Origin of the sequence: Halomonas sp. GT, assembly GCF_002082565.1 — a bacterium.
GTDB lineage: Bacteria > Pseudomonadota > Gammaproteobacteria > Pseudomonadales > Halomonadaceae > Vreelandella.
The window spans coordinates 115,344-173,014 of sequence record NZ_CP020562.1; the positions used below are offsets into that span (position 1 = coordinate 115,344).

General features: G+C 52.9%; 52 protein-coding genes (2 of these 52 cut by a window edge). 36 read left to right on the top strand and 16 right to left on the bottom strand.

Annotated elements, in window-relative coordinates; genetic code table 11:
* From B6A39_RS00520 to B6A39_RS00650, 27 genes are all read left to right on the top strand, one after another.
* Positions 1-115, top strand: the 3' portion of a protein-coding gene (locus tag B6A39_RS00520; protein ID WP_083000328.1) for an HD domain-containing phosphohydrolase. It extends 1,577 nt beyond the left edge of the window; the window shows 115 of its 1,692 coding nt (coding positions 1,578-1,692); the start codon falls outside the window, past its left edge; it ends in the stop codon at positions 113-115.
* A 196-nt stretch (positions 116-311) separates the two neighbouring features.
* Complete coding sequence (fliS, locus tag B6A39_RS00525) at positions 312-728, top strand: flagellar export chaperone FliS (protein WP_083000330.1); 417 nt, start codon at positions 312-314, stop codon at positions 726-728.
* Between the two features lie 8 nt (positions 729-736).
* Positions 737-1,144, top strand: a complete 408-nt coding sequence (gene fliT / locus B6A39_RS00530; protein ID WP_083000332.1) for a flagellar protein FliT — start codon at positions 737-739, stop codon at positions 1,142-1,144.
* Complete coding sequence (locus B6A39_RS00535; protein WP_083000334.1) at positions 1,141-2,373, top strand: flagellar hook-length control protein FliK; 1,233 nt, start codon at positions 1,141-1,143, stop codon at positions 2,371-2,373. Before fliT ends, B6A39_RS00535 begins: the two co-directional genes overlap by 4 nt.
* Entirely contained in the window at positions 2,357-2,650 is a 294-nt protein-coding gene (locus tag B6A39_RS00540; protein ID WP_156886243.1) for an EscU/YscU/HrcU family type III secretion system export apparatus switch protein, read from the top strand. Before B6A39_RS00535 ends, B6A39_RS00540 begins: the two co-directional genes overlap by 17 nt.
* A gap of 103 nt (positions 2,651-2,753) precedes the next feature.
* Entirely contained in the window at positions 2,754-3,086 is a 333-nt protein-coding gene (gene flhD / locus B6A39_RS00545; protein WP_083000339.1) for a flagellar transcriptional regulator FlhD, read from the top strand.
* A complete protein-coding gene (flhC, locus tag B6A39_RS00550) occupies positions 3,083-3,607 on the top strand; it encodes a flagellar transcriptional regulator FlhC (protein WP_009723971.1) in 525 nt (174 codons plus the stop codon). The genes flhD and flhC overlap by 4 nt, the downstream gene beginning before the upstream one ends.
* Before the next feature lie 228 nt (positions 3,608-3,835).
* Positions 3,836-4,705, top strand: a complete 870-nt coding sequence (gene motA, locus B6A39_RS00555) for a flagellar motor stator protein MotA (protein ID WP_083000341.1) — start codon at positions 3,836-3,838, stop codon at positions 4,703-4,705.
* Complete coding sequence (motB, locus tag B6A39_RS00560) at positions 4,702-5,622, top strand: flagellar motor protein MotB (RefSeq protein WP_083000344.1); 921 nt, start codon at positions 4,702-4,704, stop codon at positions 5,620-5,622. Before motA ends, motB begins: the two co-directional genes overlap by 4 nt.
* Positions 5,623-5,665: 43 nt before the next feature.
* Positions 5,666-7,774 (top strand): chemotaxis protein CheA, encoded by a 2,109-nt coding sequence (gene cheA / locus B6A39_RS00565; RefSeq protein WP_083000346.1) that lies wholly within the window; start codon positions 5,666-5,668, stop codon positions 7,772-7,774.
* Entirely contained in the window at positions 7,771-8,271 is a 501-nt protein-coding gene (gene cheW, locus B6A39_RS00570) for a chemotaxis protein CheW (protein ID WP_009723967.1), read from the top strand. Before cheA ends, cheW begins: the two co-directional genes overlap by 4 nt.
* Before the next feature lie 131 nt (positions 8,272-8,402).
* The gene (locus tag B6A39_RS00575) at positions 8,403-9,698 is read left to right on the top strand and encodes a methyl-accepting chemotaxis protein (RefSeq protein WP_156886244.1); all 1,296 of its coding nucleotides are present in this window, start codon (positions 8,403-8,405) and stop codon (positions 9,696-9,698) included.
* A 58-nt stretch (positions 9,699-9,756) separates the two neighbouring features.
* Positions 9,757-11,919 (top strand): methyl-accepting chemotaxis protein, encoded by a 2,163-nt coding sequence (locus B6A39_RS00580; RefSeq protein ID WP_083000349.1) that lies wholly within the window; start codon positions 9,757-9,759, stop codon positions 11,917-11,919.
* Entirely contained in the window at positions 11,916-12,788 is an 873-nt protein-coding gene (locus B6A39_RS00585) for a CheR family methyltransferase (protein WP_083000352.1), read from the top strand. The genes B6A39_RS00580 and B6A39_RS00585 overlap by 4 nt, the downstream gene beginning before the upstream one ends.
* An 88-nt stretch (positions 12,789-12,876) precedes the next feature.
* Positions 12,877-13,938, top strand: coding sequence for a protein-glutamate methylesterase/protein-glutamine glutaminase (locus B6A39_RS00590; protein WP_083000354.1), 1,062 nt, complete (start codon positions 12,877-12,879; stop codon positions 13,936-13,938).
* A 37-nt stretch (positions 13,939-13,975) separates the two neighbouring features.
* Positions 13,976-15,673 (top strand): methyl-accepting chemotaxis protein, encoded by a 1,698-nt coding sequence (locus B6A39_RS00595; protein ID WP_083000356.1) that lies wholly within the window; start codon positions 13,976-13,978, stop codon positions 15,671-15,673.
* 96 nt (positions 15,674-15,769) lie between these two features.
* Positions 15,770-16,159, top strand: a complete 390-nt coding sequence (gene cheY / locus B6A39_RS00600) for a chemotaxis response regulator CheY (protein ID WP_009097747.1) — start codon at positions 15,770-15,772, stop codon at positions 16,157-16,159.
* 42 nt (positions 16,160-16,201) lie between these two features.
* The gene (gene cheZ / locus B6A39_RS00605) at positions 16,202-16,897 is read left to right on the top strand and encodes a protein phosphatase CheZ (RefSeq protein WP_083000359.1); all 696 of its coding nucleotides are present in this window, start codon (positions 16,202-16,204) and stop codon (positions 16,895-16,897) included.
* Between the two features lie 117 nt (positions 16,898-17,014).
* Positions 17,015-18,181: a flagellar biosynthesis protein FlhB gene (gene flhB / locus B6A39_RS00610; RefSeq protein WP_083000361.1), complete on the top strand. Its 1,167-nt coding sequence runs from the start codon at positions 17,015-17,017 to the stop codon at positions 18,179-18,181.
* Positions 18,178-20,262 carry a flagellar biosynthesis protein FlhA gene (gene flhA / locus B6A39_RS00615; protein WP_083000363.1) on the top strand — a complete coding sequence of 695 codons (2,085 nt, stop codon included), beginning with the start codon at positions 18,178-18,180 and terminating at the stop codon, positions 20,260-20,262. Before flhB ends, flhA begins: the two co-directional genes overlap by 4 nt.
* A 52-nt stretch (positions 20,263-20,314) precedes the next feature.
* Complete coding sequence (gene flhF / locus B6A39_RS00620; protein ID WP_083000365.1) at positions 20,315-22,519, top strand: flagellar biosynthesis protein FlhF; 2,205 nt, start codon at positions 20,315-20,317, stop codon at positions 22,517-22,519.
* Positions 22,516-23,094: a hypothetical protein gene (locus B6A39_RS00625; RefSeq protein ID WP_083000367.1), complete on the top strand. Its 579-nt coding sequence runs from the start codon at positions 22,516-22,518 to the stop codon at positions 23,092-23,094. The genes flhF and B6A39_RS00625 overlap by 4 nt, the downstream gene beginning before the upstream one ends.
* Before the next feature lie 134 nt (positions 23,095-23,228).
* The gene (locus tag B6A39_RS00630; protein ID WP_232318739.1) at positions 23,229-23,642 is read left to right on the top strand and encodes a flagellar protein FlhE; all 414 of its coding nucleotides are present in this window, start codon (positions 23,229-23,231) and stop codon (positions 23,640-23,642) included.
* Positions 23,643-23,668: 26 nt separating this feature from the next.
* A complete protein-coding gene (locus tag B6A39_RS00635; protein WP_083000369.1) occupies positions 23,669-24,370 on the top strand; it encodes an RNA polymerase sigma factor FliA in 702 nt (233 codons plus the stop codon).
* A 43-nt stretch (positions 24,371-24,413) separates the two neighbouring features.
* Positions 24,414-25,229, top strand: a complete 816-nt coding sequence (locus B6A39_RS00640; RefSeq protein WP_083000371.1) for a motility protein A — start codon at positions 24,414-24,416, stop codon at positions 25,227-25,229.
* 4 nt (positions 25,230-25,233) lie between these two features.
* Positions 25,234-25,905, top strand: coding sequence for an OmpA/MotB family protein (locus tag B6A39_RS00645; RefSeq protein ID WP_083000373.1), 672 nt, complete (start codon positions 25,234-25,236; stop codon positions 25,903-25,905).
* 23 nt (positions 25,906-25,928) lie between these two features.
* On the top strand, positions 25,929-27,968 hold the full coding sequence (locus B6A39_RS00650; protein ID WP_083000375.1) for a sensor domain-containing diguanylate cyclase: 2,040 nt from the start codon (positions 25,929-25,931) through the stop codon (positions 27,966-27,968).
* Positions 27,969-27,977: 9 nt separating this feature from the next.
* On the opposite strand, the gene B6A39_RS00655 is transcribed toward B6A39_RS00650, so the two are convergent.
* A complete protein-coding gene (locus tag B6A39_RS00655) occupies positions 27,978-28,535 on the bottom strand; it encodes a hypothetical protein (RefSeq protein ID WP_083007821.1) in 558 nt (185 codons plus the stop codon).
* Positions 28,536-28,743: 208 nt separating this feature from the next.
* Between B6A39_RS00655 and B6A39_RS00660 the strand changes: the two genes are divergently transcribed.
* The gene (locus tag B6A39_RS00660) at positions 28,744-30,855 is read left to right on the top strand and encodes an adenosylcobalamin-dependent ribonucleoside-diphosphate reductase (protein ID WP_083000377.1); all 2,112 of its coding nucleotides are present in this window, start codon (positions 28,744-28,746) and stop codon (positions 30,853-30,855) included.
* A gap of 59 nt (positions 30,856-30,914) precedes the next feature.
* Positions 30,915-31,709, top strand: a complete 795-nt coding sequence (locus B6A39_RS00665) for a ribonucleoside-diphosphate reductase (RefSeq protein WP_083000380.1) — start codon at positions 30,915-30,917, stop codon at positions 31,707-31,709.
* A 127-nt stretch (positions 31,710-31,836) separates the two neighbouring features.
* On the opposite strand, the gene B6A39_RS00670 is transcribed toward B6A39_RS00665, so the two are convergent.
* Together B6A39_RS00670 and uvrA are read right to left on the bottom strand one after the other, a co-directional pair.
* Entirely contained in the window at positions 31,837-32,574 is a 738-nt protein-coding gene (locus tag B6A39_RS00670; RefSeq protein WP_083000383.1) for a Crp/Fnr family transcriptional regulator, read from the bottom strand.
* Between the two features lie 182 nt (positions 32,575-32,756).
* Positions 32,757-35,606 (bottom strand): excinuclease ABC subunit UvrA, encoded by a 2,850-nt coding sequence (gene uvrA / locus B6A39_RS00675; protein ID WP_083000385.1) that lies wholly within the window; start codon positions 35,604-35,606, stop codon positions 32,757-32,759.
* A gap of 171 nt (positions 35,607-35,777) precedes the next feature.
* Between uvrA and B6A39_RS00680 the strand changes: the two genes are divergently transcribed.
* The 4 genes from B6A39_RS00680 to B6A39_RS00695 all read left to right on the top strand — a co-directional run bounded on the left by B6A39_RS00680 (position 35,778) and on the right by B6A39_RS00695 (position 39,666).
* On the top strand, positions 35,778-37,157 hold the full coding sequence (locus B6A39_RS00680) for an MFS transporter (RefSeq protein ID WP_083007822.1): 1,380 nt from the start codon (positions 35,778-35,780) through the stop codon (positions 37,155-37,157).
* A 169-nt stretch (positions 37,158-37,326) separates the two neighbouring features.
* Positions 37,327-37,986, top strand: coding sequence for a single-stranded DNA-binding protein (locus B6A39_RS00685; protein WP_083000387.1), 660 nt, complete (start codon positions 37,327-37,329; stop codon positions 37,984-37,986).
* 58 nt (positions 37,987-38,044) lie between these two features.
* On the top strand, positions 38,045-38,935 hold the full coding sequence (locus tag B6A39_RS00690) for a sugar nucleotide-binding protein (RefSeq protein WP_083000389.1): 891 nt from the start codon (positions 38,045-38,047) through the stop codon (positions 38,933-38,935).
* Entirely contained in the window at positions 38,932-39,666 is a 735-nt protein-coding gene (locus tag B6A39_RS00695; protein ID WP_083000391.1) for a lysophospholipid acyltransferase family protein, read from the top strand. Before B6A39_RS00690 ends, B6A39_RS00695 begins: the two co-directional genes overlap by 4 nt.
* 87 nt (positions 39,667-39,753) lie before the next feature.
* Here the strand turns inward: B6A39_RS00695 and fabB are convergent, their stop codons facing one another.
* A complete protein-coding gene (gene fabB, locus B6A39_RS00700; RefSeq protein ID WP_083000393.1) occupies positions 39,754-40,971 on the bottom strand; it encodes a beta-ketoacyl-ACP synthase I in 1,218 nt (405 codons plus the stop codon).
* Between the two features lie 12 nt (positions 40,972-40,983).
* Positions 40,984-41,499 carry a 3-hydroxyacyl-[acyl-carrier-protein] dehydratase FabA gene (gene fabA / locus B6A39_RS00705; RefSeq protein WP_009723939.1) on the bottom strand — a complete coding sequence of 172 codons (516 nt, stop codon included), beginning with the start codon at positions 41,497-41,499 and terminating at the stop codon, positions 40,984-40,986.
* Between the two features lie 274 nt (positions 41,500-41,773).
* On the opposite strand from fabA, the gene B6A39_RS00710 reads away from it, so the two are divergent.
* The gene (locus tag B6A39_RS00710; RefSeq protein ID WP_083000396.1) at positions 41,774-43,615 is read left to right on the top strand and encodes a putative bifunctional diguanylate cyclase/phosphodiesterase; all 1,842 of its coding nucleotides are present in this window, start codon (positions 41,774-41,776) and stop codon (positions 43,613-43,615) included.
* A 26-nt stretch (positions 43,616-43,641) separates the two neighbouring features.
* Here B6A39_RS00710 and B6A39_RS00715 read toward each other — a convergent pair whose 3' ends face one another.
* From B6A39_RS00715 to B6A39_RS00755, 9 genes are all read right to left on the bottom strand, one after another.
* Positions 43,642-44,160 (bottom strand): DUF2878 family protein, encoded by a 519-nt coding sequence (locus tag B6A39_RS00715; RefSeq protein ID WP_083000398.1) that lies wholly within the window; start codon positions 44,158-44,160, stop codon positions 43,642-43,644.
* Positions 44,161-45,429 (bottom strand): SAM-dependent methyltransferase, encoded by a 1,269-nt coding sequence (locus B6A39_RS00720; protein ID WP_083000400.1) that lies wholly within the window; start codon positions 45,427-45,429, stop codon positions 44,161-44,163.
* Positions 45,426-46,190, bottom strand: coding sequence for a DUF1365 domain-containing protein (locus B6A39_RS00725; RefSeq protein WP_083000403.1), 765 nt, complete (start codon positions 46,188-46,190; stop codon positions 45,426-45,428). Before B6A39_RS00725 ends, B6A39_RS00720 begins: the two co-directional genes overlap by 4 nt.
* The gene (locus tag B6A39_RS00730; protein ID WP_083000405.1) at positions 46,187-47,542 is read right to left on the bottom strand and encodes an NAD(P)/FAD-dependent oxidoreductase; all 1,356 of its coding nucleotides are present in this window, start codon (positions 47,540-47,542) and stop codon (positions 46,187-46,189) included. Before B6A39_RS00730 ends, B6A39_RS00725 begins: the two co-directional genes overlap by 4 nt.
* Positions 47,539-48,324, bottom strand: a complete 786-nt coding sequence (locus tag B6A39_RS00735) for an SDR family NAD(P)-dependent oxidoreductase (protein ID WP_083000408.1) — start codon at positions 48,322-48,324, stop codon at positions 47,539-47,541. The genes B6A39_RS00730 and B6A39_RS00735 overlap by 4 nt, the downstream gene beginning before the upstream one ends.
* A 60-nt stretch (positions 48,325-48,384) precedes the next feature.
* The gene (locus tag B6A39_RS00740; RefSeq protein ID WP_083000410.1) at positions 48,385-48,816 is read right to left on the bottom strand and encodes a nuclear transport factor 2 family protein; all 432 of its coding nucleotides are present in this window, start codon (positions 48,814-48,816) and stop codon (positions 48,385-48,387) included.
* A 139-nt stretch (positions 48,817-48,955) separates the two neighbouring features.
* Positions 48,956-50,368 (bottom strand): deoxyribodipyrimidine photo-lyase, encoded by a 1,413-nt coding sequence (gene phrB, locus B6A39_RS00745; protein WP_083000412.1) that lies wholly within the window; start codon positions 50,366-50,368, stop codon positions 48,956-48,958.
* A 44-nt stretch (positions 50,369-50,412) separates the two neighbouring features.
* On the bottom strand, positions 50,413-51,333 hold the full coding sequence (locus B6A39_RS00750; RefSeq protein WP_198036749.1) for a MerR family transcriptional regulator: 921 nt from the start codon (positions 51,331-51,333) through the stop codon (positions 50,413-50,415).
* Positions 51,334-51,553: 220 nt separating this feature from the next.
* Positions 51,554-52,618 carry an NAD(P)/FAD-dependent oxidoreductase gene (locus tag B6A39_RS00755; protein ID WP_083000417.1) on the bottom strand — a complete coding sequence of 355 codons (1,065 nt, stop codon included), beginning with the start codon at positions 52,616-52,618 and terminating at the stop codon, positions 51,554-51,556.
* A 176-nt stretch (positions 52,619-52,794) separates the two neighbouring features.
* On the opposite strand from B6A39_RS00755, the gene B6A39_RS00760 reads away from it, so the two are divergent.
* Positions 52,795-53,697: a TIGR01777 family oxidoreductase gene (locus tag B6A39_RS00760; protein WP_083000420.1), complete on the top strand. Its 903-nt coding sequence runs from the start codon at positions 52,795-52,797 to the stop codon at positions 53,695-53,697.
* A gap of 10 nt (positions 53,698-53,707) precedes the next feature.
* Here the strand turns inward: B6A39_RS00760 and rapA are convergent, their stop codons facing one another.
* The gene (gene rapA, locus B6A39_RS00765) at positions 53,708-56,653 is read right to left on the bottom strand and encodes an RNA polymerase-associated protein RapA (RefSeq protein WP_083000422.1); all 2,946 of its coding nucleotides are present in this window, start codon (positions 56,651-56,653) and stop codon (positions 53,708-53,710) included.
* 114 nt (positions 56,654-56,767) lie between these two features.
* Complete coding sequence (locus B6A39_RS00770; protein ID WP_083000425.1) at positions 56,768-57,571, bottom strand: TlpA disulfide reductase family protein; 804 nt, start codon at positions 57,569-57,571, stop codon at positions 56,768-56,770.
* Positions 57,572-57,637: 66 nt separating this feature from the next.
* Here B6A39_RS00770 and B6A39_RS00775 point away from each other — a divergent pair, with 66 nt between their 5' ends.
* Positions 57,638-57,671, top strand: the beginning of a protein-coding gene (locus B6A39_RS00775; RefSeq protein WP_083000427.1) for a hypothetical protein. The gene runs 212 nt beyond the window's last position; 34 of the gene's 246 nt are visible here — the first part of the coding sequence; the start codon lies at positions 57,638-57,640; its stop codon lies beyond the right edge, outside the window.

Consider the following 57,671-nt stretch of genomic DNA (forward strand, 5'->3'; position numbering starts at 1 on the left):
GGCGTTGACTCGTCAGGCGGCGTCGCCCATGCGCGAGACCTTGGGCAACACGCTGCGTGGGGATGTTCTAGAAAGGTTGGGTAAGCCAACACGAGAAGTCGCGGTGTCTACGTAGACGTTTACTGATTGGCAAAGAGAGCGAAATTTTCTGAGCGAAAAGTAAGGTAAACATTAAAGTCTACTAGTCAGACGCCGATAATAGTTATAGCCGAGTCAATAAGCTCGATTTTGAACGAGAAACAGCTAACGAAAAACAGCGTGAGTCGTTGATTGTGTAGCTGTTGTTCACATTAATAAAGGAGAGCCCGCTTATGACATACTCTCGCGGTGGCGCTGCTTATGGCCGAGGTGCCAATGCCTACGCCCGCGTTGGCGTGGAAAGCGGCGTTATGTCAGCTGATCCCCATCAGCTCATTGTAATGCTGTTTGATGGTGCTCAGGCAGCCATCCGTGCGGCGCGTATTCATATGCAGGCAGGCCACACGGCTGAAAAGGGAAAGTCGATTTCCAAGGCATTGGATATTATCAACAATGGTCTGACGGCTGCGCTGGATCAAGAGAAAGGAGGCGATATTGCTGAGCGCCTTGCCTCTCTTTATGACTATATTTCCCGCTTATTATTAGCCGCTAACCTTCGAAATGATGAAGACAGCCTCAACCAAGCAGAACGTTTGCTTGAAGACATCGCCTCTGCATGGCGTGAAATCGGTCAACAGCAAAGTGCGTGAGGCAAAGCATGTCGGCTTCTGAAACTGCTCGTGAAAATGCCCAGCAAGCGCTCATTGATGCGTACGCCAAGCTACTCACCTGTGTGACAAAAATGCACGAGCTCGCGAATGCAGAGCAGTGGGCAGAGCTTATCGAACAGCGTACCCACTACGTGATGTCAGTTGAAGCGCTGCGTAAGCGCGATGGCGAGACCGTTCTTGATGATGATGCTCGTAAGCGAAAGGCGGAGTTGCTGGAGAGCATTCTCGAGCATGATGTTGAAATTCGCCGTCGTTTGGTGGCTAGGCGGGATGAGTTGGGCAAGCTGATAGGCGTTTCCCAGCGCCAGCGAAGTCTGCATCGTGCTTATGCACCTCAGCAAGGTGAAACTGCGCTCTTCGATTCCGATAGCGGCCAGGAGAAGGGGCTAACGTGAGTGGCATTACGCCACTGATCGATACGCTCATGCACCAAGTGCTTGGGCGCAAGGGCGGCGAGTTGTCCCAACGTCCGCTAAATGCGCCCGTGCAGCCGATACCACCGGGCGAGGGGCCGCGCGCGCTGCAAGGCGATTCAAGCCTGGATGGACGCCCGCTATCATCACCGCTTGATGATCTTAGACGGCTACCTTCCTCGCTTGACGGGCAGCGGCTTCCCGCTGCTAAGGGAGAGGCAGCCAGCGCACCACTAGGCTCGACGCAAACACACTTTAGCCCGGCAGCCCGCACCATCGCTGATGTATTGCTGCGCTTTCCCGCGCCCCCCGCGATGATACGCCCTCAAGCGCCATTGATGGGGTTGCAGGAAGCGCCCTCTACTGTGGCGCTGGCAACTCGGTTAGAAAGCAGCGTTCGTGATAGCGGCCTGTTTTACGAATCTCATTTAAAGCGATGGTTTCAAGGAGAGTCTTCTCGACAACAGTTGCTGCGAGAGCCGCAGATGCAGCCAGGTCCACGACCTTTACTGCCTGCCAGTCTAGCCACATTTGTAATGCCTCCTTTTGCGGCAAATGCCACATTGGGTGCGGGCAATACAAACGTTGCCATATTGCCGAATTCGCTGCTGATACCTGTTGCAAATGATCAAGCTGGTTTGGTGCGTTCGACCGCGCTTATGCCAATGGATAATACGTTGCCAGCAGGCGCGCAGCGTGACAGTGTGCCTGCCAATGCCTCTGTGAGTACTTCTGCCACTATTGATATGGCAAGCGCACGCGCAATGGAGGACAGTTCTCTGGTGCGCGGTAGCCGTGAGATTGTGCATGAAAGCTTGCAGAGCCTAGTACGTCAGCAGCTTGATATGCTTGTGATGCCAGTTATTCGCTGGGAAGGTGATGTTTGGGCCGGTATTTTTATGGCATTAGTCATTCATATGCCCGCTCGGGAAGATGATCGCGAAAGCGCCCAGCAAGGAGCAGAAGGTGATGAGGGCTGGCAGTCAGATATGCAGCTCGATGTGCCGAACCTGGGTGCATTTAGTGCATCGCTCAGGCTTTACCAGTCAGTGTTAAGCATTGATCTGACTACGGATACTGCATCGACTTACCAGTCTCTGGAGCAAGGGCTTGAGCGTTTAGAAAATCGCCTTCAGGCATTAGATTTTCGCAGTGTTCAGGTGAAAGCGCACTATGCCACCGTGGAGAGCCATGATGGCAACCTCGGGTGAACATCGTCGCCAAGCCGTCGCGCTAGCCTATCAAGATAAAGAGCAAGCGCCCCGGGTGATTGCTAAAGGTTACGGCGAGTTGGCAGAGCGAATTATGGCGGAGGCCCAGCGCCAAGGTATTTATGTGCACGATGCACCTGAGCTTGTGGCACTGCTTATGCAGTTAGATCTCGATGCCGAGATACCCGCAAGTTTATATCAGGTGGTTGCGGAGCTGCTTGTATGGGTATTCGAGTTATCCGAAGAAGGGTTAACTCCCCGTCAAGAGCGTCGGTAGCCAATACAAACGTTGTATGTAACCATGACCGGGAAATGTTAAAAACCTTTAAGGCGTCAGTATAAAGTCATAATGAAACGCCCATGCCGTTCGATGGAACACTATGAGTCAAACAAGCTTTCTCGATGAAATTCAAGAAATTAACTTAGCGTATTTGCTTCTCGCGCAGCGCTTATTGGTCGAAGACCGTGAGGCAGCGATGTTTCGCTTAAAAGTAGACAGCGAGCTTGCCGATCTGCTGGTGTCACTAAATGCACGGCAGTTGACGAAACTGGCACGCAATAATCAGCTGATATGCAGGCTTAGCCAAACGAGCGTCCATCAACTGCGCAAAATCACCCAAAACCCTCGGGATCAAGGGCTTTCAGGACTGCATGCCTCATTATTGTCGGCTTGCGAAGCGTTTGAGGCGTTACCAGCAGGAGAATCAGAGTGAGCCAGAAAAGCTTGGTTGATGAAATGCACCAAGTACAGCTGGCCATAGAGCTGATTGAATTAGGTGCACGTTTACAAGTACTCGAGACAGAGACAGACCTTAGTCGCACGCGTTTGATTAAGTTGTACAAGGAAGTGCGGGGAATGTCGCCACCTAAGGGCATGCTGCCTTTTTCAGCAGACTGGTTCGTAACGTGGCTGCCAAACGTGCATTCGTCGCTGTTTTATAACATTTATAACAGCGTACAAAAAAATACCTGCTGTGAGCGTATTGATGCCTTTGTCAAAGCTTACCGTCTGTATGAAGAGCAGATAAATCTTGAAAGTGTCGAGCCCGTGCTGGGCCTTACCCGGGCGTGGACACTGGTACGATTTTTTGAAAGTGACCTGCTGCAGCTCAATACGTGCACACGTTGTGAAGGGCACTTTGTCGCGCATGCACATAGCCCCGCTCATGATTATGTTTGCGGTATTTGCCAGCCTCCCTCGCGAGCTGGCAAAACGCGCAAGGCGCGATGCTGAAAGATTAAAAATTGTCACGCCCGCAGCGGGTAAGCATATAACCAATAAAATGCGTCTTTAACGCATAGATAGCACCAAAATGGGTTGGTACTTTTTCATTAAAACTGCCTACGTCTGCGTATGCTATCGCTAAGAAACGCGTGGAGCGGGACTTTTCTGTGTCTTCTTTTTGAAACACGGAAATAGCGTTCCCTTGATATAAAAACTGATACCGCAAGGACACTGCTTGTGCTGATTCCTCTGGGTTATTTGGTCGTACTGCTATCTGTCTTTGGCGGTTATGTGATGGCAGGTGGTAGCTTGGGCCCCCTGTATCAACCCCTGGAGCTGCTGATTATTGGCGGTGCAGGCGTTGGCGCTTTTATTGCTGCAAACAACGGCAAAGCGATTAAAGCCACGTTTAAAATACTTCCCAGGCTTAAACGGACCAAAAAATACAATAAAGCCCTGTATATGGAGTTAATGGCGCTGCAATACAAGATTCTCTCTAAAGTGCGCCGAGAGGGGATGTTGGGAATTGAGCGTGACATTGACAACCCCCAGGAAAGCCCGCTGTTCCAAGAGCATCCCACAGTGCTTGCAGACCCTCATATTATGGACTTTTTAACCGATTATCTTCGGTTAATGGTGAGCGGTGGCATGGAGCCGATGGAAATCGATGAGTTAATGCTCCACGAAATCGAGGTATTTGAGCAGGAAGCCCATATTCCCATTGATGCGATTGCCAAAGTAGGCGATGCCATGCCTGCGTTCGGTATCGTAGCGGCGGTAATGGGGGTTATTAAAGCACTGACGTACGCAGATGCTAGCCCTGAGCAAATGGGGCAAATGATTGCCATGGCGTTAGTGGGTACCTTCCTGGGTATTTTAATGGGCTATGGGTTTATTAGTCCCATCGCAAGCTATGCCGAACGGCAAGCTAAAGAAGCCGAGAAAATGCTGCAATGCATTCGTGTCACGCTGCTGGCTAGCCTGCATGGTTATGCTCCCCAGTTAGCCGTTGAGTTTGGCCGGAAGGCATTACACAGCACTGAGCGCCCCAGCTTCACAGAGCTTGAAGAGTATGTCCGCGACGCTAAAAAGGGCGGTAATGCATGAGTAAGGGGGGCGATAAGCGTCCGATTGTTATTCGGCGCAAAAAAGTGGTGCATGCCCACCATGGCGGTGCGTGGAAGATTGCCCTTGCCGACTTCATGACAGCCCTGATGGCGTTATTTCTGGTGATGTGGATTTTAAGTGTTTCCGACGATGAAACTCGCCGCAGTGTTGCGGAGTACTTCAGTACGCCATTAATAACGGCAATGACCAGTGGAGACCGATCAGGAAGCACTCAGGTGATTCCAGGTGGTGGCCCAGATCCTACCCACAGCGATGGCGAACGTGCCCGAATTGATGTGCTTCAACATAGCCGCCCTAGTGCTCAGGAGCGGCGTTTCTTTAACGATTTGCAAGAGCGCATTGAGCGAGCCATTGAACAAGACCCCGAGCTGCGCCACCTACGCAGCCAAATGCGCTTTGACTTAACCCGCGAAGGGCTACGTATTCAGCTGCTCGATACGGAACAGCGGCCCATGTTTGAGTTAGGCCGCGATCAAGTAGCTCCTTACATGCGCAGCCTGTTACGTACGATGGCACCGCTACTCAACGAATTGCCCAATGATTTAAGTATCAGCGGCCACACTGACAGCGTGCCCTATGCAGGCGGTTATCGAGGTTACAGTAACTGGGAGCTGTCCAATGATCGAGCAAATGCCTCTCGGCGTGAATTAGTTGCCGGCGGGCTTGATCCAGATCAACTGCTGCGCGTATCGGGCTTTGCCGATCGTGTCAGGTTGCCTGACACTGCGCCGACGGACCCGGTTAATCGTCGCATTGAGCTCGTCGTCTTATTGCCAGAAATCGCAGAAGCGATTCGTAATCCAGGCGTTATGGGGCTTGATAGCCCATTACCTGATGAAGATGCGCTTTTAGAGGCGCTGCCACAAAGCGTGCCTCAGAGCGATGAAAGCGAATGAGCAGGGCTTATCACAACACAAAGACGTTTATGTGGAGCGGTGCATGGATATAGCGGATTTTTTTGACACCTTTTTTGAAGAGGCCGAAGAGCTGCTGGCCGATATGGAGCAGCATCTGCTGGAACTGGATGTCGATGATCCGGATAGCGAGCAGCTAAACGCTATCTTCCGCGCCGCCCACTCCATAAAAGGCGGCGCAGGTACCTTCGGCTTCAGCGTGCTGCAGAAAACCACGCATATCTTTGAAAACTTGTTAGATCACGCACGCAAAGGTGAACTGACATTGCGAGCCGACCTCGTTGATACTTTTTTAGAGGCAAAAGACATCATGCATGAGCAACTCGATGCCTATCGCAACGAGGAAGAGCCCAACCAAGAAGCCTACGAGCGAATTTGCCAGACACTGCAGCAGATCGCGCTAGAAGAAATTGGCCAGACGTTGGATGCCCCTGCGGCCCCCGCGCCAACAATTGAAAAGAAAACATCAGCCAGCGCCGAGGCTGCTGAATCCTCCTCGCTAAGCGAGCGCCATCTGTTGGTTGCGCTACTGAATGTTAGCGAAAAAGATCGCACGCTGTTGGTGGAAGAGCTGGAGCAACTGGGTGATGTCCAGTCCCACTCGGGTGATGAAAAACGTTACGAAGTAACGCTGACAGGTGACGTTAGTGCTGACGATATTGAAGCGGTGATGTGCTTCATTATTGAGCCTGAGCAGATCGAAATTAGCGTGGTAGCGGTTGAAAAAGACGAAGGCGCTAGTGTTAGCCCTGCGTTAGACGCGCCAGTAGCCGTGCCTGCTGATGTTGTTGAGCCTACTACTAGTGTTGAGCCTGCGGCGCCAGCAGTGGCTAAACCTGCTGACAGAGCACCTTCGCCAGAAAAGCCAGCGAAATCCGCCCCTAAAAAAGCGGCCGCAGAGTCAGCCTCGATCCGTGTGTCGGTAGATAAAGTCGACCAAATCATCAATTTGGTTGGCGAGCTGATTATTACCCAGTCGATGCTGGATCAAACGGTCAGTGACCTTGGCGATCAATCCGTTGGCAATAGCTCGCTACAAAATGGCATGAGTCTGTTACAGCGTAACGCACGAGATCTTCAAGAAGCGGTGATGTCGATCCGCATGATTCCGATGGAGTTTGTGTTTAGCCGATTCCCCCGTGTAGTGCGTGATACCGCCGGTAAATTGGGCAAAGAAATTGAGCTTATCACCGAAGGCAAGTCCACCGAGCTGGATAAAAGCCTGGTTGAGCGCATTACCGATCCGTTAACGCACCTAGTGCGTAACAGTTTGGATCACGGCATCGAAATGCCGGATGAGCGCGAAGCGGTAGGTAAACCCCGTGTTGGCAAGCTGGTGTTATCAGCACGCCATCAGGGCGGCAATATTCTGATTGAAGTGCGTGATGATGGCGCGGGCATGGATCGTGATCGGTTGTTGGCTAAGGCGCGTGAAAATGGTTTGAACGTTTCCGACAACATGTCTGATGAGGAAGTTTTTCAGCTGATTTTTGCGCCGGGCTTCTCCACGGCAAAGGAAGTTACGGACGTTTCCGGCCGCGGTGTCGGTATGGATGTGGTAAAGCGGAATATTCAAGGCATGGGTGGCCGGGTTGAAATCCAATCCAAGAAGGGTGAAGGCACCAACACGCGCATCGTGTTGCCGCTGACACTTGCCATTCTTGACGGCATGTCGATCAAAGTAGGTGGTGAAACCTTTATTTTGCCACTTTCCACAGTACTTGAGTCGTTGCAGCCTGCCAAAGGGGATATGTATGCCATGGCGGGTGATGATGTGGTGCTTAAAGTGCGCGATGAGTACCTGCCGGTCATTGCGATCCATGAAGTGCTGGATGTGGAAAATGCCATTACCGACCCGACCAAAAGTATTGCCGTGATCGTGCAGGGGGAGGGGCGTCGTTATGCCATGTTGGTCGATGAGCTGATTGGCCAGCAACAGGTGGTTGTAAAGAACTTAGAAGATAACTACCGCAAAGTGCCGGGCGTTTCGGCGGCGACCATCCTTGGTGACGGTAGCGTCGCGCTAATTCTAGACATTACAGGTTTACACCGGTTAAGCCGTGCCAAGAAAGAAGCCGGAAAACAGGTGAGTTATCCCCATCTCTCTTATTACCAGGAGGCCGAGCCGTCATGAGCCAGGCAAACAATGGAGCGGTGCTGTCCGCCGCAGAAGCCGATAATCGCGAATTTTTGGTGTTCTCTTTGGGAGAAGAAGAGTATGCCATTGATATCCTGAAGGTTCAGGAAATACGCGGCTATGAAAACGTCACGCGTATTGCCAATGCCCCCGATTTTATTAAAGGGGTGACCAATCTGCGTGGCGTCATTGTGCCTATTGTCGATCTACGCATTAAATTTCACCTAGACAGTGTGGAGTACGGTGGCCAAACCGTTGTTATCGTGGTCAATGTCGCCGACCGCGTCGTTGGTATTGTCGTGGACGGCGTTTCCGATGTCATGACACTAACACCCGAGCAAATAAAACCAGCGCCTGAGTTTGGTGTCACGCTCTCCTCTGATTTCTTGAGCGGATTAGGCAGTCTTGAAGACCGCATGTTGGTGTTGGTCGATATCGATAAGCTGCTAACCAGCGAAGAAATGGCCTTAGTCGATAGCACCAGCACTCGCTAACACCTTTGTGACTAGGCACAAGGAGAGTGCCTTCTTAAGCCAAAAAACAGCCATCTCTGGTGCTACGGATAGCATCGGCTACTACGGTTGTGTTTGGAGTAACGCGTGTGACACCGCTACTGCGTCAAATGATGAGCAATATGACCGTGCGCCTTAGTTGGGGGCTGGTATTAGCCACTTTTTCAATGTTGGTGATAGTGGCCTGCGGTATAGGACTTTATGCACTCCACCACGGCGCCGCAATTGTGCAGGCATCGAGTGATTTGCAGGCGCAGCAAGCGGCGTTCAGTGAGTTTGCGACCCGCATTCGCTGGGTGCTGATTGGCGTGGTCATCATGACCGGCGTAACGGTCGCGGTGGTGGTGTGGGGTGTGACCGTTAATGTGTTGCGTCCCCTGGATCGTCTGGTCGGTTACTTTGAGAAAATGGCCCAAGGCGACCTAAGTCAGCAAATTACATCACCTGGTAATAATGAAATTGGCAGGTTGTACACAGCGATGGCGCACATGCAGTCTTCACTGTCTGAAACCGTTGGCGTGGTACGCCAAAGCGGCGCGTCAATTTTTGAGCGCTCTCAGCATATTGCCAGTGGCAATAACGACCTTTCCTCACGTACCGAACAACAGGCCTCTTCTCTAGAAGAGACGGCCTCGAGCATGGAGCAGTTGGCCTCTACCGTTGGGCACAATGCAGACAATGCATTGCAAGCTAGTCAGCTCGCCAATGAGGTAACGCTAACTGCCAGACGCAGCGGCGAAGAAGTTGCCAATATTGTTGAAACCATGCAGGACATTAGCGCGAGTTCCCACCAAGTTGCCGACATTATTACGGTGATCGATAACATTGCTTTTCAAACCAATATTCTCGCCTTAAACGCGTCGGTAGAAGCCGCCCGTGCTGGCGAGCATGGTAAAGGGTTTGCCGTTGTTGCGCAGGAAGTTCGCAGTCTCGCTAGCCGCAGTGCTAATGCTGCCAAAGAAATTCGTACACTGATCGATGCATCGCTTGGCAAAGTGGACGCGGGCACCCAGCGGGTGAATCACGCGGGAAAAACCATGCAGGATCTTGTCGCCGCTGTGCAGCGTGTCAACGATATTATGGATGAGATTGCGGCCGCTTCTGAAGAGCAAAGCAACGGTATCGGGCAAGTTAATCAAGCAGTTGCCCAAATGGATCAGGTTGTTCAACAAAATGCTCAATTGGTTCAACAGGCAGCACGCAGCGCTAATGAGTTAGAAAGCGAAGCGGCACGCCTTAGAGAAGCGGTTGAGCGTTTCCATGTGACGCCTGCCCTGGCAGGGGGGAAGCAGGAATCTGGTTATGCCATGCGGCCCCACGCTCTTCAGCAAGTACCTGCCGCCCAAACGCCAGCGGCCAAAAAAATACCCGCTCGCAACACGGCAGTTGATGAGTGGGAAGCATTTTAAGTCTTGCGGTTAAGGCTCATTACTTCCTCGGCTTGAATACTAAAAATAAGGTATGCGGATGCGTAATAACCAGCCAGTCACTCAGCGTGAAGTTGAACTTCAGAGTGATGATTTCCTCGTTTCGCGCACGGATCTTAAAGGGCGCATTACCTATGCAAACCCAGCGTTTATCCAGATAAGTGGTTTCCAGCACGAAGAGCTGATAGGCGCGCCCCATAATTTGATTCGACACCCGGATATGCCGCCAGCGGCGTTTGAAAACCTGTGGCAGACCGTGAAAAGCGGTGAAACATGGCGAGGGCTGGTTAAAAACCGCTGTAAAAATGGTGATCACTATTGGGTAAGTGCCAGCGTAACGCCGATTATTGAAGACGACCACGTCGTTGGCTATGCCTCTGTCAGGGTACAGGCAACCAGAGAGGCGATTGCCCAAGCTGAGCAGGCCTACGCTGAAATACGTGAAGGCCGTAACAAACACCTCTATTTAGACAAGGGGCGGTTGCGTAAGAAAGGCCTAATTCAACGCTTAAAACGGATACGACTGGATACTCTGCGCGCTAAATTGATTGGAATGATTGTTGTAGCTGGCGCACTGCTGCTGGTGAGTGGTGGCCTGGGGCTGTATGGCCTTAACGTCGCAGGAGAGCGACTAGCGACGCTTAATAACGATGGCCTGCAAGACGTTATTCGTTTACAGCAAATAGACCAGACCATCGCGCAAACGCGACAGGCCATGATTGAGCCTGAGCGTATGGAGCTGATTCAACAGCGCTTTGAGATGGGGGAGATGATTGCCAATAGCGCGGCGACGATTGAGTCCGCCTGGCAGCAATACTACTCCCGTGATGTCAACACGACAGCGCTTGCCACTTCCTTCAATGCTCAGCTGCAAACCTTTTTAGACAATGGCATGTTCCAGGCGGAAACCGTCTTGCAAGCAGAAGACACGTATCAAGTGTTCACCGGTTTGGACGCAGTCATCAGTGTGATGAATAACGAAGGGCGCGAACTCTCGACGATGGTGAACCAGCTCATCGCCGAAAAACAGGCTGACGCCGAGGTGATGGCTGCCGATGCTGAGCAAGGTCAAGCCAGCATGCTAAGTGCTCAAGCCGCTGTGCTAGGTGTTGGCGTACTGGCGCTTATCCTGCTTGGGGTGATGACGTTACGTTCCATTGTTCGGCCGCTAAAAAGCGCGTCTCGCTTTACCTTGCAAATCGCGGGTGGAAACCTAGCGGCTAAAGTGCCTCCCCATCAGCGTGATGAAGTTGGGATGCTGATGGAATCGCTGAACACTATGCGGAAAAGTCTGAGCAGCATTATTAGCGATGTAAAAGGCGGTATTAATGTAGTTACACCTGCTGCTCGGGATATTGCCAGCGGTAATGAGGCTTTATCGTCTCGTACCGAGCAACAGGCAGCATCGCTACAGCAAACCGCATCCAGCATGGAAGAAATGACCACGACCGTGCGTCAAAACAGCGATAACGCTCAAGAAGCGCGTCGTCTTGCCGATAACAATGCTAAGCAAGTGACCCAAACCGGAGAGCTCATGTCGCAGTTGGTCGAGAATATGCAGCGAATTACCCAAAGCTCGCAAAAAATGACTGACATCATCAATGTGATTGACTCGATTGCTTTCCAAACCAATATTTTGGCGCTCAACGCATCGGTAGAAGCTGCCAGGGCCGGGGAGCATGGTCGTGGATTTGCGGTGGTTGCTGAAGAAGTGCGTAAGCTGGCAGGAAGAAGCGCAAGCGCCTCTCAAGAGATTCGCGTGCTGATTGATGGTTCTAATCAAGAAGTCAATGTAGGGGCTGGGCTGGTCAAAAAAGCCGAAGTAGCGATTAGTGAGGTTGCCGAAGCAGCGCGAAATGTCACGCAGATCATGCATGACATATCGTCAGCGTCAGCAGAACAAAGCCATGGGATCGCGGAGGTGAATCAAGCCGTTGCCGAGATGGATCAAGCGACACAGCAGAATGCCGTTCGTGTCCAGGAAACAGCACGTGCCGCCGTGGCATTAGAGCAGCAAGCAGGCTTATTAGCCCTGTCTGTTGAGGCGTTTCGCTTGAACCATCAGAACTCGCCAACAACAGCGCTTAGCACAGCCCCTACTGCCTATCGATCGCGAGCTCAGCTCCCAGATAGCCCAACTAAACCGCCTTCGTCGCCAACCACACGGCAGCTGGCCGCAGTAGAGGAGTGGGAAGAATTTTGATCGACCAACGCGAGCGGGGAGTTGATGTCGGCCAGTGGGCATCGGGAGGGCAGATCGAACGTGATCTTGTGCTAACCGATGCCGACTTTGCGCGCATACGGGAATTGATTTACCAGCGCGCCGGAATAGTGTTGGCTGAGCATAAGCGTGAAATGGTCTACAGCCGCTTAGCCAAGCGATTGCGTCACCATGGTATTACACGTTTTACCGACTATCTGTCTCGGTTGGAGCGTCAGCCGGACGCTAAAGAGTGGGAGGCGTTTACCAATGCCTTAACCACCAACCTCACCGCTTTTTTTCGTGAGGCGCATCACTTTCCGCTATTAGCTGAGCACATTAAGAAACAGCAAAGTCCCGTGACTATCTGGTGCTCAGCGGCGTCCACCGGGGAAGAGCCCTACTCGATTGCAATGACGTTGTTAGAAACACTGGGGCCAAAAGCCACCCAGGCCAAAGTCATTGCCACGGATATTGACACCGACGCACTAAGCAAAGCGCGGGCAGGCATTTATCCGCTTGAACAGGTGCGTAAGTTAGAGGAAGGGCGGGTTAAGCGGTTTTTCCAGAAAGGCACCGGTGGTCATGCAGGTTTGGCACGCGTAAGGCCCGAAGTATCATCGTTGGTGGAGTTTTTGCCGCTTAATTTGCTGGCACCCCAGTGGTCGGTAAAAGGCCCTTTCGATGCCGTTTTTTGTCGCAATATCATGATTTATTTCGATAAAGATACCCAGGCTAAGATTCTAAAACGGTTTGCTCCGCTAATGAAGCCAGACGCGTTACTGTTTGCGGGACACTCGGAAAACTTTTCGTATATCAGCGATGCATTCAAGCTGCGTGGGCAAACGGTTTATACCCTCGCAAAAAAATAAATCGGTTACGTGCGTTAACTCCTTTGGGCAATTGCCCTACCGGAGTGGGTTGGCACACAGGTGGCTACCGTAATAAAGGAGGCGTGCTTTGAGCGCAGCCAAAATCAAAGTGTTGTGCGTCGATGATTCGGCGCTGATTCGTGATTTGTTAACGGAAATAATCAACTCTCAGCCGGATATGGAAGTCGTCGCCGTCGCGCCAGACCCCATTGCTGCGAGAGATCTGATCAAACAACACAATCCTGACGTGCTGACATTGGACGTAGAAATGCCGCGGATGGATGGTCTTGATTTTCTTGAGCGGTTAATGCGGCTTCGTCCTATGCCGGTACTCATGGTGTCATCGCTGACCCAGAGTGGCTCAGAGATTACTCTGCGTGCGTTAGAGTTAGGCGCATTGGATTTCGTGGCCAAGCCCAGCTTGGGTATTCGTAGCGGCATGATGGAGTATGCAACTGAAATTACCGACAAGCTTCGCGCCGCTGCTCGCTCGCGTCCTCGCCAAGCCCGCCATAAAAATGCGCCGCCACCCACGCAGCTAAAAGCGCCAATGGTGTCGAGTGAAAAGCTGATTATCATTGGTGCTTCTACCGGCGGCACAGAAGCGATTCGGTCAGTGCTCGAACCACTGCCTGCGAATGCGCCAGCCATCTTGATTACCCAGCACATGCCAGGTGGTTTTACCCGCTCTTTCGCCGAGCGGCTAGATCGACTGTGTCGAATTAGCGTAAAAGAAGCCACCGATGGCGAGCGTGTCTTGCCAGGCCATGCCTATATCGCCCCAGGCGATCAACACCTAGAGCTTGTACGCAGTGGTGCCAACTACGTCGTGCGCTTAAATGATGGTCCGCCGGTGAATCGTCACCGTCCCTCTGTTGATGTGCTGTTTCACTCGGCTTCTAAGCATGCTGGTAAAAACGCCATTGGTGTGATTTTGACCGGGATGGGGAAGGATGGCGCTGTAGGTCTTCTTGAAATGCGTGAAGCCGGGGCGGCCACCATTGCACAAAATGAAGAAAGCTGTGTGGTGTTTGGTATGCCAAGAGAAGCCATCTCCGTCGGGGGAGCAGTAGAAGTGGTTGCTTTAGATGACATTCCATCGCGGTTGATGGCCTTAATTGCCGCTTCAGGGCGTGCTCAGCGGGTATAACACCCCGTTACGCATTAATAGAAAAGGGGAGCAAAAAATGACACGCTCACTGCGTCATATCAGTATTCACTCTGCCGTTATTGTCGCGTTGGCTAGCTTTGTCATGCTGATAGTGCTGTTAGCTGGTATCAGCTTCATGGCAGATCGTAATGCGCAGGCCAACCTGTCAACCTATAGCCTCATCAGTAATAGTCAGCTCAACGAGATTAATCGCGCTGACTCGTTGCTCAACCAGGCAATGCTGGCCATGGAAACGGCATCCAACTTTTTAATGGTCGGTCAAACACGCCAATCCAATGCCCAGGTCGACATTGCTCTGGATCGAATTGAGCGCGCCGAACAGCGTTTTGAGAGCTTTGCTGCGACGCCACGCACAGCGCAAGGTGAAGCATTGGGTGAGGCATTGATAGAAGACTTCCGCGAAGTACTGGCCTTGGTCAAACAGCAGCATGCGACGTTCGAAACCATGGACATCAGTACCTTTAATCAGCTTCGGGGCGAGCTGGTAGAGCCATTGAACAACTTAGCCAATAGCGCCACTGCTTTTGTACAGTATGGTTTTCAACGGGTAGACAGCATTCGTGGCGACGCTGATGCGCAAGGCGATGTGTTTATGTTAGTCAATGCGCTTGCTGTGGCAATTGCGCTATTGGTAACTGCGTTCATCTATATGGCATTACGACGCACCGTCATCGCGCCGTTGAATGACGCCGTAAGACGGCTGGACAAAATATCTCAGGCTGACCTAACGGAGCCCGTTCCCGCGTCAGGCAAAAATGAAGTGGGACGTCTTTTTTCAGCGATGGGCACGATGCAGCAAAACCTGACGGCGATTGTGACGCGGGTGCGAGAAGGCAGTAGTGAAATACATCACGGCACTCGAGAGATAGCGAGTGGCAATGCGGATTTGTCATCACGCACTGAACAGCAGGCCGCCTCGATTGAAGAAACAGCTGCCAGCATGGAACAAATGACGGCAACGGTTAAACAGAATGCCGACAATGCGCGCCAGGCAAGCACGCTGGCCGCAGATGCCTCCACCACTGCCGAGCAAGGCGGCCAAGTGGTTGAGCAGGTAGTGCAGACCATGCATGGTATTTCTACCAGCTCCCAGAAAGTGGCTGATATCACCAGTGTGATTGACTCTATTGCTTTTCAAACCAATATTTTGGCACTGAATGCCTCGGTAGAGGCGGCTCGCGCTGGCGAGCAAGGGCGTGGTTTTGCCGTTGTGGCAGGCGAGGTTCGCAACTTAGCTAGCCGCAGTGCCGATGCGGCAAAAGAGATCAAAACACTGATTGATGCCTCCGTTGCACAAATCAAGCAAGGCTCTACGCTGGTAGAACAAGCGGGCACCACTATGTCCGATGTGGTGACGGCTGTCCGTAGAGTGACCGATATTATGGATGAGATTTCTGCAGCATCTCAGGAACAGAGCGATGGCATTGAGCAGGTAAGCCAAGCGGTAGGGCAGATGGATGAAGTCACCCAGCAGAATGCGGCGCTGGTTCAGGAAGCCTCCGCAGCGGCTATGTCGCTTGAAGAGCAAGCAAATAAGTTAGAAGAGGCGGTGGCTGTCTTTGCTTTGTTAACTAGCCAAGAGGGAGGGCAGCGTCAAACGTTGCCAGCGAGTAGCCAAGTAAACGTGCCTGCTGTCAGGCAGCAGGCAGTCACTACGCCCAGCGCTCGCCGAACCCCAGAGCCTAGCCACCACGACGAGTGGGAAGCGTTCTAGGTTTTAATAGCCGTTTTAAGGACGGTTTTAAGAACTGCTTTAAGGATGTTTTTAAGCATCGTTATTTTAGAAATAATTTGATTGAGAGGATGACCAATGGCCGATAAGAACATGAGTTTTCTGGTAGTGGACGACTTTCCCACCATGCGCCGGATCGTTCGCAGCTTGTTGAAAGAGCTAGGTTTTACCAATGTTGATGAAGCAGAAGATGGTCAGGACGCCCTGAATAAGCTGCGTGCGGGTAACTTCGAATTCGTTGTATCTGATTGGAATATGCCTAATCTGGACGGCTTAGAAATGCTTAAAGAGATCCGCCAGGATGAAGCACTGAAAGGGCTACCCGTATTGATGGTGACCGCGGAAGCCAAAAAAGAGAACATTATCGCGGCCGCCCAAGCGGGCGCTAACGGCTACGTCGTCAAGCCGTTTACAGCAGCCACACTCGAAGAAAAGCTAAACAAAATCTTCGATAAGATGGGTAAATGAAGCGGCTGCGCCTGAGTGCTCGGTTAACGAGGAGACAACACGATGAGTCAGCATGAGCAGGATAGCGCTACCCAGCTATCTGAAGAAGCCGCTGAAGACCTGATCTTTCGCATCGGCAAACTTACCCGCATGTTGCGTGACAATATGCGAGAGCTGGGCCTGGATAAAGAGATCGAGAAAGCAGCGGAAGCAATTCCTGACGCGCGTGACCGGTTGCATTACGTCGCTACCATGACTGAGCAGGCAGCTGAACGTGCATTAAACGCTATTGATCGCGCCCAGCCATTGCAAGACCAACTCTCTGATCGTGCTGAAGCGCTCGATAAGCGCTGGGCCGAATGGTTTGAAGCGCCCAAAGAGTTGGATGATGCCAAAGCCTTGGTAAAAGAAACACGCACCTATCTAAGTGATGTGCCAACCATTGCTGCAGCGACAAACAAAGAACTGCTCGATATTATGATGGCTCAGGATTTTCAAGATCTTACCGGCCAGGTCATCAAGAAGATGATGGATGTCATCCGAGAAATTGAGCATCAGTTGGTGCAAGTACTTATCGATAACGTGCCGGGTGCTCATGTCCGTGAGTCGATGCAGCGTAAGGCAGAAGACCAATGGAAAAATGAGAACGCGCGTCGTAATGAAGAGCTGTTGAATGGCCCTCAGGTTAAGGACAATGCACCTGACATCGTTACTGGTCAGGATCAGGTAGACGACTTATTGGACGAATTAGGCTTTTAATGCGTTGTTATTAAGACATTGTGAAAGGCAGTATCTGGCACTATAGGCATTTGTTCAGCCGTCCCTAGGGGCGGCTGAATTTATGATAAGCCACGCAAGATACCGCCGGATGGCCGCATGGCAGATAACGACAGCGATCAGGAAAAGACGGAAGAGGCCACGCCCCGACGCTTGGACAAAGCCCGGGAAGAAGGCCAAGTACCCCGGTCTCGAGAACTGGCGACCTTTTTGCTGCTATTAGGCGGTGTGATTGGGCTGTGGAGCATGGGGCAAATGCTCTATGACCAGCTGGGCATGGTGATGGAGCAGGCCTTCTTATTCGAACGCCGTCATGCCATGGAAAGCACCCCGATGCTGGTCAATGCGCTGGATCTGGGGCAGCGCACACTGTTCGCAATGCTGCCGCTGTTCTTACTGTTGACGGTGATTGCACTGGTCGCACCCGCATTACTAGGAGGATGGTTGGTCTCGGCAAAATCAATGCAGCCCAAACTGTCGAAGCTAAACCCAATAAAAGGGTTGCAGCGTATTTTTTCGTCGCAGGCGTTGATTGAATTAACCAAAGCGATTGCCAAATCAATCCTGGTCGGCGGCATTGCATCCGCGTTTCTGTACGCCAACCTTGGTAAGTTTATGGGGCTAATGAATCAGCCCATTCAACAAGCGTTGGCGACCGCATTGAATATGTCGGCGTTAGCTGCCGGCCTGATCGTTTTATCACTCGTGGTGGTTATCTTAATTGATGTGCCTTTTCAGCTTTGGAGTAATGCGAAAAAGCTGCGTATGAGCAAGGAAGAAGTTAAGCGAGAGCATAAAGAGTCGGAAGGCGACCCCCATGTTAAGGGCCGGATTCGCCAGCAGCAGCAAGCAATGGCCAGAGGGCGGATGATGAGTAAAGTGCCTGATGCCGACGTTATAATCACCAACCCAACCCACTATGCTGTGGCCCTAGCGTATAAGGAAGGAAGCATGGGCGCCCCTCGGCTAGTGGCCAAAGGGGCCGATGCAGTGGCCGCACGTATCCGCGAAATAGGCCTGGAAGCCGGTGTGCCGCGATTGGAAGCCGCTCCTTTGGCGCGCGCCCTGTATCATCACGTGGATTTAGACGCTGAAGTGCCTGCGGAACTGTATACCGCAGTGGCTGAAGTGATGGCCTGGGCTTACCGCTTGAAGCAGGTCGCACAACAAGGAGGCGAGGTGCCCCCAACCCCAGACAATTTATCGGTCCCTCCCGAAATGGAACACTCCAGTCGAGATGCCGGTGGCAGTGAGGCGCAATCATGAAAGGCTTAACCCAATTGATCAATCAGCGCGATTGGATGGGCGATGTGCGCATGAAGTTGCTCGCAGGGCCGCTGCTGATTTTGATGATCTTGGGCATGATGATTCTGCCCTTGCCGCCCTTCGCGCTCGATTTGCTGTTCACGTTCAATATCGCGCTAGCCATCATGGTGCTGCTGGTCAGCATGTTTGCGGAAAAACCACTCGACTTTGCTGCTTTTCCTGCGGTGCTGTTGTTTACCACGCTATTACGGCTATCGCTAAATGTGGCCTCGACCCGTGTCGTGCTAATGGAAGGCCATCAAGGTGGAGATGCGGCCGGTAAAGTCATCGAAGCGTTTGGTACCTTCCTGGTCGGCGGTAATTTTGCCGTTGGTCTGGTGGTCTTTTTAATTCTGGTCATCATCAACTTCATGGTTATTACCAAGGGGGCTGGGCGTATTGCCGAAGTAGGCGCCCGCTTTATGCTGGATGCCATGCCTGGCAAGCAAATGGCGATTGATGCGGACCTGAATGCAGGCCTGATTGGTGAAGAAGACGCTAAAAAGCGGCGTACTGAAGTCGCTCAGGAAGCGGATTTTTATGGCTCTATGGATGGTGCGAGCAAATTTGTGCGTGGTGACGCCATGGCTGGCTTAGTCATCATGGTGGTCAATATTATCGGCGGATTATTGATCGGTATGATGCAGCACGATATGGGCTTTTCGGATGCTGCCCGTACGTATACGTTGCTAACCATCGGCGATGGCTTGGTGGCCCAGATCCCCGCGCTGGTGATCTCAACCGCTGCTGGTGTCACCGTGTCGCGCGTCAACACTGACCAAGATGTTGGTCAGCAAATGATCAGCCAGCTATTTATTAATCCTCAGGTCATGATCCTCTCTGCGATGGTGATGGGGCTGCTGGGCATGGTGCCTGGGATGCCAAACTTGGTATTTCTGATTTTTACAGCACTGCTGGCGGGCTTAGCGTGGTATTTGATTCGTCAAAAAGAACAGGCGTTGGTAAAAGAAGAGATATCAGCAGCGCCACTGCCCCAACAAGAGTCACCGGAAGCCAGTTGGGAAGATGTGCAACTGGTCGATACGCTGGGGCTTGAGGTGGGGCATCGGCTTATTCCCCTAGTGGACTCCCGCCAGAAAGGGGAGCTGCTGGCTCGTATTAAAAGTGTGCGCAAGAAATTTGCCCAGGAGGTTGGGTTTTTACCGCCCGTAGTGCATATACGCGATAACCTGGAACTGCCTCCAAATACCTACGTACTCTCCATGAAGGGAGCAGAAATTGGCCGTGCTGATGCACAGCCGGGCAAATGGCTGGCAATCGACCCCGGTCAAGTATCAGGCGAATTACAGGGAACGCCTACCCAAGACCCTGCCTTTGGTTTGCCTGCCATCTGGATTGATGCCAATCAGCGTGAGCACGCCCAGGTGTACGGTTATACCGTGGTAGATGCCAGTACGGTCATTGCCACTCACTTAAATCACCTGCTGCATCGCCATTCGCCAGAAATGCTGGGGCGGCAAGAAGTACAAAAGTTGCTCGATAAGCTGGGTGAGGATCAAAAGTCATTAGTCGAAGAGGTGGTGCCGAAAGCCATTTCACTCACCGTATTGCAGCGTATTTTGCAGAACCTGCTCAATGAAGATGTCTCGATACGCGATATGCGCACGGTGTTAGATACTCTGGCAGAACATGCTGGGCAGCAAAAAGATGCTAATGAGCTGACGGCATTGGTGCGTATTGCCTTGGGTCGAGCGATTACCCAGCAGTGGTTTGCCGGCCAGGAAACGCTCAACGTGATGGGGCTTGATGCCCAGTTAGAGCAAGTGCTTATGCAGGCCATGAATGGTAACGGTGCGATGGAGCCAGGGCTTGCTGATACGCTCATGACGCAGGCACAAGAGGCCCTGGAGCGTCATGAAGGTAGCGGTGAAGCACCGGTGCTGGTCGTACAGCACTCGCTGCGTGCTGTGCTATCGCGTTTCTTACGTCGGCGTGTGCGTCATTTGGTGGTGATGTCTCAAGCAGAAATACCGGATGATCGTACGTTACGAGTCACTACGGTAGTCGGAGGGCGAGGATGAGACTGACGCAGGACACCCGTTCCAAGCCATCAAGAAGAGGCGCAGGTAAAGCATGAGCGTGAGACGATTTGTTGGAGCAAACAGCCGCGATGTGATGCGCCAAGTGCGCGAAGCATTAGGTGATGACGCTTTAATTGTCGCCAATCGCCGTACCGAGGGGGGCGTCGAAATACTGGCGATGGCGGATGAGGCGGTTGATCATTTTGAGCCTTCCCCCTCATCTCCTCCTGCCCCCGCTTCGCAAGTTGCCTTTTCATCGCGAGATTCAGATCCGCTTCAGGCAATGAGCGAACGCTTGCTGCGCGAGATGCAAGAGATGCGAGAGCTGCTTTCCCAGCGTCAGTCAGCGGGTGATGCGCCCGCCTCCGCAACCACTGACGACCCTCTCTCCCGTTTGCGCCAGCAACTGCTTAGCGTTGGTTTCAGCGAAGAGCTAAGTGACGAAGTGCTGGCGGCGCTGCCGACGTCATTGGCTCAGCAAGATGCTGATAGCGCGCTGGCGATGGAGTGGCTTCGTGGGCAGCTAATGGCGCGGTTACCTGTACTGAAAGAAGAAACTGGCTTTTTCGATAAAGCGGGAATTGTCGCGCTGGTGGGGCCTACGGGGGTGGGGAAAACCACCACCACTGCGAAACTAGCAGCACGTTTCGTGATGCGCCACGGTACGCGCCCTGTGGCTCTTGTCACCACCGATAGCTTTCGTATTGGAGCACACGAGCAGCTACGAATTTATGCTCGCCTGCTTGATACCCCCATGTATGCCTTAGACGCCGAGCAGCCGATTGATGAACTGGTCGGACGACTGCAGGGTAAACAGTGGGTGATTATCGACACCGTCGGTATGAGTCAGCGTGATCAGCGTGTGATTGAGCAGATTGCCCATTTGCAGGGCGGGCAAGCGTCCGTGCGCTTAGTACTGCTGTTGAATGCCGCTAGCCAGCCTGAAACGTTGGAAGAGGTCGTGTTGCGCTATCGCCAAGCGGCACGGGCGGCTGGCGCTGAGTTAGATGACTGCATTATTACCAAGCAGGACGAAGCCGGTCGGTTAGCCCCCGTGCTTGATATTGTCATACGCCATGGCTTGCGTGTGTTATTTGGTTCATACGGACAACGTGTTCCAGAAGATATGGCGGTTGCGGATCCAGCTGCGTTGATTGATCAAGCCCTTAGTGCCTCATTGGGGAAAGGGCGTGAAGAGCGACGTCCCCCCTCCACTTCGCAACCTCACTCGGTGAGTCTGCCGCGCTGGTCGCGAGATGTGTTGGGGCAAGGGCGCCGCCTCAGCTCTGTGCTGACGCGGCTGCGTGAAAGGATTATCGGGTTTTCAGCGTTAGAGTCGGTATGGAATATCGCCTCCTTACCGAGCGTGCTGCAAGATAAACGCTTGGATGCTCTACTGGCTAGCGAGCCCTGTGCAGATAAGGGGCTGGGTATGGCATGGTCTCCACGCCGAAATGAGCGGGGCTGTGACTGGTCGATGCCCGATCTCGCGTTAGACGCCGACGGCGGCTGGCTAGCGCTAACCAGCCTGCAGCATCGTCAGCCCGCAGGCTGGCAATCACGGCTGTTGCGCCAAGGTGAAACGTTGGGGGCCGCCGTTCATCTGCTCCCTGTGTTTCCCGACCCCGCCACGTTAGCGTGGTTAGAAGCCCAACACCTGACCTGGGTCACGCTAGTGGCAGCTACTCAACGGGTATACTGTCAGGGCGAGCGCTATGCCCAGCGCCAGTTGTTCACAGATAGCCCGCTCACACATCACACCGACCTGCGTTTTCGTGGCCAAACGGTGCAGCTATGGCATACCCATATGGCTGTGGAAGATGCTGCAGGCACCCCGATGTTGGCATGGATTGGTGACGTTCGCGATCCTGAAAATGGCAAACGCATCGCGCGTCGCTACTGGTTAACGCCTGCCCGATTAGGCACAGATGTGCGTTCGCTTTTGGTTATCCAGCTTCAAAGCGAAGGGGTGTCTAGCCTAACCAAACGCGCTTGGCAGCAATTGAAAGATTCGGACGATGGCGAAGTAAGCACGGAGGTTCGCTTATTGATGGCCAGCGGTATCGCCGCCGCAGCGGGGCACTTAGATGTCGCTAATGATGACGCTGCGATAGCACTGCGTTCCGATTTGTTAAGGTTGTTGGGTACCACGCGTAAGCGACGCGATACGGCAATGTTGGATGCGCTTGTTCACGCGTTTATGGCTCGTGACGCCATTCGCCAACTCAGCAGCGTTAGTCGTGAGGGGCTGGAATGAGTGCCCAGGACCAGGCAGCAGGCCTGCGTAAATGGGCGGATTTACAGCGCCAGCAGCGCCAAGCACCGTCTGTAGAGAGCGACCCCGTGGAAGATGAACCAGGGGCTGAGCCAATGGCCGCTATGGCCGACTCTTCAACGGCGCCGCCAACTGCTGCCTCAGCGCAAACTACCGCACCGCCCTCGATGCCGCAAAACCCGCTTATTGTGATCGGTATGCCTAGCAGTGGCGATCAGCAGGTGGCTAAAGTAAAAGGGCGCCTAGCCCAATGGTCAGTACTTGGCCGACGGTGGGCTGGCGACCCGGATGATTGGGATATTCACATCGTTAAGGCAGATGCCGCTAATCTTGGCCAACTGAAAGAGCGCTTTCCGCGTTGGGCGTTATGGATTAATAGCGATGCCGATGCATTCGCACAGATGTATCGTTCGCTGCGGCAAGTGCAGGAAAACGGCGGCCCTAGGCAACTGCTGGCGCTGCACGAGCCAAACTTGCCGCGTAGAGGTCTGCTCGACAACCTGCGGGAAGCCGCCAGCTACTATTTAGATATAGAGCTTTTACTGCTGGCGCGATGACGCTAGCCTGACGCCATGTGACCGCGCTTAAACAGAGGCTATCAAGCGCCACTATAAGGAATAACAATGCTTATGTTCGCTGGTTTCAAAACGCGTTATTACCATGCGGCAGTGATGCAAATAGTTTTAACATAATGGGCTATTTTAAGATTGCTAGCTTCAAAACCGTGTTGATGGCGGCACTAAGCGCCGTCACCATGAGTGTTAATGCGGCTACGGGCAGTTGGAGTACCGAGGTGCCCAGCGTGCTAGTCGCGATGAGTGACCGAGCTGTTAGTAGCCAGCCCATTCAACCTCCGGCAGGGGCTCAGACAGAGCATGCTTCAATAGGACGTATTCATTGGCGTTTTCAAATGCCGGTTAATGCGCCAGTTAATGCGTGGCTATGCCATCCTGAGCAGTGTGTTCCTTTGACTGCTATGCGGGGCTCAACCTCTGCGTTAGCCGGTAAACAAGTGAATGGGCCGATGCACTTTCGTTTTGCGCTGACGCCGGGCCAGCGCCCGGTGCGGGTGCAGGAACTGCAAGTGATTGTGAACTACCAGTGAACAGAGTTCAGCCGTGAGGCACGAGGATGTATACAGCACAAGGCAGGATTAAACAGAGCGAGCTGTTAACCCAATACATGCCACTGGTAAGACGTCAGGCCTTAACGCTGCAGGTTAGACTACCCGCAAGTATTGAGTTGGATGATCTTATTCAAGCTGGCATGGTGGGTTTATTAGAAGCATTGGGGCGATTTGATGCGACCCAGGGGGCGACATTCGCCACGTTTGCAAGCCAGCGTATTCGCGGTGCCATGATGGATGAGCTGCGCACACGTGATTGGTTACCCCGCAGTGTACGCCGTTCTGCCAGAGCCGTGGATGATGCGGTGCGTCGCCTTGAGCAGCAGTTAGGACGCCCACCAGAAGAGGGCGAAATCGCACGTGACCTAGATATGCCGCTCAGTGAGTATCAACAACTACTTAACGATACGAACAGTGGCCAGTTGCTGCCCTTTGAAGAACTGGTAGCCGAAGGGGCCGAGCCCGCGAAGGAGGAAGCCACTAACCTGCCTTTCGATCAGTTACTAGATCAACAGCAGCGTCAGTCGTTAATTGATGCGATTGAGGCCTTACCTGAGCGTGAAAAGCTACTGATGGCGCTGTATTACCAAGAAGAGTTGAACCTCAAAGAAGTCGGGGCGGTGCTTGGAGTGACCGAATCTCGTGTCTCCCAGCTGCATAGCCAAGCGATTAGCAGGCTTCGCGCTCGCTTATATGACACCCCCTAACGCCACTATTAATTAATCACGAATAACCGGCGAGGAGCCGTTGATGAACCCATCTACGCTGATCGGTATTTTTGCCAGCATGCTTTTGCTGGTAAGCGTGCTGTTTTTTACTGCAGAGTCGCCAGAAAGCTTTATCAACTTGCCGGGGCTAGCCATTGTGGTAACGGGCACCTTGGCGGCTACCTTTATTAGTTATCCGCTGAAGGAAGTGCTACGTGTAGTACGCCTGGTGGGACTGGTGTTTCGGCGTGAAAATACCTATGTGCGTGATGATATTAACGAACTGGTTTCCATGGCGCGCCTTTGGTTTAAAGGCGATGTCAGGGCGGTTGAGAAGGAGCTAGAGCACACTCGTAACCCCTTTTTGCGCACCGGGATCCAACTGGTGATTGCTAACACGAAAGAAGACGAAATTTTCGATATGCTGCGCTGGCGCATTGCACGATTAAAAGCGCGGGAGCATGCCGAAGCGCAGATATTTCGTACCATGGCTACCTACGCGCCAGCCTTTGGCATGATTGGCACCTTAGTCGGGCTGGTCAATATGCTGGAAGTGATGGATGCGGGTGATCTTGACGTTATCGGCCCCCGTATGGCGGTAGCTCTGCTAACAACGTTCTATGGAATTCTGCTCGCCAACTTAGTGTTCAAACCGATTGCCGTCAAGCTAGAGCGGCGCACGGAAGAGCGCCTTATCACCATGAATATGGTGCTGGAAGGCATTTCGCTCATTACCAAACGACGTCTGCCTTCTTTTATCGAAGAAACGCTCAACTCCTTTGTGGCTAATTATCATGACGAGATTCGTGATGCCTCTGTAAAACCGCGGCCGACGGCTAGTCCTGTGACAAAAGGGTAGCGCTATGCTAGATCGTGATTCACGGCACGCACTGGAATTACCCCCTGTGTCAGGCGAGGGGGATGAAGGCTGGCTAACGAGCTACTTAGATGTTTTAACGCTGCTAATCACGCTGTTTGTTCTACTGCTGGCGTTAACGCCGCCGGGGGGAGGGGAAGCCTTTGACAGCGATAGAATGCGCTCGGCAAGCGCTTTTATCTCGCTTCCGTTGGCCAGCTTGGCAACCGGCATTCATCCTCGGCACAGTGGACTGAAGCCGCAGATGGCAGAGCTTAATATTCCTGGCGTTAGTGTCTCTCAAGGCGAAGAAGGTGTTACGCTGCGTATCGATGACAGCTTGCTTTTCCCTAGTGGTGACGCCGTGCTAACGTCCCAGGGGCAAGATGTGTTAGAAAGCCTTCTCGCCGTGTTAACGTCCTTTGAAGGTCAAATTTCTGTAGAAGGACATACAGATAATATTCCCATTGCCACCTCACGCTTCCCCTCAAATTGGGAACTCTCGGTAGGACGCGCCATTGCGGTGGTCCGGCATCTTGAGCGCCAGGGAGTTGCTATTTCACGTATGCGGGCAGTCGGCTACGCCGATACCCAACCCATGGAAAGTAACGCAACGTCGGAGGGCAGATCTGCCAATCGGCGCGTCGAACTGTTGCTAAGGCAGCAGGCTGAGGGGTAAAGAGATTTCTTGAGGCTATCTCTGTGTCGAAGTATCACTCGCTACTACAGTCGTTCGGTGCATTACTGGTGCTCGATGCCGACAGCCGACGCATACAAGCGATTAGTAGCAACTTCGCTGTATTGCTGGGGGTAAGCCTTCCTGACGGGCATTTCCCAACGCTATCCAGCGTTCTAGGCAAGCGCTTAAGCCAGCGCATCCGCTACGAGCTACAAGGTCAGCAGCGTTTGCCGGGGCCGCTCACGTTTAAATGTCCCGCTCGATCAAATCGTTTTCAGTTACATGCTTACCGTGCTGGTGCGCATGTATTAATTGAGATAGAGCCGCTTCACACCCTCGGTAAGCAGCGTCTACTTGGCACGGTGAACGAACGCTTGATGCGTCTAGCAGAAGCGACACATCAAGAAGAGCTGCTTGATTATCTGGTGATAGCTGTTCAAGAATTAACCGGGCATGACCGGGTGTCTGTGTGCCATTTCAATAGCGATTGGCATGGGTTAATCGTTGCCGAGTCGTTAGCTACGGGGGCCGTTCAGCCCGGCGTCGAGTTGGCAGCAGGTCGTTTACCTGCCTTGTTAGGCCAGCGCTTCCCCGCCAAGGATTTCCCTGTTGCACTACGGCGCGCCTACGAGCGCCATCCGGTTCGGCTGATCCAAGATATTGAAGCACCCTGTGAGCACTTGCTACCGGAGAGTGCGACGGTGGATGTAAGTGATTGCTTCATGCGTGCTCCGGCCCCTGAACGGCAAAAATACTTACAACGTCTTGGCGTACGCGGTGCATTAAGTGTGGCCATGCAGGGAGATACCGGCCTTTGGGGGCTGCTATTTTGTCATTCGACATCAGCTTACCCGGTAACGCCGCCTGTGCGCGATGCGGTGCGCACCTTGGTGCAAATGGCTACGCAGCGGCTGTTACTGCTGAGAGCCCGCCAAGAAGCACGCTATTTGCAGCGTGTACAAGATAGCTTGGTGCTTTCAAGTAATAATCGTTTAAAGCCCCAGGGGCCTTATCAGCTGTTTACGGAGCATGCCGATACATGGAAGGCGCTTTTTCGTGCCAATGGCGTTGCGTTATGGGTGAAAGGCAGTATCTATCAGTCGGGTAATACCCCTAAGCCAGAAGCAATCAGCCAGTTGGTCTCGCGAATTGAAAAAGCCCATATCCATAGTGGGCCGTGGTGTACCCAAGAGACAGCCAAAGAGGCACTCACGTCCTCTTTAGATATGTTGGGACAGAGTGGTGTACTGGCAGTGCCGTTGCCGACCGACCCTGTTCAGCGCGGTTGGCTGATATTTTTTCGCCCTGAACAAGTGGAAACACTCTACTGGGCAATGCAACCCTCTTCAGCACCCCAGCCGCCTCTGATGATGTCGCCTTCTGACGCGTGGTGTGAGGAGGTCACAGGAAAAAGCGAAGCCTGGCAACGGGTCGAGCGGCTAGCAGCGATGGATTTGGGGGAAGATTTAACGCTGGCCATTTCTGCTTATGAGATCAGCACGCTCAATATGCACCTGGAGCGCGAGCGTAAAGCACTGGCAGAAGCGAATCAGCGGTTAGAGCAGTTGGCACATTTTGACCCTCTTACTCAGGTGTGGAATCGCTACCGTATCGAACAGGCCATTGATGCAGAGCTGGTAGCAGCAAAACGCTACGGAGCGGCTTTCGCTCTGTTGTTGTTTGACGTCGATCATTTTAAACAGATCAATGACACCCTCGGCCACAGCGTGGGCGACGATGTATTGGTTTCGCTAGCACGTATGGTGGAAAGCTCACTGCGGGGCTGTGATCATTTGGGGCGCTGGGGAGGAGAAGAATTCGTGGTATTGGCGACTCACTCCAGTATGGAAGCCGCAGAAGGGCTTGCTGAACGCTTGCGTGGCCTAGTGGCCACGCTACAGGTGAATGGCCTGGGCCAAGCGATAACGGTCAGTATCGGTGTCGCAGTATGGCAGCCCGATGACAGCTGTAAGACTATCATTGCCCGGGCCGATGCTGCCATGTACCGAGCTAAACGTAATGGCCGTAATCGCGTTGAAATCGCTGAAAAAAGCGTGCAATGACACGCGGTATCATTCGTTGTCAGCACGATTGCATAGGCGGTGTATTCTCTCTATGGCGTCATCAGCGCCATCAAGACTAAAGGTCATATACCAAGGGTCACTATCTTGTTGGTCAAAACCGATAAACAGCTGCTCTCCTTGGCTCATTTGATCCATTAATGTTTGCAGGTCACTCAGGTAGAAGTGCGCATAGAACCCATTATCGCCTCGTTCGGTAATAAACTCGGCCATTGTATCGATGATAGGGGTGTCATCCACCCGGATTCTGGTAGGCACTAAGTTAACCGCGCGACTTTCACCTTGCTGTTCAGCCAAGGTGACCCGCATTTCCAACCATGGTAAATCGCAAACACCCTGAGTCGCGTTCAAGCTCAAGGTGGCATCCGAATAACTATGGGTTTCCACGGCGCGAAAATGTTGTTCATTGCCCAACGTTAGCGCCATTGACTGCCAGTGATTGTGCGGCTGCGCGGCATCAATATTGAACGTTGCTGCCATGCTAGGCAGCGTAGTGCTGGATAGGGTGGCGCTGAAGGCCGCTAACGCAAAAGGCTTTAAAGTAGGCATAAGGGTGGCATCGCACAAGAAAAACATTAGCCTATCGTTTGTTGAAGATAAGCAAAAGGTAACGCGCTGATTTTTCTATATGTAGTAGTCTTTAACAAAAAAAATGCCGCATATGGTGTAAAGTCAAGTCTATACTTCATAACCGCAGGACGTATAATCGCACCGTTTTGAGCGCTAATTTCACCCCGTTGTGAAGGAGTTTCGCGACATGAGCACCGCAGCAAAGGCTATGAAGACTTCGAATGACGTCCCACTACAGGTTCCCTCAAAAGATATCTGGGATGCCAAATATCGGTTAAAAGATCGCCATAGCCAACCTGTTGATCAGGATGTGGGTGCTACCTTTGAGCGTGTCGCGCGAGCGTTAGCGGCGGTTGAAGGTGATAACGCTAACGAATGGCTGCCAAAATTCCGCTGGGCGTTAGAAAACGGCGCTATTCCTGCCGGACGAATCCTTTCCAATGCGGGCGCTGAAGCCTACAAACCTGCGGTCAGCCTGATTAACTGCACGGTTTCGCGCACTATTCGTGATTCTATGCGCGATATTCTCGACTCCGTCGTTGATGCCGGTATGACGTTGAAGTCTGGCGCCGGTATTGGCTATGACTTTTCGACGCTGCGCCATAAGGGAGCGTTTGTGTTTGGCGCTGGTGCTGGCACCAACGGGCCGCTGGCGTTTATGGATATCTACGACAAGATGTGTTTCACCGTGGCATCCGCAGGTGGACGTCGAGGCGCTCAGATGGGCACCTTCGACGTTGGTCATCCTGATGTTCGTGAGTTTATCCAAGCTAAGCGAGAAGCCGGTCGTCTGCGCCAGTTCAACCTTAGCCTGTTGATTACCGACGAATTTATGGAAGCAGTGAAGCATAACGCCGACTGGCCGCTGGCGTTTCCATTGCACCCTGGCGAAAAAGACGATGTAAAAGCGGGCGATTTGATTTATCGCGACTGGCCCGTCATTGAAGAGGGCTATACGGTCGATGATGAAGGCCGCGTGGCTTGCCGTGTCGTTGAAGTCATTAAAGCGCGCGAGCTGTGGGACACCATTATGTCCTCGACCTATGACTACGCTGAACCTGGGTTTATTCTGATTGATCAAGTCAATCGCATGAACAACAACTGGTTCTGCGAAGATATCCGCGCGACCAACCCGTGTGGCGAGCAGCCACTGCCGCCAGAAGGTGCCTGTCTGCTCGGGTCGGTCAACTTGACCAAGTTTGTGATTGAGCCGTTTAGCGACAAGCCACGCTTTGATTGGGAGCGCTATCGCAAGGTGGTAGCGATCTTCACTCGCATGCTCGATAACGTAGTGGAAATTGCTGGCTTGCCACTACCGCAGCAACAGCGTGAGATTGAAGCCAAGCGCCGCCACGGCATGGGCTTTTTGGGGCTTGGTTCAACGATGACCATGCTTAAAATTCCCTATGGCTCCCAAGCATCGCTAGCCTTTACCGAAGAAGTTAGCCGCCATCTTGCGCTGGAAGGCTGGAAGCAAGCGCTAGAGTTGTCCAAGGAGAAAGGTATGGCGCCTGTGCTTGAGCAGGAGCATACGATTACACCGAAGATGATGCGTGAGCGCCCTCAGCTCGCTGCCGATGGTTATGAAGTGGGTGATAAAGTACCAGGACGTATTCTGCATGCCCGCTATAGCCAGTACATGGCGAAAGTGGCTGAGCTCGAGCCGGAGTTGGTAACACAGTTGGCGGAACATGGCGCACGCTTCACCCACCACAGTTCTATTGCGCCTACTGGCACGATTTCGCTGTCGATGGGTAATAATGCCTCCAACGGCATCGAACCCTCATTCTCGCACCGTTATTTCCGCAATATCATTCAATCGGGCAAAAAAACCAAAGAGCAGGTTGAAGTTGTCTCGTTCGAGTTAGCCGCTTATCGTCACTTTATTGCCGCCGATGCGGTGGAAAGCGATTTACCCGACTACTTTATTACCGCAGACTCAGTGTCGCCTGAGCAGCATGTGGCCGTGCAGGCGGCTGCTCAGCAGTGGATCGACTCGGCAATCTCTAAAACAGTCAACGTGCCGACAGAGTTCCCGTTTGAGAAATTCCAGGATCTCTACCTACAGGCGTATGAGAGCCGCCTTAAAGGCTGCACTACATTCCGCTTCAACCCAGAAGCATTTCAGGGCGTTCTGGTACGTGAAGATGATTTAAAAAACACCACCTACGTGTTTGAGCTGGAAAATGGCGAGACCTTAGAACTGGCCGGCGATGAAACGGTGGTCTACGACGGTGAAGAGCATAACGCCGCCAACCTGTTTGATGCCTTAAAAGAGGGCACCTACGGCAAATGGTAAGGGCGGGCTACGCCTTGCTAAGAACATCGCCCGACACCCTTTGCTAAGTGGAGAACACCATGGCTGTAGAAATTACCTCAAAAATCGTTGGTTACCGTATCAAGCAGCAGGAGCAAACAGCGCCTGCCCCTGAGCTTCCGGAAGAAGACCCGCTAACGGTCAGGATTCCCTCGCGTCCAGAGGGTACGTTAGAAGCGGTATCCGAAAAGATCTCTTACGTGGGGGCGGAAGGCCGCAAAAAAGTTTACCTGCTGGTCTCTTTTATGCCGGTAGAAGGCGTGGTGGGTGGCCGACGTGTGGTCATTGAGCGCCCGGTTGAGTTCTTTTTCCCATCAGGACAGCTTTCCAGCGAGCACCAATGGATTACGGCGACGATGCGTAGCCTTTCCCTTGCTGCGCGCGGGGGATATGTCACCCAGGCAGTGGCTGACCTGCGTAAAGTTGCGTGGGATAAAGGGCTGGTGCGCTGTGGTATGAACCGTTGGAACAAGCCAATGTTCCACGATTCAGAAGTGGCAGCGATTGCTTGGTCGATCCAGCAGATTCTTTATCGGCGCGGTTTCTTGGATCAGGATGGTAATCAAGTACCGGTAGAAATGTTGGTAGAGCGTTACGCGCACCGCATGCAGCATGGCCATGCTTGGCAACCACCGGTCGACGAGCCAGACACCAGCCCAGTGGCTGGCGCAGTGGAGCCGATTGGCGGTGCCGTTGAGCAAGAAAACGCCGTAAAAAAGCCTGAAGGCAGTGCCCCGGCAACCGTGGGTAACTGTCCAGAGTGTCGTGGTGAGCTTATTATGATGGATGGCTGCCCAACCTGCTATGCAGGCTGCGGCTGGTCTAAGTGCGGCTAAGCCAGAAACCAGCTAGAACACTAACGAACAACGCCGCGTGGCCTAGATAGCCACGCGGCGTTGCTTGTTTTAAGAATAGAAAGTTTTAAGAACAGCAAGTTTTAAGAACGAATAATCTGCCGTTGATTTAAGCGCTGAGTAGCGGCCTGACGTTATCGGTTAAATAGCAGTCGTCGAACTCCCCTTCGGTGGCCAGCGCCTTTAAATCGGGGATAGTGACGTTATGGCGATCACGGAACACCAAGCCATCTTCACTCAATGCACTAAAGGTTCGGCTCACATGAACCGGGCTTAAACCTAGAATATCGGCTAATTGTTCCTGAGAAAGTGGCAAGCGGAACTGTCCACTGATGTCATGATTAGTTTGGCGTAAGCGTAGATACATTTCATGGAGGAAGTGGGCCATTTTTTGCCTAGCGCTACGCCGCGCTAAGTTGACCAGTCGTTCGGTTAGTAGCGCCTGGTGGCGACTGCCAATGGCGAACATCACCGAGGTCAGCGTTAGTGACTGACGAAACAGCTCTAGCATGCGCTTATGGGGGAAGTGGCAGACCACGCCGTCAGTAATCATGCGCACGTTTTCCAGCCGCCTGGAAAACGCAAACTCTCGCAAACCGATAATATCGCCAGGTAAAAATACTTCCAGAATTTGCCGATCGCCATTTTCTAGATGTCGATAGGAGTAAGCCCAGCCGCTGCGCAAGGTGCAAAACTCATTCGCAGGTGCGTCCACCTCCCACAGCAGGGACCCCGCTTTGATATCGGTAGGACTCTCTTCCAATTCGATTAATAGCGCTTTTTCTTCTTCAGTTAGCGAGCAGTAGTGACTGAAGTGGCTAATAATGCAGCTTTTATCCTGATCCACAGCTTCCTTCTCCTAAAAGGTTAGCAACGATTAACAGGCCGCGTTTTGATTACTATAAACAGAGCCGATCAATGTTGCTTGCTCTTTTCGTAACGCCGATTTGCCCTATTATTGTACGTTAGTGTTTGCTGGCTTTGTGCTATTCCCAGGGTGAGCAAAAGCTCTCCCTGAGGTTAGCAGCATCAAGAAGGCTTTTTGGCATGACTGCCGCGCTTGAGCAGCGGCGCAAGGAAGCGACCTGTGTGAGAGACGTCCTGCTTGGCTATTTGTTCTGGCGTTCCTTCGGCAATAATTTGCCCACCGCCAGAGCCACCTTCTGGGCCAAGATCAATAATCCAGTCAGCCGTTTTGATCACATCCAGGTTGTGCTCGATCACCACAATGGTATTGCCGTGATCACGCAAGCGATGGAGTACTGTAAGTAGCTGACGAATATCCTCAAAATGCAGGCCGGTGGTGGGCTCATCCAAGATATAAAGCGTTTTTCCGGTGTCACGCTTGGCTAGCTCTCGGGCCAGTTTGACACGCTGCGCTTCACCGCCAGAAAGGGTAGTGGCACTTTGCCCTAGGCGGATATAGGAGAGGCCCACATCCAACAGGGTTTGCAAACGACGAGCGATAGCAGGCACTGGGCTGAAGAATTCCAGGGCGTCCTCTACCGTCATGGCCAGCACTTCGTGGATCGTTTTGCCTTTATAGTGGATATCCAGCGTTTCGCGGTTGTAGCGTTTGCCTTTACACACATCGCAGGGCACATAAATATCCGGCAGAAAGTGCATCTCTACCTTGATCATGCCTTCGCCCTGGCACGCTTCGCAGCGGCCGCCTTTAACGTTAAAACTGAACCGACCTGGTTTATAGCCGCGCGAACGTGCTTCCTGAGTGCCTGCAAACAGCTCACGAATCGGTGTGAAAATACCGGTATAGGTAGCTGGGTTTGAGCGCGGCGTGCGACCGATAGGGCTCTGGTCAATATCGATCACTTTATCAAGCTGATCAAGCCCTTCAATTTTTCGATAAGGCGCGGGGGTGAGCGTGGTGGCACGGTTTAGCTCACGGGCGGCAATGGGCATCAGAGTGCCGTTAATTAACGTTGATTTACCCGAGCCTGACACGCCGGTGATGGCGATAAATAGCCCTAGCGGGAGGCTAATGGTCACGTCTTGCAAGTTATTGCCAGTCGCGCCGCGCACCACCAACTGTTTTTCAGGGTTGCCAGGAATGCGATAGGGGGGTACAGCGATTTCCCGTGTTCCCGACAAGTACTGACCCGTTAGAGAATTGGGGTTGTCCATGACGTCTTGAGGCGTGCCCTGAGCGACGATTTCGCCACCATGGACACCCGCACCTGGGCCGATATCCAGAACATGGTCTGCCGCGCGGATTGCGTCTTCGTCATGCTCGACGACAATCACCGTATTACCTAAATCCCGCAGGCGCTCCAAGGTTTTCAATAAGCGATCGTTATCCCGCTGGTGAAGACCAATAGAGGGCTCGTCAAGAATGTACATGACGCCTACTAGCCCCGCGCCAATTTGACTGGCGAGACGGATACGCTGGGCTTCGCCCCCCGAAAGCGTGTCAGCACTGCGTTCCAGGTTCAGGTAGTCGAGCCCTACATTAACCAAAAACTCTAGACGGGCATGGATTTCGTTAACGATTTTATCGGCAATTTCGCCTTTGCGGCCCGGTAGGGAAAGCTCGGCAAAGTAGCGCCACGCTTCGCCAATCGGTAAATGCACTATATCGGCAATGTTATGATCATCGACAAATACATGGCGTGACTCTTTGCGCAGCCGCGAGCCACCACAGGTGGCGCATGGCTGCACGGCGATGTACTTAGCCAGATCGTCACGCACCATGTTGGATTCGGTTTCCCGATAGCGACGCTGCATATTGGGTAATACGCCTTCAAAAGCATGCTCGCGCGTTACCTTGCGGCCACGGTCTCCCACATACACAAAAGGAATCTGTTCGCTGCCACTACCGTTTAAAATAATCTCACGTTCATGACTAGCAAGCTCAACCCACGGCGTTTCGAGCTCAAACTGGTAATGCTTGGCGAGCGCTTGCAGTTGGGTAAAGTAATAAATGTTGCGCCGATCCCAACCTTTAATCACGCCTTCCGCCAGCGATAGCTCTGGATGGCTAATCAACTTGTCGGGGTCAAAATACTGTTGCACACCTAAGCCGTCACAGGTGGGGCAGGCTCCGGCCGGGTTGTTGAACGAAAACATCCGCGGTTCAAGCTCAGAAAGTGAATAGCCGCACACCGGACAGGCAAAACGTGATGAAAAGGCAAGGTCGTCCTGATCGCCATCCATGAAGTGGATCATCGCCGTGCCGTCGGTGAGGTTGATCGCGGTTTCAAACGATTCTGCTAGACGCTGGGCAATATCATCACGCACTTTAAAGCGGTCAACGACAACGCTGATATCATGTTTTTTGCGCTTGTCGAGCGGGGCAATATCGTCAAGTTCAAGTACTTGCCCATCAATCTGAACCCTGACGAAGCCTTGAGCCCGAAGTTCTGCCAGTAGCTGCAGATGCTCCCCTTTCCGACCTTTTACCACCGGCGCCAGCAGCATCAATTTGGTGCCTTCGGCCAAGTTCATGACTTGGTCGACCATCTGGGAAATAGTTTGCGCTTCCAGTTCTTCGCCGTGTTCAGGGCAACGAGGTGTGCCTGCCCGGGCAAATAGTAGGCGCAAGTAGTCGTAAATCTCGGTAATCGTGCCGACGGTAGAACGGGGGTTGTGGGAAGTGGATTTCTGCTCAATAGAGATCGCAGGCGAAAGCCCTTCGATGTGATCCACATCGGGCTTTTCCATCATCGAAAGGAACTGACGCGCATAGGTGGAAAGCGACTCCACATAGCGACGTTGCCCTTCAGCGTAGAGCGTATCGAACGCCAGCGACGACTTACCCGAGCCGGAAAGGCCGGTAATCACGATAAGTTTGTCGCGGGGCAGCTCCACATCGATCTGCTTGAGGTTGTGGGTGCGTGCACCCCTGACCAGAATGCTGTCCATCAACACCTCGAATCGCGTGGCAAAAGCGTAATTATACGTTTGCTGTACCCTTCCCGGCAAAACCCCATATTGATATGGGGTCAGCGCTTGGCGTTTCCAGCGTGGATACAAAGCGCTAGAATGGACGGTTCTCTCGGGCTATTCAGCCTCTTTATTGACCACAAGGGTATTATGCGCAAGGTTTCCGCACTGTTGCTGGCCACTGAACGCCGTGCAATCAGCGGCTTGGCCGGGCTTTATGCGTCTCGTATGCTGGGGTTGTTTATGGTGCTGCCGGTGTTGGCGCTTTACGCCGACACCTTAAGTGGTGCTACCCCTCTGCTAATTGGTGTCGCACTGGGTATCTATGGGCTGACTCAGGCGACGCTACAGATACCCTTTGGCCTGCTTTCAGACCGTATTGGTCGTAAGCGTGTTATTGCCATAGGCTTACTGATTTTCGCCGCAGGTAGCGTTGTCGCTGCCATGGCAGACTCTATTGGCGGAGTTATTGTGGGCCGCGCGCTCCAGGGCTGTGGAGCAGTTGCCGCAGCAATTATGGCGCTACTGGCAGACCAAACCCGCGAGCAGGTGCGAACGGCGGCGATGGCCACGATTGGGCTCTCCATTGGCGTGTCGTTTGCCATTGCCATGGTTCTCGGCCCTTGGCTGGCAGCCTGGGCGGGGCTGGCAGGGGTTTTTTGGTTTACGGCGCTGTTAACGCTCGTCGGTTTAGTCGTGCTGTGGCGATGGGTGCCTCCCGCGCCGCGCCGTTTGCGCCACCGCGATGTGGGGATGGATCGCCAGCAGTTTAAAAGTGTTATTACGCGCCCTGATTTATGGCGGCTAGATCTGTCAATTTTTTCGCTACATTTGGTGTTAATGGCAATTTTTGTTGCTGTCCCATTTCGGCTATTAAATGCAGGCGTTGCCATTGAGTATCACGGGCTGGCTTATCTTGCGATTATGGCGCTCTCGTTTATTGCCATGGTGCCGTTGGTGATCGTGGCAGAGAAACACCAGCGCATGAAACTAATGTGCCTGTTGGCAATCGGCGCCATCGTGATTAGTTTGGGCAGCCTTGGGCTGCCATTTTCCCAAGAGAGCTGGCTGTTCGTATGGCTTTTTGTTTTTTTTACAGGATTTAACTTGCTCGAAGCCACGCTGCCATCAATGCTCAGTAAGTTAGCACCCGCGGGTGCTAAAGGCACGGCGATGGGGGTGTACTCTACCAGCCAGTTTTTGGGCGCTTTTTTAGGAGGCACGCTGGGTGGTTTGTTGTCAAATCTATGGGGTCTCGATGCGGTGTTCTTCGGCTGCGCAGGGCTGGCGCTGCTTTGGTGGCTGGCGATGTGGCGTATGCCGTCACCACCGCCTCTCTCCAGCGAAGTCGTAGCACTACACGATACTCAGCCTGATGCATTAAATTTGTTGATGGAACATCTGGCTGATGTCGTGGGCGTGGAAGATGTGATGGTGGTGCCGGAGGAGCGCTTGATGTACCTGAAGGTGAATCGCAAAGAACTCGATCAAGCAGCGCTGACGAGGTTGCTATCACCACCTAAGCCATAACGACCATCTCTTATCATTTTTACAGCAAGCGTTTACACCCCCAGGTTTAAACACATACCGAAGCTTTAACACACATTTGCTGCATGGCATTCAGGCCTGTCAGCCGTATCAGTGATACCCTTGACGGCACTGATATTGATATATGACCGATTATTGAAAGGAGCGACCTATGGCGCGCGGTATTAACAAAGTCATCTTGATTGGTAATCTGGGCCAAGACCCCGAAGTACGTTTTACGCCCTCAGGAACAGCGGTAGCAAACCTGAATTTGGCGACGTCTGACACCTGGATGGACCGCCAGAGTGGACAGCGCCAAGAGCGTACCGAGTGGCACCGCATTGTGCTATTCAATAAAACCGCTGAGATTGCCCAGCAGTACCTAAAAAAGGGCTCTAAAGTATACATTGAGGGTCGCCTGCAAACCCGAAAGTGGCAAGACCAAAACGGTCAAGATCGCTACAGCACGGAAATTGTGGCCAACGACATGCAGATGCTGGATAGCCGTGGCGGTGATTTCCAGGGCGGCGCAGCCCCTCAAGGTGGTTACGCGCAAAATAATCCTGCGCAAGGTGCCCCGGCCCAGCAGCAACCCGCGCCTCAGCATTCTGCTCCCCAGCACTCTGCCCCTCAGAACCATCAGGGTGGCGGTATGCCGCAGCAGGGTGGTTATCCTCCCCAGGGCGGTGCTCAACAAGGTAGCTATGGCGGCGCGCCCCAGCCTGCTCGTGGTTCCCAACAAAACCAGCCAGCCCCCGCCAATCAAAACAGCAATTATGGTGCGCCCGATCCAGGTAACTTCGATGATTTTGACGACGAAATTCCGTTCTGATCGCCTGAACTGAATAGTTCGCCATATTCTTGGGGTTAGGTGAGGGGGAGGTTCTGTCTTGAAGCTGCTGATACTAGATGCGGGGCACTGCTTAAGTTTGGCATTAGCCCGAGAAGCCAGTCGTCGAACGGATACTGAGCTTGTTATTGAACAGGGTACTACGATTACCTCAGCTCAACTCCAGGCGATAACACCTGATGCGGTGATTATCCCCCCATTGGCGCACCCACTGAGCATGGCACCTGCAGATGTAATGGCGCATGCTGATGCCGTTGATATCTGTATGGATGCATGCCAAGCACAAGGCATTGCGCTGGTGTGGTGTGTTTCAGACCAGCTTTATGAAGACGGTTTTGAGATCCCCATCGATGAGCACGTGGTGCCTGCCCCACGGGATGAGAGCCTGCGCCGCTTAGTGCAAGCGGGCGATCGTATTCGTGCCGAGTATCACCGGCATCTCATTGTTCGCTTAGGCCCCTTGTTTGCGCTGGAAGGCAGCCATGCATGGCTAAACGAAATAATCGACAGCTTGATGATTGGGCAGCCTGCACGTGCCGCTGAGGATGTCATTTTTTGCCCTACGTCTGCCGATGCTGTCGCCATGGCGTTGATTGGCATGTTGCAGCAACAAGCCTGTGGAGCCGATGCTTGGGGGGCTTACCACCTAGCAGGCACCGAGCCTGTCAGTGCGTTCACGTTTACCTCAATGGTACGCACCCAACTGGCAACTCATCTGGAAGGCCGCGGCGAAAGCGTGGCTCTTGGCGATGTGCAAGCACTTAATCATCACCATGATGCCAAGCTGCGGCGCGTATTAAATTGCCGCCGCGTGCTCGATGTTTTTGGTGTTCACCAGAAGCCATGGCGGCTAGAGGTAGGGCGAATGCTGGATGCGTGGTGTGTGACGCGGGAACAACAGCAGGGTGAAGGGACAGGAGAGTTGGCTTGATCAATCTGGTTCGCAGCTTGGTTTTTTATGTGGGATATTTTTCTGCCATGCTGTTGATTGGCATTCTTTTTTTGCCAATTGCGCCGTTTTTGCCGTTGGCTGCCCGTTATCGCTTGTTGAACCTCTATAACCATTTTTTGATGGTGTGGTTCAAAGTAGCATGTGGCGTTCGTTATGATATTCAGGGACGAGAAAATATTCCGGCTGGCCCCTGTGTGATTCAGGCAAACCACCAATGTGAGTGGGAAACGGTGTTTCTGCAGGTGATGAAGCCACCCGTTTGTACGGTATTAAAGCAGGAGTTATTGCGACTCCCCATTTTTGGTTGGGGGTTACGTCTTTTGCGACCGATTAGTCTGGATCGTTCTAAGCCAGCCCGCGCTATGAAGCAGGTGTTGACGCAGGGCGTCGCGCGATTGGGGACTGGACTTTCAGTGCTTATTTTTCCAGAGGGAACGCGTGTCGACCCGGGGGTACGAAAGCGCTACAACAAGAGTGGGAGCGTGGTGGCCTGCCGAGCAGGCGTGCCGGTGCTGCCAGTGGCGCATAATGCCGGTGAGCGCTGGCCTGGGCGTCATTGGATAAAGCGCCCTGGCGTGCTTCGGGTTCGTATTGGGGCGCCCATAGAAACCGCAGGTCGTACACCTGATGAGGTGTTGGTAGATGTTGAAGCCTGGATTGAGGGGCAGTTGCAAGAGATTTCAGAGGTGCCCCGGCCGACCTCTCGTTAAGTTAAAATAACTTTGCGATGAATATAAAAACGGCGCCTTAAGGCGCCGTTTTTATAGCGTATTGCACGTGCATTGCATTACTAGAAATCAGCCCTCAAAGCGCTGAAAAACCAAGCAAGCGTTAGTGCCGCCAAAACCAAAACTGTTGGAAAGCACTCGGTCGATGGTGACGCCATCACGTCGTTCTCTAACGATGTCGAACCCATCCGCCTGCTCATCAAGATGCTCAATATTAGCCGAGGCAGCGACGAAGTCATTCTGCATCATTAGCAGCGAATAAATCGCTTCTTGAACGCCGGTTGCGCCTAGCGAGTGGCCGGTAAGCGATTTGGTTGAGCTCATGGCAGGTGTTGTATTGCCAAAGACCTCACGAATCGCCTTCAACTCAGCCACATCGCCCACTGGCGTAGACGTGCCGTGGGTGTTGATGTAATCAATATCGCCCTGAACCGTCGCCATGGCCTGACGCATGCAGCGCGTGGCACCTTCACCGGAAGGGGCAACCATATCGTGGCCGTCGGAGGTGGCACCATAGCCAACCAATTCGCCATATATCTTGGCACCACGAGCTTTAGCATGCTCCAGCTCTTCAAGCACTAACATGCCGCCACCGCCTGCGATGACAAACCCATCACGGGCCTGATCGTAGGGGCGAGAGGCCTTTTCTGGCGTATCATTGTAATGCGTTGAAAGGGCGCCCATCGCATCGAATAAGCAAGACAGGGTCCAGTGCTCTTCTTCGCCACCACCGGCAAACACGACATCCTGTTTGCCTAGCTGGATTTGCTCCATCGCACTACCAATGCAGTGAGCAGAGGTCGCGCAGGCGGATGAGATAGAAAAGTTAACGCCTTTAATCTTGAACGGTGTTGCCAAGCATGCCGACACGGTGCTGCCCATTGTGCGGGTAACTCGGTATGGCCCCACACGGCGTAGGCCTTTTTCGCGCATGACATCTGCGGCCTCTACCTGATTCGCACTGGATGCCCCGCCAGACCCGGCAATAAGCCCAGTCCGTTCGTTGGACACCTGCTCTTCAGAGAGCCCTGCATCTTCAATCGCTTGTGCCATAGACACATAGGCGTACGCTGCAGCATCGCCCATAAATCGGCGAAGTTTGCGGTCAATGAGGGAATCAAGGTCGATGTCGACGCTACCCGCTACATGGCTACGGAAGCCGCGTTCGGCGTACTCTTCCTTAAAACGAATACCGCTGCGCCCGTTTTTGAGCGCGTCTAAGACCTGTTGCTGGTCGTTGCCTAAGCACGACACGATGCCAAGGCCGGTGACTACCACTCGTCGCATGGGAGCCTCCTGTCAGAAATTCGCAGTGGAGGTGAATAGGCCAACGCGCAGATCATTAGCCTGGTATATATCGCGTCCGTCGACGGACACAGTGCCGTCGGCGATGCCTAGAATAAGCCGACGGGTAATAATGCGTTTCACATTAATGTGATACGTCACTTTTTTCGCGTCGGGTAGAATTTGGCCGCTGAATTTAACGTCGCCACAGCCCAGTGCACGTCCACGACCTGGATGGCCAAGCCAACCTAGGTAGAAGCCTACAAGCTGCCACATGGCATCTAGCCCCAAGCAGCCTGGCATGACTGGGTCACCGGGGAAGTGGCAATCAAAAAACCACAGGTCCGGGGTGATGTCCAGTTCAGCGATTAGCTCGCCTTTACCATGCTCCCCACCTTCTTCGTGAATATGCATGATGCGATCAAGCATCAGCATGTTGGGAGCCGGAAGCTGTGCGTTGCCTGGCCCAAATAGCTCACCGCGCGAGCAGGCCAGCAGTTCTTCGCGATCAAAGGAATGTTGCTTGGTCACTGAATCGTTCCGAGTATCAAGATGGTAGTTGGGTCTAGTCTACTTCCCGAATCCTCTGAATGCACGTCGTCGGACACTTATCATGTTTTTCTACAGCTTTTTACCTGTCTGCCGATAACAGTTGTTAGCACTTTCGTTTTTCAAATGTGCGATTTTGCACAATAAACGTCCTATTGACGTAATATGGTGTATCCATGTTTTTTGTTAAGCGGCATGATGATATATGTCTAATCCATGCCCTAGTTGACTCATTTATAGGACACACTAAACTGCCATGTGGCTGTCTGTTTCTCTTAATCGTCCGCTGGTATGGATGTCGTTAATAGCGCTGCCCGCCTGTGTGTGGGTGCCTGACACGGCGTTACGTATGGTGGCGGCTAGCTTGGTTGCATGCGGCCTGTGGGATGCCTGGAACCAAATACGTAAACAATATTTACGGCTACGTCTTTCGCAAGATGCAATAGGATTGGCGAGCGATGCTATTGTCATCAGCGATGTGCATAATCGTGTCTTGACGGTTAATCCCGCGTTTACCCAAATTACCGGTTACGAAAGCCAAGAAATGATAGGCCGTAAGCTAGAAACATTAGCGGCGCCACGTCACGATAAAGCGTTTTATCAAACGTTTTGGAGCACGTTAAAGGCGACTGGCCGGTGGGAAGGCGAGATGTGGAATCGCCGCAAGCACGGCGATGAGTACCCGGAGTGGCTAAAAGTCCGAGCGGTTACCGACAAACGTGGCAAAATTACTCATTTCATCAGTCTCTTTACCGATATTTCATCCCAAAAAACACGCGAGCGGGATTTGCGCCGAATTGGCTATGAAGACCCGCTAACGGGGTTGCCAAACCGGCGACGCTTACACGATCTGATGTCTTCTCGGCTGAGGCACCTGCGTGCAGGTGAAAGCTTGGATATGGCGTTGATTGATATTGATGGGCTCAAATCGGTTAATGACAGCTTAGGGGTAGAACAGGGTGACCGTTTGCTAGCGCGCTTTGCCCAACGATTAACGGGCTATATGGCTGGCAGCGTAGTGGGCAGGCTCGGTGGCGATGAATTTATGGTGATTCGCACGACGACCTTCGACGATCATGATAAGTGGGTAGCGACCCTTCGCGAGCACATGAGCCGCCCATTCGAAATAAAAGATCAATCGCTCCGCCTTGGGCTAACGATTGGCAGTAGCCGTGCCCCTGAAGATGGTAGTGATTCAGGCGTGCTCTTCCAGCGACTAGAGTCTGCCTTATATAGCGCTAAGCGCTTAGGGCGTAACCATAGCCAGCGGTTTCGCCCCGCGCTAGATAAACAAGATAACCCCCAACTCGCTCTGGTGAGCGATTTGCGGGCAGCGTTGATATCCGGTGACCAACTAGAGCTGCATTACCAAACGCAGCATCATCCGGGCACTGGCGATTTAGTGGGCATGGAAGCATTGTTGCGCTGGCGTCACCCTCAAGATGGCATGATCTCGCCCGGTGATTTTATACCACTTGCTGAACGTCATGGGCTGATGTCTGAACTCGGTAGTTGGGTGATCGAAAAAGCTTGTGCTCAGCAGGCGCATTGGCAGTACAGCGGTATGCCAAAAGTGACGGTGTGGATCAATATTTCTGCGCTGCAGCTTTTTCAGGGCGACCTTGAAACTCAGCTGTCTAGTTGCTTAGAGCGGTACCAGCTACAACCATCGCAAATTGGCTTAGAATTAACAGAATCTGTTTTGCTAGACGAGCGTGCTGGGGATATGGGGCCTCGCCTGCAGGCGCTGCGTAACCAGGGATATGCGATAGCAATCGATGATTTTGGTACTGGCTATTCATCGCTTGGTTATTTGAAGCGACTGCCGGTAGATAAAATTAAGCTAGATCGCGCGTTTATTCGCGAGCTGCCTCACGACCAGGCAGACGCGGCCATTGTAACGGCCGTGTTGGCAATGGCTGAGGGAATGGGACTGGAGGTGGTCGCCGAGGGGGTGGAAACTCAAGCGCAATGTCAGTTTCTGATTAACGCTGGCTGTACGTTAGTGCAGGGTTTTTATTTTGCCAGACCACTGCCTGCCGCTGAGCTTGAGCAACGTTGGGCGCCGCAAATGCTGGTTGAAGAAGCGTCTTCGTGAAGGTAAATGCGATGTTATAACAAAAATTAACGAGCGCCAGAAGCAGAGACCTTGTGGTTAGCGTAACGACTGATACAAATACACAGCACTGCCCAAATAATGGCCTGTGCTGGTAGTAACCAGGGGGCTAAGCTAACGCCAGTGAGCGCTGCCCCGCCAACATAGGACAATGGCCCGCTGACCGCACCGCAAACCGCCGCAATAATTGGGTATTGCCATAGCCAAGCAAGCGAGTGAAATACCAGCGTTGCAAACAAGGGCCACAACATCCAAAGCCATAGTGGCAGCAAACCAGCCACCAAGGTTTGTTCACCGAAGTCGAAACCTCCTGCCAGATGAAGGCCTCCGTCCAACGCTAGCCCCAGCAGCGCAAACATACCAATAAAACGCCATTCGCCGGGCTTGGCGCAGCGCCAGAAATGCCAGCCTAGCAGCGCACTCCCTGTCATGACAGCTACCCATGATCCGCCCAGAACGCACAGTAGCCAGCCCGCTTCGAAGCGTAATGCATTGAGCAGCAAACCTTGCCAGCGTGGGCTAGCCATTTATAGCGCGCCCGTTAGCGGTTCAGGTTTGGCGGCTGGTTTCGCGAGCAATAAGTGGCACGTACCAATAGAGCGCTCAATAAAGCCTCCCTCGCAGTAGCACAGATAGTAACGCCACATGCGAATAAACCGTTCGTCGTACCCTTGCTGCCTTATCTGCTCTAGGCTGGCTTCAAAGCGATGGCGCCACTCGCGTAGAGTGCGGGCATAGTGCTGGCCGATTTCATCGAGCGCTACCACGTTCAGTGAGGTTTTGCGCATCACGCTGGTTAGCATGGCGTGATGAGACGGCAAAAAACCACCGGGGAAAATATAGCGCTTGATAAAGTCCATATCCCGCTTAGCTTCTTCAAACCGTTGGTCTCGGATAGTAATGGCTTGCAGCATAGCTTGACCATCGTCGGTCAGCAGGCTGTCGACTTTTTCAAGGTAGGTGTTCAAGTACTGGTGACCGACGGCTTCAATCATCTCAACAGAAATAAGTCGATCGTAGCGACCTGTCAGCTCACGATAATCTTGCTTTAACAGGGTGATTTTATCGCCAAGCCCCTCTTCTTGAATGCGACGGGCGGTATGGGCGTACTGCTCTTCAGAAATAGTGGTGGTAGTGACATGGCAGCCACGAGTTTTGGCGGCGTGTATTGCAAGACCACCCCAACCAGTACCAATTTCTAGCAAGTGGTGTTCTGGGCGTACATCTAGCTTTTCGAGCATGATGTCGAGTTTGTAGGTAGACGCTTCTTCTAGGCTGGCTTCTGGGTAGGGGAAAACAGCGCTTGAGTACATCCAGTGGCGTTGATCAAGAAACGTGGCAAACAGATCATTTCCAATATCGTAATGTGCGGAGATATTACGCTTTGATCCGGAAAGGCTATTACGTTGGAAACGATAGGCAGCCCCAAGCAGCCAGCGAGTGAAACGGGCGCTCCCGTTCTCCATTTTGCCATTTACGTGATCCAGGTTGGCTGCAAACAAACGCACCAAGGCCACTAAGTCATCAGCATCCCAGTCGCCATCCATATAGGATTCAGCCGCGCCCACTGTGCCGCCAAACGCGAGTCGTTTCCAGGCGCGGGAGTGACGAATCACGATAGTCACTTGAAGCGGCCCTTCTTGACCCAAATGATGACACTGGTTGCCTTCAATTAAGGTGATACGACCACCCAGGAAGGCATCTAACTGATTCATCAGGCGAGGCTTCAACCAACGAGTGAAACGGTCCTGGTTAACCGGTTGTATTTCAGGGGGGGTAGAACGCAGGGTCGTCATTTTGAAGTCTCCTTGCGCTTAGGGTGGTTATAAACGGGGATGCGCTTAAGCCAAAGGCGAAACGCTTCAAAATGAATTCCCGCCACTGTTTTCAGGCTCATCCAGGGCTGACGTGCAAGCGTTGCTAATAGAACGCCTCGTGTTGCTGGCGCAGCCTCTAACGTAAGCGTTGCGTCGAAATGGCGCTGCCCGCTTTGCCAATTTTCCATGTGAAGATAGAGCTGATCGCCGGGTGTGTTGAGCTTCCAGCGATAGGTCATTTCCATGGGGTTAAACGGCGAAACATGCATGGCTTTATCAAAGCTTGCATGATGACTATGACGAGCTGGGTCGATCCGGCAGGCATAGCAGGTACGCTCTTTCCAGGGCATATTAGTCACTTCACCAACAACAGCCGCCAGCCTCCCCAAATGGTCATAGGCGTAGTACATCGAAACAGGATTGAAGACAGTGCCGAAGGTGCGTAATTGGGTCAGTACATAAATCTTGCCACTGGGTGCACTACCCAACTGACGAATTAGTTCCTCGCGTACCGCCGTGCGCAATGGTTTATCAGTAGGGCCGAGGTAATCTTCACGACGAAAGCGCGCTAGTGCCGGCCTTCTGGCACTAAAACAAGGCACATTGTCAAACAGCGCCGGCAACTCATCCAAGTCGAGCCACGCCATCCAAATGCGATAACTGAAAGCGTGGTCTTTAGGAGTGAAGCGACGGTGGCGCAAAGTGCCGCGGTAAATACGCGAGCGAGGCGCGGCAATCATCCGAGCCCCTCCCCAACACTGTTGGTGGGCATAAGGTCATGAGCCGGGAGTGCCGTGGGCGTTGTTGGCGGCGCAGCGGCTTCATCACAACCTAATGCTTGGGCAACCCTCAGCGCGCTCCATACCCCATCTTCGTGAAAGCCATTGCGCCAGTAAGCGCCGCAGAAGTGAGTCCGCCGAGCAACCGAGGATATTTCGTCATGGCGCATTTGCGCTGCCTGTCCTGCCAGTGTGAATTGAGGGTGGGCATAGGTATAACGTCCTAGCACTTTCGCAGGGTCAATGCTGTTTGAGTCGTTAAGCGTGACGCAAAAAGTAGTCTCGGCCTCTTTTAATCGCTGCAGAATATTCATGTTATAGGTAACAGAGACCCGCTCGTCTGCTCCTCGGCCATCTAAGCGGTAGTTCCAGCTAGCCCAGGCGCGCCGCCGCCGGGGTAGCAGCGATGTGTCGGTATGTAGCACTACCTCGTTATCTTGATAAGGCATGGCGGCAAGAATGTCTTGTTCAGCGGGTGTCGAGTCACCGAGCATCGCTAACGCCTGATCTGCGTGGCAAGCCAGCACCACATGATCAAATCGCTGTGTGCCTTGTGCGGTGGTGATCATTACGCCGGTGGCGTTTCGCTCAACGCGCGTTACAGGCGTATTCAGATGAATGCGTGCTGCGTAAGGCGCGGTTATATTGGGAATGTAGCGTTTCGAGCCGCCAACTAAGGTATGCCATTGAGGGCGGTGGTTAACCGACAGCAAGCCATGATTGCGAAAAAAACGCACGAAGAACGTCAGTGGAAACGCGCGTAGATCGCCAATACTCGCAGACCAAATAGCGGCCCCCATGGGCAGCAGATAACGTCGCTGAAAAGCTTCACCGTAGCCATGCTGGTCAAGGTATTGGCCTAGCGTTGTATTGCTGGGAAGGCGCTTGGACGCTAAGTCATCCGTTGCTTGTTTATTAAATCGCAAAATGTCGCGCAAAAGACGGTAAAAAGAGGGGCTAAACAAGTTACGTCGCTGGGCAAAAAGTGAACCTAGCGTATGGCCGTTATATTCAAAATCAATATCAGTTTCATGCACTGAAAAACTCATTTCGGTGGCTTGGCTAGGCACGTCGAGTGTTTCTAATAAGCGTTGAAAATGGGGATAGGTCCAGTCATTGAAAACAATAAAGCCGGTGTCGATGGCATAGGACTTACCTCCGACGTCCACGTCCATCGTGGCCGTGTGCCCGCCAAGACGGTCGTCTGCTTCAAACAGAGTGACTTCATGTTGGGAGGATAGGTACCAACCTGCCGCCATGCCGCTAATGCCGCTGCCGATAATTGCGATACGCTGTGAAGCTATGCCACTCATTGTTGCTCCTCTTGACGTCTTGTCATGCGTAGGCCGATATGACGACGCAGCGCAGGCGGTAAAATTCCTAAACATTTCACGAGGTAGGTGAAGCGGCGCGGAAAGTGAATATCCAACTTTCCTTTGACAAGACCGGCAATGATGGCATCGGCCGCTTGTTCCGCGGTGACTTGCATGGGCATCGGAAAATCGTTGCGATCGGTCAAGGGGGTTTTAACAAAACCTGGGTGGATTACGCTGACATCAATGCCTTCTTGATCAAGGTCGAGACGTAATGACTCAAAAAAGTAACTGATAGCCGCTTTTGAAGCGCCGTAGGCTTCGGCTCTGGGTAGCGGTAAATAGGCAGAAGCACTAGAGGTGGCGGCCAGGCGCGCAGCGTTGCCCTCTTTGCGGGCAGCTCTCAATAACGGCAGAGCTGCTTCCACGCCATACAGGGTGCCAAACAGGTTCGGGGTGAAAACCCGTTCAATAAGTGCCATATCAAAATGCTGGGCATCTAGATATTCGCAGGTACCTGCATTGAATAAGGCAATATCCAGTGCGCCCAACCATGTACTGATTTGCTCACCCGCTGCAATCACTGCCTGGTGGTCGCTGATATCAAGAGAGAGTGAATAAGCATTGGAATGACCGGCACATAAATCATCGAGCGCCTCTTGGTTACGGGCACTAAGCACAACATGATGACCTTGGGCGATAAGCTTTTTGGCAAGCGCTTCGCCAATGCCTGACGTAGCACCTGTGAGCCAAATGCGTTGGGGCGTTTTCCATGTGCTCATCATGCTCTCCTGTAATGGCCTGTTAGCATACAACCTGCATGCAAATAAACGGGTCAGATATCAGTTAATGCGACGTTTTAACCAGCGTATGACACGTCCCATTATTGGTAAGTGTTCGTATAACATGGCGCCTGCATCGAAATAGTCGCGGTGCTTTGAAACCCGGCCATCCTCTGCAAACGTTAGCGCACTGCACCCCGCGACACAGATTGGTTTTCCCTGGGCTAATCGGGGATGAATAAACTCCATTGTCCACGTTACAAATGCTTGATTAGCCACTTGTTGTTGCGTGTGATAAGTGAATTGGCAACGTTCAACATTTTCGTACATGGTGGCGAAATAGCGCTCTAGCGCCGACCGTCCTTCAATGTGATGTAGCGGATCGTTGAAGACAACTTCCTCAGTATATACCTCGTATAGTTTTTCTGTACAGGTATTGTCCAGTTTATTAAAAAAGGCGCAGAAGTTCGCCAAAGCTTGATCGTTAGGCATCACGCAGTCCTGTCGTGGTTAAGAAAAATAAGCAAGCGATGAAGCGATGAGCCGTCAGCGGGTCGATTTGCATCGCCTTAACTTTGCATCGCCTTAACTTTGCATCGCCTTAACATAGGCGATGCAAAAGAGGGGGCTGTTATTTAGAAAGCGCTTTAAAAGCATCCAGGGCGCGCTGGCGCGCTGCTTTGTGGTCAACAATAGGGGCAGGGTAATCCGTTGGGTTTAGCATGTCCTGGGGGGGCGCATGACGAGCTTTTTTAGGCAGCGGTTTTAGCTCGGGCAGCCAATGGGCAATGAATTCACCCTCTGGATCAAAACGCGTCGACTGGGTAGTGGGGTTAAAAATACGAAAATAGGGCGCTGCGTCCGTCCCCGTTGAAGCCGCCCACTGCCAGCCGCCGTTATTGGCGCAAAACTCACCGTCGATTAAGTGGCGCATAAAAAATGCCTCACCACGCCGCCAGTCAATCAGTAGGTGCTTACTTAAAAACATCGCGGTGATCATGCGTAAGCGGTTGTGCATCCAGCCTGTGGCCACTAGTTGGCGCATGGCCGCATCAACAATCGGATAGCCGGTACGGCCCTCACACCACGCTTGAAACCCTTTGTCGTCGTCGCGCCAGCGGAGCTGCTTGGTGTGCTCTTGAAAAGGTTGGTGACGGCAAACCTGAGGAAAGCCTACCGCGACGTGTTGATAAAATTCACGCCAAATAAGCTCATTCACCCAGGTGGTCAGCCCTGAATCACCATCGGCCAGATGACCACCATTTTCGCTCATCACGGCTTGAAGGCATTGGCGATAGGAGATCATGCCTAGCGCCAGGTAGGGCGAAAGTTCGCTGGTACCGCGTACGTTCGGGAAGTCCCGTTGCTGCTTATAGTGCCGTCCACGAAAGCGCAAAAAACGTTCGAGATTGTCACTAGCCGCGTCTTCTCCAGCAGGCCATAGGCGCTTATCAACTGGGTCATTATCAAGCGATGGAAGCGCGGGCAGTGGGTCGCTATCGATCGCTAGCGGAGATTGCACGCCTGGGGTGTCACGTAAGGCAAGTTGCTGTGCAGTCACTTGCTTGTGCCAAGCTTTCGAAAACGGTGTAAATACGCCGTAATAATCACCTTTTCCGGTCAACAAGCTGCCAGGGGCGAAGGCTACTGCGTCATGGTGACCCTGAGCGGTAATCTTTTCTTGTTTAAAAGCATCAAGCACCGACTGATCGCGATGTTGCTCGTTCAGCGCATATTCATAGTTAAAGTGGAGCTGAGTAATCTGGTGCTCGCGGGCGATATCAATCAACACCTGAGCCGCTTCATCATAGTGATCAATATCGCGATGCAAAAGTGGAATATTAAGCCCGTTTAGCGACGTTTTGATAGCCGCAACACCTCGCGCCCAGAAATCGAGTTTAGTCGCCCCATGGCCATGCGCTTGCCATTGAGCCACGCTGCGTAAGAAAACGGCCACCACGGGGCCCTTGGCAGCCGCAGCGGCAAGTGCGGAGTTATCGTGAATGCGTAAGTCGCTACGCAGCCAAACGAGCTGCAGATTCATGCGATATCCTTACCAGCGGTAACGTTAAATAGCACACGGATATTTCAGAGAATTCCCGATTCGCGCAACAAGGGGCGAAGTCGTGAAATGGCTTGCGGCAGGTCGTCGCCTAACATCTGTACCGGACCGTCACGCAGTTCATTTTCTCTTAATCGTGCCACTTCCCCACAGACCCCAATAGGAACATTCAACGCTTCTGCTGCCTCGGGAAGTGCACGACTAATATAGTCATCGCTTTCTCGTTGGCCGCTAGAAAGCAGTACCATCGATGAGTGCAATCGGGAGACAGCTTGTGGAAGATCCTCCAGTGCCAGCGACCGATCAAACAGTTGCACGCGGTAACCTTGTTCGCTGGCCATTAGCGCACACATTAAAACCCATAGTGGGCCTGGGTCGTCAGGCATCGCGCTTAACAGGATGAGCGGCCCGCGTGTTGCCTGATTAGCATAGTGCAGGCGAATGCCGACCTGGCTACGAAGAAAGGCTTCAAAGGTGCGTCGCACAAGATCATCGGGCTGTTTGGCCCATTTGGCTTCTAGCGTAAGAATAACGGGCTGCCAAAGCTCATTAATTGCAACGCTTAAGGGATATAGCGCCAAGCTCTGGTGGTAAAGCGCTTCCAGCTTGGGAAGGTCAACGGCTTCTATGGTGGTCTGCAGTAACTGCCGCTGACTTGCCCAGTCGCCAGCATCCGGCGATGGTGTTTCTACCGTTTCGGGTTGATCAAGTAAATCAGCCACTTGGCTAACCGGAACGCCGCGGTTCAACCATTGCAGAATGCGCTCAATGCGAGTGATATCGTCTTGCGCGTATAGACGATGACCTTTTGGGGTGCGCTGTGGACGAATTAAACCATAGCGACGCTCCCAGGCACGAAGAGTGACCGAGTTCACACCCGTTAAACGGGAAACTTCCCTAATCGGATAAAGCGGGGTATCGGGTGGGTGGGTCGCCTTGATGCTCATGGGCGCCATTGCCTCTTGGTTGCCTGCAAATAAGGGTGCAGGGATCTGTCAATAATTGTTGCGGCAGTGTTTCAGTACCTGATCGGCACATTGCCACATAATCGGGTCGTCATTAATCGTCTAGATAGCTGTGCGCTATTATAGCCACCTTTGTACAACTTGTGGCTTCTGGGTACAACCTTTCACGCAGATGCAGAAAAGCTAAGCTTTCTTTCTTATTTTAGACCGACTGGCCTAATAGAGCCCTACCTAGTTCATCACCTGATAACCAAGCATCTTCGACACGACTACCTTTGAAGCTATCACCACAAAGGGCTAGGCCATTCGTGCTGTATAAGTACGACTGATATCCAGCCTGTGCTGGCTGAGCATAGCGCCAGCGGTGCGCACCGAGTTCAATAATGTTCGGTAGCTTTGTATTATCGGGTAGCAGCGATATAAATGCTTCTAGCAACTGTTGGGCGGTACTTTCGCTGTCGCTCTCAATATGTGCATCACTCCAATCCAGTTGAGCAAGCAAGCTAATACTTTCCGGCTGATGTTCACGCCCAGGCTTGGTGTGATTGCGTGATGCTAGGCGAAGCACAGGATGTTGTGCATGAACGGTGTGCCAAGTTGCTACTACCTTCGCCATGGGGGGTAGTGGCTCCTCGAAAATAACCCAACCTGCCCAGCATCCACGCTGGGGCTTTTCTTCACAGGCGGCCGCCAGTGTCGGTTCCCACTCTGCTAGTAATGCCTTGGCCTGGGGTGGTGGCGCGCTGATAACCACCACGTCAAAAGGTCCATGTATTGATCCGTGGGAATCGTGGAGTTGCCAGCCAGCCGCCACCTTATCAAGCGCAGCAATATGGGTTTCAAGCGTAATAGTGGCATTAGGTAATGCGTTGAGCGTATTGGCAAGATGGCGGGTGACTGCACTCATACGTGGTGCACCGGTATAACGTAACTGGTCGTCATTATGTATTTGCCAGCCGGATGCGCTAGCCTGATAAAGAGAGGTGGGCCACCTAGCAACACAACCAGCGACTTGCCACTCGGCTACTTTATTGGCGAATCGTTCATTGCGCACACTAAACGCTTGAGCACCTAGATCCAGTGTCGCTGAGAGACGTCGTTTACTTGACATACGTCCGCCGGGGCCACGCGCTTTATCAAATAACGCCACCCTAATTCCCTGAGCGGCAAGTTGCTGCCCGCAAGCAAGGCCAGACAAACCTGCACCGATAATTGCCACTGAGTGGACGTCGGAAAGTGGTAATGACTCACGCAATGGTTCAAGCATAGGAACTCGCGACGGCTAATTAAATGTGTAATGATCAGTGTGTAGTATTTGTGTATAGATATCGTACAATAAAATTCCATGCAACGATCATTTAAATTACTGCTATTCCCAGCTTTACAGTTCAGCGTCGATGCGGGCATACGCTACCCACCTTAACAAGCCATAGGAGTGACACCATGCGGGTATTAATAACCGGAGGTAGCGGCTTTGTTGGTCAGCGGCTCTGCCAACAACTTCTCACCCAAGGGCATGATGTGCAGGTGGTTTCCCGGGCCCCGCATCAGGTGCGTGGCAGGTTGCCGAAAGCCTGCGATATTCGTGATAGTGCCCAGGCATTTATGGATACCCCACCGGAAGTGTTGATAAACCTTGCTGGTGAGTCAATTGCGGCAAAGCGCTGGAGTGACAGCCAAAAAGAGACACTGATTCGCTCTCGTATCGCCAGTACGCAGCAACTGATTACGCTTTGCGAGCAGCTCGAAGCTAATGGGCAAGCGTTACCAAGCGTAATGATTAGCGGCTCTGCGATGGGGTATTACGGTGATCAAGGCGATAAGGTGGTGGATGAAACAACGCCACCAAACGATGAGTTTGCTCATCAGCTTTGTGCGCAATGGGAAGCAGCGGCAAAACCGATCGAGGCAATGGGCGTTCGCTTAGCGATCGTGCGTATTGGTTTAGTGCTTGAGACAGGGGGCGGTACGCTGCAGAAGATGCTGCCACCCTTTAAGCTTGGACTTGGGGGGCGTTTTGGAAGTGGCGAACAGTTTATGCCCTGGATTCATCGAGATGATCTTGTGGCAGCGATTATGTTTTTGATGAACGAATCAACGCTTTCAGGCGCGTTTAATGGCAGTGCGCCGCATCCGGTAACGAATGCTGAGTTCACGAAAACGTTGGCTAAGCAGCTTCACCGACCAGCGATTTTCCCCGTGCCCGCTTTTGTACTAAAAGCGGGCTTCGGGGAGATGTCACAGCTGTTGCTGACTGGGGCCGATATGCGCCCTGCACGCCTGATCGAGGCTGGGTTTACCTTTCAGTACCCGACGCTTGATAAGGCGCTAGAGGCGATTCTTTAGTCTTTCTGCATTAGGCGTTGGGGTCGACTGTGATAATCACTCGCACGGAATCAAGCCGTAAGCGCGTGTTTTCTATCGCGTCGCTGAGCGCTTGGCGCTCTTGCTTCAGCGCCTCAAGTTCTTCACTACGAACAGCTGGGTTGTGCTCAGCCAGGGCGGTCAAGCGGGCTAGTTCTGCATCTAACTGAGCTCGCATACGTGTTTCAGCGCTCTCTACGATGCTGGGTAACTCACGTTCGGCTTCACCTTCCCCCTGAATGAGAAGCGCACGCAGCTGGTCATGGCGGCTTTTGATCAAGTCCCGTGCCAGTGATTTGTTCACTTTCTGCAGATTTTTGCCAAGACCAGTGAAGGAGATCTTACTGGTTAGATTTGCGCCTGATTCATCAAGTAGGACGCGTACTGCCGTGGGGGGCAAGAAGCGGTTGAGGTGCAGCGATCTAGGTGCAGGGCATTGGGTGCGGAACACAAGTTCAGCCATTAAACGGCCGCTGGGAATGGCTGGGTGGCGCAATAACGCCAACGCAGTGTTTCCCATTGTGCCATCTAGGATGCGCTCCATCATTTCGCGTAGCAGCGGGTGCTCCCAAGAGAGTCGCTGAATATCATCTCGTGCAAGTGCCAGTGAACGGCTGTAAGTGGCTGAGAAGCCCTCTTCACCTTTCACGAGCCCTGGGAGTCCGTCCAGCATATGTTGGCTAGGCTGCAAATAAAGCAAGCCATTGCCAATCTCTTGGCTGTCTACACCAAAAATATCCAAGGCGCGCTCTACAAAGCGTGGCAACGCAGGGTCTTCATCCAGTTCACGCACCGCATCAATTACCTGCTGTGCACGAGCAGGGCGGCAGGCATTTAGCTCTAGCAGTCGGTTACGGCCAGCGTCCCGCTCAGCCAGTTTGGCGGTGAACATTTCACGGGTTTCATCGATGATTTCATTGAGCATTTCATCGTCGAGTAACGCATCGGCGAGGGCATCGCCAAACGCATCGAAGAGGTCGCTGCCAATGCCGTGAGGAGCGCTAAAAGCATCCATACCTTCGTGGTACCAGCGCAGCAGACGCTCGCCTGGGCTGCCAGTGAAGGTGGGGACATGGAGTTCAATTGCGTGGCGTTGTCCTATTCGGTCGAGGCGGCCGATACGCTGCTCCAACTGGTCCGGATGCTGGGGCATATCAAACATCACCAAGTGGCGACAGAACTGAAAGTTGCGGCCTTCTGAGCCAATTTCAGAGCACACCAGCACTTGGCAGCCGTCTTCTTCATCGGCAAAGGCCGCAGCGGCACGGTCACGCTCCACGAGCGATAGCCCTTCGTGGAACACCGGAGCGTGATAGCCGCCTAGCACGCGCAGCCCTTCGGCAAGTCCTTCAGCGGTTTCTCTATGGTGAGCAATAATCAGTACTTTGTCGTTGGCAAAGCCGCTATCGCTGTCGTCGCTAAGTTTTTCCAGCAGCCAGTTTACCCGAGGGTCGATATGCCACCAGGATTCGGTGTTAAGCGGATCATTGCTGAGCTCGCGATACATTGTATCTGGATAGATCAATACATCGGGATGATCCATGCCTGTTTCAATCAGCAACTCATCCAGGTAGTCATCATCGCGTTCTAAGCGACGCAGCACGCGCCGATAGGCCGATGGGAGCTCCAACTGAGCTAGGTGTAGGCGACGTTCTGGGAATCCACCCACATGCCGGCGACTGTTGCGGAACATGACGCGCCCGGTGCCGTGACGATCAAGCAGAGCATCGCGTAACTGAGCGCGCGCAGCATTCTGCTGTTCGGTACTTGCTTCAGGGTTACATAACGTTGCTAGCAGCGCCTGACTGTCGCGGTCGTTCGCGACATTATCGACCCGTTCACGTGCCTCGACGGTATTGGGTAGCTCATCCAAGGCATCAATGGCTTGAGCAACAGCAATGTAATGATGCTCTTCGTCTTTAAAGCGTTCGATATCATGATAGCGCTCAGCATCTAGCAAGCGCAGGCGAGCAAAATGGCTCTCGACCCCCATCTGCTCTGGCGTAGCCGTCAGCAGCAATAAGCCTGGAATATCAGCAGCAAGCTGCTCAACGCACTGATAGCCTGGGCCGCTGCCGTCAGGGCTCCAGTCGAGGTGATGGGCTTCATCGACGATGAGCAGGTCAAAGTGGCTCGCCAGAGCCTGTTCTTGACGGTGTGTGTTGGCGAATAGCCAACCTTGACTGGCCAGTACTATTTGGGCGCTTTCAAATGGGTTAGCACTACCGTGGGCGAGACTTTGCTGCTCATCTAGCAAGCTTACCTTGAGTGAGAAACGGCGTAAAAGCTCTACTAGCCATTGGTGAGTAAGACTGTCAGGCACCAAAATTAATGCGCGTTCAACTCGGCCAGCCAGGAGGAGGCGGTGTAGAACCAGCCCAGCCTCAATCGTTTTACCCAGCCCAACTTCGTCTGCAAGCAAGACACGTGGCGCATGGCGGCCTGCCACTTCGTCAGCGATATAAAGCTGGTGGGGAATCAGATCGATACGCGGCCCAGCAAAACCCAGGGCGCTGTGCTGCTCGATGCGCTGATAATGGTGCAGCGTGCGAAAGCGCAGGTCAAACCAATCATTGCGATCAACCTGGCCAGTCAGCAGCCGATCGCGCGCCTGATCAAACTGCATGGTATCGGCGAGCTTTGCCTCGGATAGCTCGCGAGGGTTGCCGTCGCTATCTTCGCCAATATAAGTGATTAAGCCGCTGGTCTCTTTGCTATCGTCTACGATCATCTGCCAGCCATCAGCAGAAATCACGCGGTCGCCGCCGCCGAACATGACGCGGGTTAAGGGGGCTTGGCGGGTATTGTAGGTACGGGTTTCCTGGCTGGCACTGAACAAAATGGTAACGCTACGGGCGTCGCAGTTAAGCACGGTGCCGAGTCCAAGCTCAGCCTCGCCGTCGCTAATCCAACGCTGGCCGGGAGAAAAATCGCTCATGATGCCTCGAGGAAGTCTACGGAAACAGGTTGTACGCCACCGGGGCAGGTTTCCGGTGGCAACAGGGCGGGGGATTCTAACGCAAAGCAGCGGGGGGATTAAGGTCTATCGTGGTCAATCTTTTAACCAGCGTTCCAGGTGGGCGCGAGTTAACTCGCCGACGTGTACGTCTAACGTGTTGCCCTGACGATCAAAAAGTACAGTGGTGGGGAGGCCGGGAGCCTGAAATTGCGCCATTAACGTTTGGTTCGGGTCACGCAGGGCGTAGCGAAAATCCAGTGTTTGCTCGTCTAAATAACGCACTATCGGCAGTAAGTCCTCACCTTGGTTAGCGACTACCACACTGACACCTTCACGCTTTGCTGCTTCTTCAAGCAGCGGCATCTCCCGCAGGCAGGGCGGGCACCAAGTCGCCCATAGATTAACGATAATAAGGTCACCGCTTTCGGCCAGCGAAGGTAAGTGCACTGCGTTGCCGTCCACATCGTCTAAAGTCACCTCTGGTAGCGCATCAATAGCAAATTCATTACCTAAGGGGGCCAGCGTTACCAAGACCAGCCACAGGCTTGTCGTGCCAACCAACATGGCAAGGCCGCCGATGAGTGACAACAGCCGCTCGCGCAGTGCCCAAGCTGTCCAAATTAACCCCGCAATTAGACCACCCAGTGCGTTGTAACCGGGCTGCCATACCTTGAGCGCTTCCAGCGGTTCTGCGCTGTAGCTTTCCCAATTGAGCATGACAAAAACAATCCGGGCCGCCAGCAGCCATACCACCAATAGCCCGTTGAACCAGCGCCCATGCTGAGAAGACGTTAATCCCAGTAGATAGCGGCTAGCCAATAACAGTAGTAGCGCGCAGCCTAGGGCATATAGCCTAGGGGTGGAGATCAGCAGTGGTCCAATGGCAATCGCATTCATGATTTTTCCGTTAAGCAGGTACACTGGTGAACCATACCATGCACGTTAAAAATTACGGAGATGTCTATGCCTCAACCCGCTTTCGACATACTGCGGGCGC

What these genes read in the sequence shown, in the direction of transcription:
- fliS (WP_083000330.1), top strand. Translation starts at nt 312, where the DNA reads ATGACATACTCTCGCGGTGGCGCTGCTTATGGCCGAGGTGCCAATGCC.
- fliT (WP_083000332.1), top strand. Translation starts at nt 737, where the DNA reads ATGTCGGCTTCTGAAACTGCTCGTGAAAATGCCCAGCAAGCGCTCATT.
- B6A39_RS00540 (WP_156886243.1), top strand. Translation starts at nt 2,357, where the DNA reads ATGGCAACCTCGGGTGAACATCGTCGCCAAGCCGTCGCGCTAGCCTAT.
- flhD (WP_083000339.1), top strand. Translation starts at nt 2,754, where the DNA reads ATGAGTCAAACAAGCTTTCTCGATGAAATTCAAGAAATTAACTTAGCG.
- motB (WP_083000344.1), top strand. Translation starts at nt 4,702, where the DNA reads ATGAGTAAGGGGGGCGATAAGCGTCCGATTGTTATTCGGCGCAAAAAA.
- cheA (WP_083000346.1), top strand. Translation starts at nt 5,666, where the DNA reads ATGGATATAGCGGATTTTTTTGACACCTTTTTTGAAGAGGCCGAAGAG.
- cheW (WP_009723967.1), top strand. Translation starts at nt 7,771, where the DNA reads ATGAGCCAGGCAAACAATGGAGCGGTGCTGTCCGCCGCAGAAGCCGAT.
- B6A39_RS00575 (WP_156886244.1), top strand. Translation starts at nt 8,403, where the DNA reads ATGAGCAATATGACCGTGCGCCTTAGTTGGGGGCTGGTATTAGCCACT.
- B6A39_RS00580 (WP_083000349.1), top strand. Translation starts at nt 9,757, where the DNA reads ATGCGTAATAACCAGCCAGTCACTCAGCGTGAAGTTGAACTTCAGAGT.
- B6A39_RS00595 (WP_083000356.1), top strand. Translation starts at nt 13,976, where the DNA reads ATGACACGCTCACTGCGTCATATCAGTATTCACTCTGCCGTTATTGTC.
- cheY (WP_009097747.1), top strand. Translation starts at nt 15,770, where the DNA reads ATGGCCGATAAGAACATGAGTTTTCTGGTAGTGGACGACTTTCCCACC.
- cheZ (WP_083000359.1), top strand. Translation starts at nt 16,202, where the DNA reads ATGAGTCAGCATGAGCAGGATAGCGCTACCCAGCTATCTGAAGAAGCC.
- flhB (WP_083000361.1), top strand. Translation starts at nt 17,015, where the DNA reads ATGGCAGATAACGACAGCGATCAGGAAAAGACGGAAGAGGCCACGCCC.
- flhA (WP_083000363.1), top strand. Translation starts at nt 18,178, where the DNA reads ATGAAAGGCTTAACCCAATTGATCAATCAGCGCGATTGGATGGGCGAT.
- flhF (WP_083000365.1), top strand. Translation starts at nt 20,315, where the DNA reads ATGAGCGTGAGACGATTTGTTGGAGCAAACAGCCGCGATGTGATGCGC.
- B6A39_RS00625 (WP_083000367.1), top strand. Translation starts at nt 22,516, where the DNA reads ATGAGTGCCCAGGACCAGGCAGCAGGCCTGCGTAAATGGGCGGATTTA.
- B6A39_RS00630 (WP_232318739.1), top strand. Translation starts at nt 23,229, where the DNA reads ATGGGCTATTTTAAGATTGCTAGCTTCAAAACCGTGTTGATGGCGGCA.
- B6A39_RS00635 (WP_083000369.1), top strand. Translation starts at nt 23,669, where the DNA reads ATGTATACAGCACAAGGCAGGATTAAACAGAGCGAGCTGTTAACCCAA.
- B6A39_RS00640 (WP_083000371.1), top strand. Translation starts at nt 24,414, where the DNA reads ATGAACCCATCTACGCTGATCGGTATTTTTGCCAGCATGCTTTTGCTG.
- B6A39_RS00645 (WP_083000373.1), top strand. Translation starts at nt 25,234, where the DNA reads ATGCTAGATCGTGATTCACGGCACGCACTGGAATTACCCCCTGTGTCA.
- B6A39_RS00655 (WP_083007821.1), bottom strand. Translation starts at nt 28,535, where the DNA reads ATGCCTACTTTAAAGCCTTTTGCGTTAGCGGCCTTCAGCGCCACCCTA.
- B6A39_RS00660 (WP_083000377.1), top strand. Translation starts at nt 28,744, where the DNA reads ATGAGCACCGCAGCAAAGGCTATGAAGACTTCGAATGACGTCCCACTA.
- B6A39_RS00665 (WP_083000380.1), top strand. Translation starts at nt 30,915, where the DNA reads ATGGCTGTAGAAATTACCTCAAAAATCGTTGGTTACCGTATCAAGCAG.
- uvrA (WP_083000385.1), bottom strand. Translation starts at nt 35,606, where the DNA reads ATGGACAGCATTCTGGTCAGGGGTGCACGCACCCACAACCTCAAGCAG.
- B6A39_RS00680 (WP_083007822.1), top strand. Translation starts at nt 35,778, where the DNA reads ATGCGCAAGGTTTCCGCACTGTTGCTGGCCACTGAACGCCGTGCAATC.
- B6A39_RS00685 (WP_083000387.1), top strand. Translation starts at nt 37,327, where the DNA reads ATGGCGCGCGGTATTAACAAAGTCATCTTGATTGGTAATCTGGGCCAA.
- fabB (WP_083000393.1), bottom strand. Translation starts at nt 40,971, where the DNA reads ATGCGACGAGTGGTAGTCACCGGCCTTGGCATCGTGTCGTGCTTAGGC.
- B6A39_RS00710 (WP_083000396.1), top strand. Translation starts at nt 41,774, where the DNA reads ATGTGGCTGTCTGTTTCTCTTAATCGTCCGCTGGTATGGATGTCGTTA.
- B6A39_RS00715 (WP_083000398.1), bottom strand. Translation starts at nt 44,160, where the DNA reads ATGGCTAGCCCACGCTGGCAAGGTTTGCTGCTCAATGCATTACGCTTC.
- B6A39_RS00720 (WP_083000400.1), bottom strand. Translation starts at nt 45,429, where the DNA reads ATGACGACCCTGCGTTCTACCCCCCCTGAAATACAACCGGTTAACCAG.
- B6A39_RS00725 (WP_083000403.1), bottom strand. Translation starts at nt 46,190, where the DNA reads ATGATTGCCGCGCCTCGCTCGCGTATTTACCGCGGCACTTTGCGCCAC.
- B6A39_RS00730 (WP_083000405.1), bottom strand. Translation starts at nt 47,542, where the DNA reads ATGAGTGGCATAGCTTCACAGCGTATCGCAATTATCGGCAGCGGCATT.
- B6A39_RS00735 (WP_083000408.1), bottom strand. Translation starts at nt 48,324, where the DNA reads ATGAGCACATGGAAAACGCCCCAACGCATTTGGCTCACAGGTGCTACG.
- B6A39_RS00740 (WP_083000410.1), bottom strand. Translation starts at nt 48,816, where the DNA reads ATGCCTAACGATCAAGCTTTGGCGAACTTCTGCGCCTTTTTTAATAAA.
- phrB (WP_083000412.1), bottom strand. Translation starts at nt 50,368, where the DNA reads ATGAATCTGCAGCTCGTTTGGCTGCGTAGCGACTTACGCATTCACGAT.
- B6A39_RS00750 (WP_198036749.1), bottom strand. Translation starts at nt 51,333, where the DNA reads ATGAGCATCAAGGCGACCCACCCACCCGATACCCCGCTTTATCCGATT.
- B6A39_RS00755 (WP_083000417.1), bottom strand. Translation starts at nt 52,618, where the DNA reads ATGCTTGAACCATTGCGTGAGTCATTACCACTTTCCGACGTCCACTCA.
- B6A39_RS00760 (WP_083000420.1), top strand. Translation starts at nt 52,795, where the DNA reads ATGCGGGTATTAATAACCGGAGGTAGCGGCTTTGTTGGTCAGCGGCTC.
- rapA (WP_083000422.1), bottom strand. Translation starts at nt 56,653, where the DNA reads ATGAGCGATTTTTCTCCCGGCCAGCGTTGGATTAGCGACGGCGAGGCT.
- B6A39_RS00770 (WP_083000425.1), bottom strand. Translation starts at nt 57,571, where the DNA reads ATGAATGCGATTGCCATTGGACCACTGCTGATCTCCACCCCTAGGCTA.